Consider the following 50,431-nt stretch of genomic DNA (forward strand, 5'->3'; position numbering starts at 1 on the left):
AGTTACGCCTTTATAGATATGATGCGTGAGACCTGTAGGGAATGCGTTGGAGCTCAAACTCTGTAAAATCCCTATGATTAGGGACACAGAGTGAGAACCAAACTCTCCCCCAACATCAGCCTAGGAAACCCAATCGCTTTAGCGTTTGGGTGCTTCACGAAAAAAGTTTTATTCTTTAGCAAATGTAATTATTTATAAAACTCTTATCTAAGCTTCTTTTAAAAGGAAGTAGTTTATGAAGTTTTTTAAAATCCCTAAACTGCACTAATTCCAAAGAGCGATAAGAAATGTTTTTAGAAAGTTTTATTCTTTATTCTTTAAAAAGTTATCGCTTTATAACCAAGCTCTTTAGTTTGATTGTAAAAAACGCTTTTAGCGTTTTAGATTTTATTCTTTTATTTTGCTGGTGTTGTTTTTTATTTCTTTTGTTTTTAACTTTTTTAGTTGGGGTTGTTATGGGGTTTGTGTTTGAATGGTTTTTGTGTTTTAGATTTTTAGAACCGATCTAAAAGAAAACTTTTTCATCAAGTTTCTTTTTTAAAAAAGCCTAAAAATTTCTTAAACACTTCTTTAGGATCGAATGCATCACACACCTTGCACCCATACATGCCAATTAAAATCACAAGCCAGCTCACATACACCCAGCTCATCAAAAACCACAAAATAGAAACGCTCCCATAAAGCTCATGGTAAGTGCGGTTGTATAACACATAATAAGTGAAAGCCCATTTTAACACATGCCAAGAAACGCTCGTAAAAAACACCCATAAAAACACCCAAAAATAATGTTTAAACACCTTGTTCGTGGGAATGGTAAAAAGGATTAAAAAAAACGCGTAAGTGCCTATCCATCTTAAAACATGCAACAGGCTTGAATCTTTATCTTCAAAAAACACTTGGATCTTAATGTCAAAAAACACCACCAAAGGCAGAGCGAATAAAAACACTAAAGTCGTGCCAAAACCCCAAAATAAAAAGATTTCTTTACCCTTAAAATGGGCATAATCTCTGGGCTTTGCGTCAAAAATTTTTGATGCGATGGAGCGGTAATTTTCACAAAAAAGCACCAACGCCACCACAATAGACACCTCTTCAAGCGTGCCTAGGGTCATGTCTGTTTTTTTAAAATTTTCTAAAAAATCCTTAATCGCGCCAATGAGTTTAGGAGCGTTAGGGAAAATCAAGGCTTCCATTTCACCGCTGTGCGCTTGCAAATAATGAGACACAAAAAGACTAAACACAAACAACAAAATAGGCGATAAAGACAAAATCGTATAAAAACTCAAGCTGGAAGCGTAGTAAAACAATTCGCTCAAGCCTAAAAAGGCGTTTTTCAGACGCTCGGAGAAAATCATTCTAAGAAGGCGTAAAAACCCTCTAACGCTTTTAAAAAGTTCTCTCATTAATGACAGCTTGTCGCCATTGTCAAGCCATAAGAGAGCAGTTTTTCTATATCTTTTTTAGGGGCTTTGCCTTTGGTGGTCAAATAATCCCCTAACACCACCGCATTGATGCCGTATTCAAAAAGCTTGGCTTCCTTTTTATCGTTATCTTTAAACACCACTTCACGCCCCCCAGCCACCATAAGCCTAGCGTTAGGCAAAAATTCCTTAGCCAAAAGCACGCATTCTAGGGCTTCATCCGCGCTTAAAGTCTCTGCATCAATGGGCAATACCGGGTTTTTAATGAAAAAATTAATCGGCGTGGTGTGCGGGGAGAGCGAAGCTAAGGCTCTAAGCATTTCAATCCGATCTTCCCAGCTCTCATTAAGCCCAAAAATCCCCCCACTACACAAGCCTAACCCCGCCCTTAAAGCGTTTTCGCATGTGATAAACCTTTCTTCCCATGTGTGCGTGGAACAAATCTTAGGGAAGAAATTTTGCGAAGTCTCTAAATTGTGGTTATAGCTGTGAATGCCCGCATCTCTTAAAAACTCTAATTGCTCCAAATCCGCGCGCCCGCAGCATGCGATTAAATGCAAGCCCAATTCTTCTTTGTTGATGGCTTTAGCTAATTTAGCGATGTATTCGCATTTTTCATCGTCTAATTCGCGCCCTGAAGTAACCAAACAAAACCCTAAAGCCCCCAATTCCCTTAACGCTCTAGCCTCTTGTAAAACCACTTTTTCATCTTTAAATTTATAGCGCTTGATCGCTCCTTGATGGTGTGAGCTTTGCGTGCAATAAGCGCAATCTTCCTTGCAATCCCCACTGCGCACATTGGAAATAGAACATAAAAAAATCTCTTGCATAATCATTCCTTTGTTTTAAAAAAGTTGGTTTTTTTAGATTGATTATAGCAAAGAAAAAGAAGCGCTTTTGATTTTAAGGGCTTTATTCCATTAAATATTAAAACTAAACTTTGTTTGATTTTAATTCAACTGTTCGCTTACACCCTTAAAATTAATCCCAAAACTTTACGCTATAATTCCCTTAACTTTTCACTTAAGGGATTTCATGCAAGATTCATCCATTCAAAGTTACCCCCCCCCCCCCAATCAGCGATAAAAAATCATGCGTTAAATAACGCACCCAATAATAAAGAAATAGATCTACCCACCCACATCACCAGTAATTTAAAAAAAGAGCTTAGAGATTATCAAAAAAAAGCGATATATAATTATTTAGAAAAACGCCAATCCCACCCAACTCAAAAGCATTTCATGTTTGAAATGGCAACCGGTAGCGGTAAAACCTTAGTGATGGCGGGTTTGATTTTAGAATGCTATAAACAAGGCTATCAAAACTTTATCTTTTTTGTAAACAGCGCCAGCATTTTAGAAAAAACGAAATTGAATTTCACAGACAGCGTTTCATCAAAATACCTTTTTAGCGAGAATATCAATATCAATGATGAAAACACAGAAATTAAAAGCATCAATAATTTAAACGAGAGCCACAACAACGCTATCAACATTTATTTCAGCACCATTCAAGGCTTGTTCTCATTATTCACTAAAGCTAAAGAAAACGCTATCACCCTAGAGGATTTAAAAGATCAGAAATTGGTTTTTTTAGCGGATGAAGCGCACCATTTAAACACAGAGACTAAAAAGAAATTGAATGATAGTGAGGCTAGTGAAAAACGCAACTGGGAAAGCGTTGTGAAATTAGCCCTAGAACAAAATAAAGACAATTTATTGCTGGAATTTAGTGCCACTATCCCTAAAGAAAAAAGCGTTGAAGAAAAATATAAAAACTTAAAGGTGGCAACTTACACCTTAAAAGAATTTAGCGAGGATAAATTTTGCAAAAACATCTACTCCCTTTCCTATGAAAACAAAGAATTAGAAACGCGCTTTTTAGGGGCATGCGTTTCCAGTTTGTATAAAGAATTACTAGCCCAACACCATAATATTGAAAACTTTAAACCCTGCATTTTGTTTAAAAGCGAAAGGATTGAAGAGAGTAAAAAAAATCAAGAGCACTTCAACGCCTTTTTAGAAAATTTAAGCCCTTTAGATTTAGAAAATTTTTTCCATTACAGCCGCAACGCTTTTTTTAAAGCCGCTAAAAACTTTTTTGACAAGCAAAAATACACCCCTAACCTTGCCGCATTCTTACAAACGAAATTCAAAAAAAGCACCCAAATTAACACCAATAACGAAAAAGAATTAGAAAAGGGCATGCTTTTATTGAACTCCCTAGAAGACAGAGACAACCCTAAAAGAGTGATTTTTAGCGTGGATAAGCTCAATGAAGGCTGGGATGTGTTGAATTTGTTTGACATTGTCAGGCTTAAAAATAAAGCGAGCCAAAAAGACACCACAAAAGACGCCCAGCTCATAGGGCGAGGAGCGAGATACTACCCCTTTAGCTACAACGATTTCAAGCCAAGCCGCATAGAGTTTTACCAACGCAAGTTTGATTTTTCAAACCCCTTAAGCGCGCTAGAGAGGTTAGACTACCATGCCATTTATGACAGCGAGTTTATCGCTAAATTAAACAACGAGTTACAAGATTTAGGATTAGGATTTGTAAATGAAAAACAGACTATCCCTTTAACGCCCACCAAGCGTTTCAAATGCTACTATGCGAGCAACACAAAAGACAAAAAGAAAAACTTATTTAGTATGGATTATTCAGACCCTGTTGAAGCCACACTCCAAAGTTTGCATGTCCCTTTATTTGGCTTTAATGTGCGTGAAAAGCAAGTGGATTTTAAAGAAGAAAATAAAGGCGATACAACTTATTTTAAGCCCCATACCTTAAATAAAATCCCTATAAACTATTTTTTAAAAGCCCTTAATTTAAAAAACCTGGATTTCAAGACGCTTAAAAAAGCCTTTAAAAAACATGCCTTTAACAATAAAGTGGGATTTATAAAGGAATATATTTCGCTATTAAAAACAAACTTCCATAAAAACCAAAAGTTTGATGACAATAAAATCCTTTTACAACTCGCTGTTTATATCATTGAAAATTTAAAAGACACGCTTTTAAAAGAGCAAGATAAACCTAGCGTGAGCGCGTTAGAATTAAAAGAATTTGAAACGCACAATAAAAGCCTTAGCGCTAGCGAATGGGAAAAAGACATTCCCTTTTATGAATGGCTGCTTTTTAAAGACATGCGAAAACTAGACAGCGATTTAGAAAGGAAGTTTTTAAATTTCATCAACGACCATAAAGAGGTTTTAGACAAGAAATTTAAAGAATGGTGCGTTTTAAGGAACGATCATTTCGCTGAATTAAAAATTTTTTGCAATATAGAAAACAGCCCCTATTACGCGCAAGGTTTTGAGCCGGATTTTATCCTTTTTGCCCAAACGCATAGCGATGAATTTTTAGGCTTCACTTGTTACATGGAAGCTAAAGGCGAACATTTAGAGCCTTCTAACGCTTGGAAAAAAGAATTTTTAGAAACGCTAGAAAACGCCACGCTTAAAAGCCATAACAAAAAGCTCCATTTAAAAGGCTTGCCGTTTTTCACGCTCCATAATAATAAAGTATTCAATGGCGAATTTCAAACCGCTTTCAATCAAATTTTTAAGGACAAAGAATGTTAAAAACCCCACTCAAAACCCTACTAGACGCTTTAATCAATCACTTCACTAAAGAACGATTAGTTACTTTAATCTTACAACATGATGAAAAGCTTTTAACTTTCATGCTTGAGCATGAAAACGCTAACGACTATAAAAAACACTTTTTTAAAATGATCGCTAACTCGCTCGTATTCAATGAAAAAGCGTTATTGGAATGTTTAGAAATAAAAGAATTAGATCGCTCTTTCACGCGATTTAAAAATAAAATAGGCTTGTATTCACAAGGGGGCTTTATCAAATCCAGCGGATCCGTCGTTTTGCATTTCCCTTTTAAAGACAATGTTTTACTGGGTAACGCTAAAGATAACAACACCAAATCTGACGAGCTTTTTTACCATGAAATACTGCATAAAAACGAAATTGATGTGCTTTTAAGCCCGAAAGTGTTGTGCCGTTTTGAAATGCATGGACAAGGCGATTTAGAAAGCGCTTTAAAAGATAAAAACACAAACTACCTTATCAAAGGCAATAACTTGATCGCTCTTCATTCTTTAAAAAAGAAATTCGCTAAACAAGTGAAATGCATCTACATTGACCCCCCTTATAATACGGGTAATGACAGCTTTAATTACAACGATAATTTCAACCACAGCTCTTGGCTAGTGTTTATGAAAAACAGGCTTGAAGCGGCTAGGGAATTTTTAAGCGATGATGGTGTGATTTTTGTGCAATGCGATGACAACGAACAGGCTTATTTAAAGGTTTTAATGGATGAGATTTTTCTTAGGGAGAATTTTGTAAATACGATTATTTGGGAAAAAAAGTATTCTCCACAAAATGATGCGAAATGGTTCTCTGATAACCACGATTTTATTTTACTATATGCTAAAGATAAAGAAATTTGGCGGCCTAATTTATTACCACGCACAAGCGAGATGAATGCACGCTATAAAAATTTAGATAACGATGAAAGGGGTGCGTGGAAACCTAGTGATTGTTTGGTAAAAACTTATATGGCGAGTTATGATTATCCTATCACTACACCAAGTGGAAAAATTGTAACGCCACCAAAAGGGCGGTGTTGGATGACTTCAAAAGAAAATTTTCAAAAACTTGTAGATGATAATCGTATTTATTTTGGAAGAAATGGAGACAATGTTCCTAGTTTGAAACGCTTTTTAAGTGAAGTCAAGCAAGGCACCACACCTTTAACAATATGGAAATATACAGAAGTGGGACATAATCAAGATGCCACAAAACAATTGCTAGCTCTCTTTAATAATGTAAAACTTTTTGACACCCCCAAACCCGAAGCCCTAATTTCAAGAATTTTAGAAATTTCCACCCAAGAAAACGACCTCGTGTTAGACTTTTTTGCCGGGAGCGGGACGACTTGCGCGGTGGCGCACAAAATGAAACGCCGCTACATTGGCATCGAGCAAATGGACTATATAGAAACGATCACTAAAGAAAGGTTAAAAAAAGTCATAGAGGGCGAGCAAGGGGGCATTTCTAAAAAATGCGGTTTTAAAGAGGGCGGGAGTTTTGTCTATGCTGAATTAAAAGAAGTGAATTTAGAAATTAAAAAACAAATCACTAACGCTAACAGCGCGAGCGAATGCCTAAAAATCTTTAACGCTCTTAATAAGCGTTTTTTAAAACGCGCCGATAATAAGATGGGTGAAATCCATAGCGAAGAGTTCCAAAATTTAGATTTAAACGAGCAAAAAAGAAAATGCTGCGCTTCTTTGGACTCTAACGAAGACTATTTAAACTTGGGCGATATTGACGAAGACGCATGGGAGATAGATGAGATCACTAAAAAATACAATGAAATTTTTTATTCTTAAATTTGATCGTTCAATGCGCGATTTAACGCATCAAAACGCTACGCCTATTTAGTGGGTAAAAATAAACGATTAAAAATATTGTTGTAGTATTCAAGCCAACCAACAAGGAGCAAAACATGAAAACCTTTAAAAACTGGCTCTGTTTTAGCCTGATCGCTATGAGTTGGCTCCAAGCGGACATGCTGGATAATTTCACTAAGGCTATTAACAGCTACACCGCTAAAAAGCTTAATGAAATCAAGGATCAAGTCAATAGCGCTAACCCCGCTAAAAATCGCAATACCACTCATAACGCTAATGGCATGCTCACTAACATTGATTGTAAAGTCTTAAAAAATAACTTCTATTCGGTGTGTTATTCTAGCGAGTTAAAAAACCCTATTTATGGCGTGAGCGTGTTGTTTGGGGATTTAGTGGATAAAAACAATATTGAAAAACGCTATGAGTTTAAAACGGACACACGATTAGCCAAATACCAACAAGCCACGACACAAGATTACACCAGAAGCGGTTTTGATAGGGGGCATTTTGTGGCGAATGACGCTTCTTTTGATTTTGCGTCTAACCCTTTAAGAGAGACTTACAGAATGACTAATATCACCCCTGAAGCCAAAAACACCAACAGGCATTCTGTTTTATTGGTAGAAAAAGAGGGCCGTAATTTGGCCAGGAAATACCATCAAGTTTTAGTAGAAGAACTCACCATTATCAAACAAGGTTATAGGACTTTTAGCTCTAAAAATATCGCTATCCCTAGCGGCTTTTGGTATCATTATGATATAAGCTTAACGGATAGCTATGAAAACGCTAAAAGCGAATGCTTTTATATCCCTAATGACAACCAAAACTATCCCTTACAAGAAATGAGAAGAGATTGTAAAGAATATGAGTGGGTTGAAAAGCAAGTGGTTTTTAAGAATAATAAAAACGCTGAGTTGAACGAATTGCCTAAGTATCTTAACAACGCTAAGAAGTATTAAAACCGCTCTTAAAATGCCCGTAAAACACCGGTATTTTGGATAAAGGTTTAAGAAATCAAATTTCTAAACGGCTAAAATTGGTTTTTTGTTGGAAGCGTTTCATAGGTGTTGGAGAAATGAAATAAAAACGATTATTACCTGCTTCTCGCAACTCTAAAAACAACAATATGCAAATTTTAAATTATTTTACATGAACTCCTGGAGTTTGTTCGCTTGCGCCATCCATTCTGCAAGGCTTTCATAATCGTTATTTTCTATCCAAGCCTTAGCTTGCGCGATTTCTTTTTCGCATTTTTTAATCGCTTCTAAGACATTGTCTCGGTTTTGTTTGAAAATATCTTTCCACATTAAAGGCGAGCTTTTAGACAAACGGCTCATATCCCTAAAACCCCCACCCGCTAAGGATAAAATCATCTCTGGGTCGTTTTGCTTTAAAACGCTATTGGCTAGAGCGTAGCTCAAAACATGGGGTAAATGGCTGATATAAGCCACATGGGTGTCATGCTCATTGGATTTCATCTTGATCAAGCGCGCTTTAACGCCTAAAAAGATTTCTTTAGCGAGTTCTACTTGCTCAGCCCCTGAATCTTCTAAATCGCACAATATCACCAAAGCGTTTTCATACAGCCCCTTAACGCTCGCTTTAGGGCCATAAAACTCTGTCCCGCACATGGGGTGCGCGGCGATGAAATTTTGACGGATGCTTTTAGGGATATTGCGAATGATTTGCGCTTTAGCACCCCCTAAATCAATAATCGTTGCGCTTTTTTTAACAGAAGTCATTTTTTTCAAACATCCAATGATGCCCTCAACTGGAATGGCTAAAAAAATCACATCGCATTCTAAAATCTTTTCAAACTCCACGCATTCATCTACAAGCCCCAAAGTCAAAGCCAATTTAGCATGCAAAGCGTTATGATCATAGCCTGTAACGCTTTTAAAACGCCCCCATTCTTGCAAGGCCAACCCTAAACTCCCCCCCATAAGCCCTAAACCAATAATGCCTGCTTTCATGCCAAATTCTAAAGTAAGGTTTTTTCTAGCACTTCAGCGATGTTTTTCACCGCAACGATGTTTAAATTCTCTCGCACTTCAGCAGGGATCTCGTCTAAATCCCTTTCATAGTTTTTGACAGGAATGAGAGCGGTTTTAATGCCGGCTTTAAAAGCGGCGATCAATTTTTCTTTCAACCCCCCTATGGGTAAAACTTCCCCGCTCAAAGTCAATTCGCCCGTCATTGCCACTTCGCTTCTTGTAGCCCTATCGCACAAAATGCTCGCCATCACGCTTGCCATAGCGATCCCAGCGCTCGGGCCGTCTTTAGGCGTAGCCCCCTCAGGGACATGCAAGTGCAAATCATAAGCGTTATAAACTTTCAGCGCTTTTTTCTTTTTCTTACCCTCTGCATCGGTTTCGCTAGGGATTTTAGGCGCCTTTAAGGTTTCGTTATCCAATAAGACTTTGACAACAGAAAAGGCAATAATGGCGGATTCTTTCATCACATCGCCTAAGCTCCCGGTGAGCTTCAATTCCCCCTTGCCTCTAATCTTAAGCGCTTCAATTTTAAGCACATCACCACCCACTGGAGTCCATGCCAAACCATTGACGATACCGATTTTATTTTCTTCATCTATGGGGTCAATTTCAAACACCATGCGTTCTAAATACTCTTTAAGGTTATTAGGCGTGATAGAGACGCAGAAATCTTTACTCTCGCTTTTTTGATTTTCGCTTTTTTGATCTTCGCCTTTTTTGGTCCGCCCTTTTTTGTGCGGGTTATCTTCTAGGTATTTTAAAGCTACTTTACGCATAATCGTTGCGATTTGTCTTCGTAAATCCCTAACGCCCGCTTCTCTGGTGTATTTTTCAATAATGAGTTTCAAACACTCATGGCTAATATCCACTTCGCTAGGCTTTAAGGCGTGCTTTTCTAATTCTTGGGGGATGAGATAGTTTTTAGCGATCTCTTCTTTTTCGCTAGGCGTGTAGCTGGACACACTGATAAATTCCATTCTGTCTCTTAAAGGGGCCGGGATCCTGTCAATATTGTTAGCAGTAGCGATAAAAATCACTTGCGACAAATCAATGCTGAAATTCGCGTAATGATCCCTAAAAGCGATATTTTGCTCAGGGTCTAAGATCTCTAATAAAGCGCTCGCTGGATCGCCCCTAACGCTCCTATCCACCTTGTCAATCTCATCTAAAACCATGACAGGATTCATCTTTTTAGCTTCAATAAGCCCTTGGACAATACGCCCTGGCATTGAGCCTATATAAGTGCGTCTGTGCCCTCTTAATTCATTCACGTCTTCTAAGCCCCCTAAAGCGATCCGAACTAAAGGGCGCTCTATCGCTTTAGCGATAGAATTAGCCAAGCTTGTTTTACCCACACCAGGAGGCCCATAAAAGCATAAAATCGTGCCTTTAGTCTTGTCTTTTTTTTCTTGCTTTTTTTTATGGCGCATTTCTAAAAGTTGCATGGTGGCAAAGTATTCCACGATGCGCTCTTTAGGCCTTTTTAAGGAATAATGATCGTTGTCTAATTGCTCTTTGACATGCTTAATGTCTAGCGCTTTTTTTTCATATTGCCCAAAAGGCACATCCAGCATGGTTTCAACATAATTTTGCAAAGTCGCGCTATCTGAGCTGTCCGCATGGGTTCGGCTCAGTCGGTCAATTTGCTTTTTGATTTCCTTAAACGCTTCTTCTTTTAAAAAAGGCTTGACGCTTTCTAGTTTTTGGTAGTATTGGTTTAAATCTTCGTCTCGTTGTTTGTCTGTGCCAAGCTCTTTTTGGATTTGCTTGAGCTGCTCTTTTAAGAAATATTCCTTATTGGTTTGCTCCATTTTTTGATGGACTTTGGACTTGATTTCTTTTTGGAGTTTTTGGGTTTTAGTTTCTTCTATCACAATATCAATCAAATCCAACAAGCGCTGCTCGGTGTTGTTGTTGGCAAAAAGAGAATACGCTTGATCTTTTTTCAAATGCAAGGCCGCTGCGATTAAATCAGCGATGCGGTTAGGATCGTCATTGTCTTCTAAAGCCTTGATCAAATCCGGGGGGAAGAGCGAGCTGACATTGGCTAGAGTGATCACTTTTTCTTTTAAGACTTCCACGATCGCTTGAATGTTTTCTTTATCGTATTCTAAATATTCAATAGGGCTTATTTGAGCTTCTAAAAAGCCTTGCTCGTTTTCTTTAGCAGGCTCTAAAATACGCCCCTTAGCGATGCCATTAAAGAGCAATTTCACGCGCCCATTAGGCATGTTGGCTTCACGCATGACAGAGCCTATCACCCCCACGTCATAATAAGGGGCTTCATTGTCATTCAATTTGTCTTTTTGGCATGCAATAAAGACTAATGATTTATTGTTTTTAGCGTAAGCCACCGCCTTAATGCTCGCGTTATTTTGCAAAAAAATAGGGGCTATCATAAAGGGGTATAAAAAAGTGTCTTCTTCTACCAATAAAGGCAGAATTTTAGGAAAATCTTCAGTCATTTTTCATCTCTCTGTTATAAATTTGTATGGTTTTGAAATATCCTACCAATCAAAAATTAACACATACCAAGGCATGTGCGATGGTTTGGGTTTAGTCTCTTTTTCTAAAGTCTCATCTATCCTTTCTAAATAGCGTTTCACGCCCTCAGGCTTGTGGCGTTTTTTATAGACATTCGCGATCGCACGATTGAGCTCATTTTGCCCTAAAATGAATTTGATTTGCATGTATTCTACATAGGGGCGGTAACGGCTGTTAGGGTATTTTTCTATAAATTCGCCTAAACTCACAATAGAATTAGAGATAAATTCCTGGTCTTTAGAATGGTTTTTGAAAGCGTAATAATGCGATTGCAACTTTAAAAAAGTCAAATAATCCACATTGTCCTTAGTCCCAAAGCGCTTGATGTATTCATCAAAGTAAAAAGACGCTAAAACATACTCTTTCTTTTTCATGTGTGCCTGCCCTAAAGCTAGCATGGCTTCTGGGACAAGGGGGGAATTGATGTGTTCGCTTTGTAAGGAAGAATAGTAATTGTCCGCTGTTTCTAAATTAGCAAAAAGGATTTCTCTCAAAATCCCTTGATACCAAAAAATCGCCGGTTTGTTGTATTCGTCTTTTTTTTTCTTTTTGTTCGCGCAACCGGTGCCTATCACAATGATTGCCATTGTGATAAAAAGGAAAGTTTTAAAATGTTTTAAACGCATGCCACCTGTCTTATAAAGTTAAATTTTTGAATAACTCATGGTTATTTTTTCTTAATCTTTCTTATTCCCACCGAATAATGTCAGCACCATTTCTCCAAATCAAGCCCAACCGCACCAAAAAGGTGCCACCCATCGCTAAAATGAGATTTACTGGGATTATTTTTCTTGATTTGTGGTTTTATTTTGCTCATTCCTCACTCCTTGTTATATTTTAATAATTCTTCAGTTAAACTTCCATCATGATTAAATTATTGGGATTATACCCAAAACTAGCAAAAATTGATTTTACCAAAATTGTTTGATATAATACAGAGTTTTTAATTTAGAAATCATTGAGCGCTGGTTTTAAGGCGGTCTTTATTCTTTAAGGAGAAGATTTTGTGCTTTTTTAAAGGGAATGCAATCGCCTATGATTTTTGATGTGAAAGCGCCTATATTAGGGTTTGAAACCGTTCATAAAATGCGTTTGCAAAAGATTGATGAAATCTTTTTGCGTTTGAATAGTGCAGAAGATAATTCCGTGGTGTCTTTCACGCTGGTTAATCCCTTTGCTTTAAGAAAATACGAATTTGAAGTGCCTGCCCCCTTAAAAATCCTTTTAGAATTAGAGGGAGCCAAGAGCGTTCTAGTCGCTAATATCATGGTGGTTCAAACTCCCATTGAGCTTTCCACCGTGAATTATTTAGCCCCTTTAATTTTCAATTTGGACAAGCAGCTCATGGGGCAAGTGGTTTTGGATTCTAACAAATACCCACACTACCATTTAAGAGAGAATATTCTAAGCCACACGCATGAATGATGCAAAGCGGTGTCTGTGTAAAGCGTTTCTTTAAACTTATGGCGCAATGCATCGGCGTTTTTGCAAATACAAGCGAGCGGTTTTCTTATGGTATAATAGCGGTTATTTTTATAGGATAACCAACGCTAAAAATGGCGCTTTAGTTGAACCAAAACAAGGAGTTTATTTTATGGAACAAAGCCATCAAAACTTACAATCTCAATTTTTTATAGAGCATATCTTACAGATTCTACCTCACCGCTATCCCATGCTCTTAGTGGATAGAATTATAGAGTTACAAGCCAATCAAAAAATTGTCGCTTATAAGAATATCACTTTTAATGAAGATGTGTTTAACGGGCATTTCCCTAATAAGCCCATTTTCCCGGGCGTTTTGATCGTAGAGGGCATGGCGCAAAGCGGAGGGTTTTTGGCTTTCACTAGCTTGTGGGGGTTTGACCCTGAAATAGCCAAAACAAAAATCGTGTATTTCATGACGATTGATAAGGTTAAATTCCGCATTCCTGTAACCCCAGGCGACAGATTGGAATACCATTTAGAAGTCTTAAAGCATAAGGGCATGATCTGGCAAGTGGGTGGCACGGCTCAAGTGGATGGCAAAGTGGTCGCTGAAGCCGAATTGAAAGCCATGATCGCAGAGAGAGAATAAAAATGAGTAAAATTGCAAAAACAGCCATCATCTCTCCTAAAGCAGAGATTGGCAAGGGTGTAGAGATTGGGGAATTTTGCGTGATTGGGGATGGCGTCAAACTAGATGATGGCGTAAAACTCCATAACAATGTAACCTTACAAGGGCATACTTTCATCGGGAAAAACACCGAAATTTTCCCTTTTGCCGTGCTAGGCACACAGCCTCAAGATTTAAAATATAAGGGCGAATACAGCGAACTGATGGTTGGAGAAGACAACCTCATTCGTGAATTTTGCATGATAAATCCTGGCACTGAAGGGGGGATTAAAAAGACCATTATTGGGGATAAAAACCTGCTCATGGCTTATGTGCATGTTGCGCATGATTGCGTGATTGGCAATCATTGCATTTTGGCTAATGGCGTAACTTTAGCAGGGCATATTGAAATAGGCGATTATGTCAATATCGGCGGTCTTACCGCAATCCATCAGTTTGTGCGTATCGCTAAAGGGTGCATGATAGCCGGTAAGAGCGCTTTAGGCAAAGATGTGCCGCCTTATTGCACCGTGGAGGGCAATCGCGCTTTTATTAGGGGGTTAAACCGCCACCGGATGCGCCAATTACTAGAGAGTAAGGATATTGATTTTATTTATGCGCTTTATAAAAGGTTGTTTAGCCCTGTCCCCTCCTTAAGAGAGAGCGCTAAATTAGAATTAGAAGAGCATGCCAATAACCCTTTTGTAAAAGAGATTTGCTCTTTTATTTTGGAGAGTTCTAGGGGCGTGGCGTATAAGTCAAGCGAATATTCTAGCGAAGAAAAACAAGAGGAATAACATGAACGAAACGCTTTATTGCAGTTTTTGCAAAAAACCAGAATCCAGAGATCCCAAAAAACGCCGCATTATTTTTGCGAGCAACCTGAATAAAGATGTGTGCGTGTGCGAATATTGTATAGATGTGATGCATGGGGAATTGCATAAATACGATAGAATGGATTCTTTATTAGCGCTCAAAAGAGACCGATTAAGAAGAATGGAATCAAGCGTCCATGAAGAAGAGTTTTTGCTCTCTTGCATTCCAGCCCCTAAAGAGCTTAAGGCGGTTTTAGACAATTATGTGATAGGCCAAGAGCAGGCCAAAAAGGTTTTTTCCGTAGCCGTGTATAACCATTACAAACGCTTATCTTTTAAAGAAAAACTCAAAAAACAAGACAACCAAGACAGCAATGTGGAGTTAGAACATTTAGAAGAAGTGGAGTTGAGCAAGTCTAATATTTTACTGATCGGCCCTACAGGATCAGGCAAGACTCTAATGGCGCAAACTCTAGCCAAGCATTTGGATATTCCTATCGCCATTAGCGATGCGACTAGCTTGACTGAAGCGGGTTATGTGGGCGAAGATGTGGAAAATATCCTTACAAGATTGTTGCAAGCGAGCGATTGGAATGTCCAAAAAGCCCAAAAAGGCATTGTGTTTATTGATGAGATTGATAAAATCAGCCGTTTGTCAGAAAACCGCTCCATCACTAGAGACGTTTCTGGCGAGGGCGTTCAGCAAGCGTTGTTGAAAATCGTTGAAGGCTCTTTAGTGAATATCCCCCCCAAAGGCGGCAGAAAACACCCTGAGGGCAATTTCATTCAAATTGACACGAGCGATATTTTATTCATTTGCGCCGGAGCGTTTGACGGGTTAGCTGAAATCATTAAAAAACGCACCACGCAAAATGTGTTGGGTTTCACTCAAGAAAAGATGAGCAAAAAAGAGCAAGAAGCGATCTTGCATTTAGTCCAAACCCATGACTTGGTAACTTATGGGCTTATCCCTGAGCTTATTGGCCGTTTGCCGGTTTTAAGCACGCTAGATAGCATCAGTTTAGAAGCGATGGTGGATATTTTACAAAAACCTAAAAACGCCCTAATCAAGCAATACCAGCAACTTTTCAAAATGGATGAAGTGGATTTGATCTTTGAAGAAGAAGCCATTAAAGAAATCGCTAAACTCGCTTTAGAAAGAAAAACCGGGGCTAGGGGCTTAAGGGCGATCATTGAAGATTTTTGTTTGGATATTATGTTTGATTTGCCCAAGCTTAAGGGATCGGAAGTGCGTATCACTAAAGATTGTGTTTTGAAACAGGCTGAACCTTTAATCATCGCTAAAACGCATTCTAAAATTCTTCCTTAAGGAACACGCTTATAAATTTAACGATAAAGGATTGGAAAGGGCATGATTTTTAGCAAATTGATCGGTTTGTTTTCGCATGATATTGCCATAGATTTAGGCACGGCTAACACGATCGTGTTGGTCAAAGGGCAGGGCATTATTATCAATGAGCCTTCTATTGTGGCGGTGCGCATGGGATTGTTTGATTCTAAAGCTTATGATATTTTGGCAGTGGGGAGCGAGGCTAAGGAAATGCTAGGCAAAACCCCTAACAGCATCAGAGCGATTCGCCCCATGAAAGATGGCGTGATTGCCGATTATGACATTACCGCTAAAATGATCCGCTATTTTATTGAAAAAGCGCACAAACGAAAAACATGGATCCGCCCGCGCATCATGGTGTGCGTGCCTTATGGGTTGACAAGCGTGGAAAGGAATGCGGTTAAAGAGAGTGCTTTAAGCGCTGGGGCTAGAGAGGTCTTTTTAATTGAAGAGCCTATGGCGGCCGCGATTGGGGCAGGCTTGCCGGTCAAAGAGCCGCAAGGGAGTTTGATTGTGGATATTGGCGGAGGCACGACTGAAATTGGCGTGATCAGTCTTGGGGGGTTAGTCATTTCTAAAAGCATTAGAGTGGCTGGGGATAAATTGGATCAAAGCATCGTGGAATACATCCGCAAGAAATTCAATTTATTGATAGGGGAGCGCACCGGCGAAGAGATTAAGATTGAAATCGGTTGCGCGATCAAACTAGATCCGCCTCTCACCATGGAAGTGTCAGGGAGGGATCAAGTGAGCGGGTTGTTGCACACGATTGAATTGAGCTCTGATGACGTGTTTGAAGCCATTAAAGATCAGGTGAGGGAAATCTCTAGCGCTTTAAGGAGCGTGCTTGAAGAGGTGAAACCGGATTTAGCGAGAGACATTGTGCAAAATGGCGTGGTGCTTACCGGCGGTGGGGCTTTGATTAAGGGATTAGACAAGTATTTAAGCGATATGGTTAAACTCCCTGTGTATGTGGGCGATGAGCCTTTATTGGCGGTAGCCAAAGGCACAGGGGAAGCCATACAAGATTTGGATTTACTCAGCCGTGTGGGTTTTAGTGAATAATGCATGCGTTTTTATTTCAAATTCCTTTGGCTTTTAGGGATTTTTCTTATTTTTTATTTTTTAGACATTAAAGGCAGTTCTTCTTATATCAGCGACAGGATTAAAAATGCCTTGATGAGCGCTAAAAACAGCTTATTAGACAACATTCAAGCGTATTTTTTTCAAGCCCAAAACATTAAGGAATTTCAAAAAGAACGCTTGATTTTAGAAGCTTTAAAACTAGAAAACGCCGATTTGAAAGAGCGTTTGAATAGTATCTATCCTTTAGAAAATCCAAAAATGACTTATACCCCTACTTTTATGACTTCATTCATCAGTTTAGAAGACACGCACAGCGTTTCTCTCAACCCTATTGTAAATTTAGAAGAAAATAAGATTTATGGCCTTGTCTCTCACAACCAAGCTATAGGCATTGCGGTGCTGGAAAAAGGGCGCTTGAATGGGTTTTTGAACGCCCACAAGAGATGCGCTTATAGCGTGATGATAGGCCAAAATCAAGTGTTAGGCTTTATAGGGACTAATTTCAAGCAAGAATTAGTCGTGGATTTTATTGTCCCTAGTGCTGAAATCAACATAGGCGATCAAGTGCTAACGAGCGGGCTAGACGGGATTTTTGGAGCGGGGGTGTTTGTGGGCGAAGTTTCAAGCATTGAAGATCATTACACTTATAAAAGCGCGGTATTAAAAAACGCTTTTTTAAGCGAAGCCAAACTTTTAAGGCATGTGTTTTTAAGCGATGTGAAAAACTAGCGCTTTATTCAAGGCTATTCAAGCGCATTTTTAACCCCTTTCAATGAAATCAGGCTAATTGTTTAAATCCAGAAAAAAATATTCTAGTTTCCCTTTTTCAATCCAAAGATCCCTATAACGCTCCCCCACACCATCCTTATCCCCATAAAATTTTAAAACCACTTTGATTTTGAGATTGGGATCGTTTTTAGGGTTAAAAATTTTATCTTTAAAAAGTTTATACGCATCTGCTTTATGTTCGTATTCAGCAATTTTAGTCCCTTTAGGATCAATGAAACAAATGATCTGCGTATCGCCCTTTTGAAGCCAAAAGATAAAATCAGGGAAAAAGCGCCTTTCTGCAGCGTTGTTGAAATAAGGGATAAACAAATTGTCTAAGTGTTCATCAATCTTGCTGAACGCCCAAAAATCATAGTTTTCTTGAAGCGTTTCGGTAATCTTTAACAACTCTTCTAAAAAATCGCTCTCGCTCTTTACTTTAACCACATGCTTAAGCCAATCGCAGTTTTTGGCTTTAATTAAAGGGGTGTAGTAATGCTCTTTGAGCTTTAACAGCTCTGCATCACCAACTTTAAAGGTTTTGTCTTGTTTGTGTTTGTCTGTATCATAAGGATCGATCTCGCCTTGCGCGATTTTTTTTCTTAAAGTTTCTTTATCCAAAGGCGCATGCTCTTTCACTTCTTGGATGGTTTTAATCAATGCTTCTTCCTTATCCGCCTTAACTTTAATCCTTTTAAAATGCACGATTTTCTCATTATCTAGGGCGTTAAACTCGTCTTTAGGCACTTTTTGATTAGGGTATAGCTTGCCTTTAATTTCAGAAATCATGTAATCTAAATCTTTATAATGCCAAGTTGATACCTTTTTAAAATGCGCTTTTTGTATCATTTTTTTTAACTGCTCGTAATCTTTGGGGTCATAAATTTCATGCTTTAAAATGAAATGCTTTTCGCTCATCAAATTAAAATACTCTTTTAAATCCTTAAAATTTTTTTCGCTCATTTTAAACGAAGCGCTTTCAGGAAGTTCAAGAACGCTTGTTGGTTCTTTGCGGTAGCAAGGCACGAATAATGCGTGTTTTATGGGCGTTTTTTCTAATTTGATTTCACGCCAAGAACCTCTACTCTCACCCCTATTTTCGCTCTCTTTTTGGATCTTTAAAATCGCTTCAAGGCTTGCATGGTTAGTGGGTATCACAAAAAGCGTTTCTAGCATTGCGGCGTTTGGCTTCAAGTTTTCTTTAATGGCTTCATCTATTTCTAAATACGCTAACCTTTGGCGTTGGTTTTTGACGCTTTCAATCCTTACGCCTCTGCCAAAAGATTGTTTCACCAGCTTTTTAGCGTCATCATCAAGCCCTATATTTAAAAATAAAATCACGCTAGGCCTTGTGCTATCCCACCCGGTTTCAAAAGTGCGAGACCCCACTAAGATATTGATACTGCTCTTGTCAATCTGACTGAAATAGCTCTCTTCTTTAAAGCTTAAATTCTTGCTCACCACCTTCACGCTCTTTAATTTTTCACAAATCCATTCTGTAATATCGCCTATTTTAATCAAGCAAAAGACTTTATCGCTTGTGTTGAGTTTGAAAGCGATTTCTTGGTTGTTTTTAGGGTTAATAATCACTTCAATATGCCCGCTATTAGCATAAAAAACTTCTTCTTTTAAGCCTTTAAAATCCATGCTCTTTAAACCCTCTTTAAAAACCTTAACCTTATAGTCTTTATCTTTGCTGCCGCTAAAAAGAAATTCCGGATTCTTTAATTCCTCTAATAAATCTTCTTCAGCTTTTCTAAAATCGCTCTCATCGTTATTTTCAATCACGCGCGCTAAAGTTTTAAAAAAGATTTCCGCATCGCTGTTTTCCACATTCACAGAATGCGTGAACACGAGCATTAAAGGGTCATGAAAATAGCCTTCTGTTTTATAGCGTTTTTGCATGCCTAAAAGCAATAACGCTTTTAAAAGAGCGATTTCTTTTTCCCTATCGTTTAAATCTTTCAATTCCTTAAAAGCGTTTAAGTTGTTTTTCTTCAATAAAACAGATTCTTTACCATAGCCAAGCTTCACCCACTCGCCCACGCTCAAATTATACACCGAAGTGATGAGATCGCTTTCTTCGGTGAAAGTGGCACTGAAATTGAATAAAAACCCTTTTAAAGACAGCAGACTAAAGATAGCCTGTCTTTTGCTCTCAGACTTGTTTCCCTTGTGCGCTTCATCTAAAATCACATAATTTTCCCCATTATCCCAATAATCCTTATAATTTAAAAGGTTTTCCTTGCTTTCTTCATCATTCATCAAATCCGCGCGGTAATAAAAAAGAGCGATTTTTTCAAAGAAATCTTTTGGAGCGCGATGGAAATCTTTATGGGTAACCTCTTTAAGGTTTTTGAAATCAATTTGCTTGGAAAAGTCCTTACCCCGGTTGTATTTTTCAATTTCTTTTTCAAATTGCTTGATCAAATTTTCATTGGCGCTAAAAAACATGATATTTTTCTTAGGGATTAAACCCATTCCCATAGCCACGCTTAAAAGCTCTACAAGTTTGATAATGACAATCGTTTTACCGCTCCCTGTAGCCATGTAAAAGGCTAAGCGGTTGATAAAATTTTCAAAACTCACGCGCTGATTTTCCACCTTAAAGTAGCTCTTTAACAAATGATTGAGTTTTTTGTTAGTAAAATCGCAATTAGCGAATGGATAATGCTCTTGATAAAACGCGTAAAATTCTTTTTTACTTCCTTTGAAATCCTTAAAATAAGCGACAAGCATTCTAAAAGCGTTAATCAAAGCTTGCTGTTGGTAATCTAAAAGCTCCTTATTGCTATCAAAGCTTTTAAAGTCTAGCCTTTCTAATGGCTCGTTAATCTCGTTAGTGTTCAATTCATCTTCAGCGAGTTTTTGCGCGACAAAAATTTCATTATGGGTTGTTAAATCTTTTTTCTTTGCCATTATGCCTCCTTACCAAATGAGCGCTTCTTTTAAGGCTTTTAAAATCTCTATTTCTTTATCATTCCCTTTAAATTTCACCACCCTTTCATCAAAAAACTCCACTTTCAGCCCCCATAAATTTTCCAAAGTCTCTTTAATATCCACGCCCATGTTTTCTAGCGCTTCTATATTGAGCGTGTAAGATTCGTTTTTGCATCCCACTAAATCGCTGTATTGTTCATCATAAGCTAGGGGTTTGTCGTTGTCTTCATACTTGATTTTTCTTAAAATCTCTTCATAGCTTTCTAATTCATAAACTTTGACTACCCCACCTTTATTAAATTCTTTAGCCGCGCCGCTTTTAAAACCGCCGATGACCTTTTTAAGCCTGGGCAAAATCACACGCTCAAAATGCTCCCCCATTTCAACACCGATATACTTTCTCTTAAGCTTGTGCGCCACCGCGCAAGTCGTCCCACTCCCAGCGAAAAAATCTAAAACGATAGAGTTTTCGTTACTGCTCGCTTGGATTATCCTTTCTAGCAATTTTTCCGGTTTTTGGGTTAGATTTTCATTGTTTTTTACCCTTTCTGTTGAAGTAGAGCCAATGATAGGTATATTCCATAAAGTATCCACATAGCGTTCATGAGATAATTCATAAATAACCTTACCATTTTCATCTCTTGCTCTCATATTTTTACCATCTCGCCCTTCTCGCTTGCTTAAAAGAACTGGCTCACTTCGTGGCTCTTTTTGTCTATAAAATATATATTCTTCATTTTTAGAATAATTTAAAATTGTTTCGGTGTTTTTAGCAAAACTATTGCCACTATTTGCCATTTTATTAGAGTAATACCAAATTATCTCATTCCTAAAATTTTCTTTACCAAAAATATCATTGAGTAGCATACGCCCCAAATAATTCGCATTGTTATCCAAATGTAAATAGAAGCTCCCTTGAGAGCTTAAAAAATCATAAGCGAGTTGCAAGCGGTTATGCATAAGGCTTAGCCATGTGCTATCTTGAAACCTATCTATGTAAACAAAATCGCTGCCGGTATTAAAGGGCGGATCAATATAAATGCAATCAATTGTTTCTTTATAGCGGTTTTTGAGAGAGTTTAGGGCTTGGTAGTTTTCGCTTTTAATGAGCGTGCCGTTGATTTCATTTTCACTGAATAAGCTTTTAATCTCTTCTTCTAAATCTTTAAAATAGAGGGTGTCTAGGGGCAAAAACTCATTTTCTAAAAGATTGTCTGTAATTTTTAGATTCAAGTCTTGCCATTCTTTAACTTGTTTGGGGTAGTTTGGGTGGCTTGTGATCTTGTTCAAATCGTAGTTTTTAGCTTTGAGTTTGTCTAAGCTCACGATGAAATGCGAGTTTAATACAAAACGAGGTTTGTTCCAAATCTTACAGAGTTCGTTTTCAAATTCGCTCACTAATACAATCACTTGCAACGCCACTTCCTTAATGGTGTTGATCTCATTCAGGCGTTTAGCATCAAATGCAGTCATTTCTTTAAAAAGGTATTCAAACAGATACAAATCCAACTGCTCTTTTAAAAACCCTAGCGCGTTTTTATGAATAAAATAATCCATGTTGCCTTGCTTTTTGAATTTTACAAACGCTTTTTTTAAAATTTCTTCATCAAGTTTGACGCTTTGATTGGAGCATTCTTTGAGGATTTCATTCACTTTAGTTTGATTCCCCTTGCTACTGAGCGTAACGCTAAAATTTAGGGTGTTAGTTTTTGTGTCTGTATCTTTTAGATTAAAGACTAAATCTATTTTTTCATTATATTTTTTGCTCTCTAGTAAAGAAGTGTCAAAATTAAAAAGAATGTTTTCTAATTCAAAGCAAAAATCCTTATAGTTCGTTTCGCTTTTTACGTAATAAAGATCTTTGGTTTTATAAAATAAAGCGGTGTCTTTTTTGAGGGAGCATTTTTCATAATCGCTTTTGGTATAAAGGCTGTCATAAAGGGGCGTGTCGTTGAAATAAATCCCTCCATTAGCGCTGAAATAACGCTTGAAAAAGCTATAGAGTTTGTCAAACAATTCTTCTTTGAGATCGTTATTATTTTGGCATTTTGAATCAATGAGTTTTTTTAATTCTTGTTTTTTATGGTGGTAATACTGGCTTTTAGCTTTCATGAGGTTGACCATGCCATTTTTCACCGCTTTAGGGCTAGGATCTAAAAGGTTTTCTGGCTGGTCTTCAACCTTAACGCCTATGAAAAGGTTTTCTAAAACTTCATAAAATTGCGCTTCGTTCGTTTTCATTATCACGCTCCTTAAAAACATGAAAAGTATTATAACAAAGCCCTTTAATTAAGCGCTACAATACCCCCATGCAAAAAAAGATTTTTTTACTAGAAGACGATTACCTTTTGAGCGAGAGCGTTAGGGAGATTGGCTTATTGAAATTTTAGATTATCTTGACTGACTCATTTTTTTAAAACACCCCTATTTCATTGTAAAATTCTTTCATACAAAACCCATTGGAATTTAATAAAAGGTAAAAATAAGATTGAATATCAATAAAGTGTTTTATCACAGCAGCACCAACATGCATGAAGTTCCAGATAATAGCGTGGATTTGATCATCACAAGCCCGCCTTATTTCAACATCAAAGATTACACGAAAAATGGCACACAAGATTTACAGCATTCAGCCCAACATGTTGAAGATTTAGGGGCGTTAGAAAAATATGAAGATTATCTTTTAGGTCTTTTAAAAGTTTGGCTTGAGTGCTACAGAGCGCTAAAACCCAATGGTAAGTTATGCATCAATGTGCCTTTAATGCCCATGCTTAAAAAGGTTTTAAACACGCACTACAACCGCCATATCTTTGATTTGCATGCTGATATTCAGCACTCCATTTTGCATGATTTAAACAACACGCTAGAAAACAAGCCTAAAATGTTCTTACTAGATGTCTATATTTGGAAACGCGCAAATCCCACTAAAAGATTGATGTTTGGGAGCTACCCTTATCCTAGAAATTTTTATGCGCAAAATACTATAGAATTTATCGGCGTGTTTGTCAAAGATGGCAAGCCCAAACAACCCACAGAAGAGCAAAAAGAACAAAGCCAATTGACTCAAGAGGAATGGGTGGAATTTACCAAACAAATTTGGGAAATTCCAATCCCTAATAAAAACGATATTGCTTTTGGTAAGCATGCGGCTTTAATGCCGGCTGAATTAGCAAGGCGTTTGATTAGATTGTATAGTTGCGTGGGCGATGTGGTGCTAGATCCATTTAGCGGGAGCGGGACAACCTTAAGAGAAGCAAAACTTTTAAAAAGAAATTTTATAGGTTATGAACTCTATGAAAATTATAAGCCCTTGATTGAGCAAAAATTAGGAAACTTGTTTGATTTTGAATAAGATTTATATAGAAGATGTTTTCACATTTTTAGACAAATTAGAAGATAAAAGCGTTGATTTAGCCATTATTGATCCTCCTTACAATCTTAAAATTGCTTCATGGGATAGTTTTAAAAACGATGAAGAGTTTTTAACATTTTCTTACACTTGGATTGATAAAATGCTACCCAAACTCAAAGACACAGGGAGTTTTTATATCTTTAATACCCCTTTTAATTGCGCTTTATTTTTAGCGTATTTGCGCCATAAAAAAGTGCATTTTTTAAATTTTATCACTTGGGTTAAAAAAGATGGGTTTGCCAACGCCAAAAAGCGTTATAACCATGCGCAAGAAAGCATTTTATTTTATAGCATGCACAAGAAAAACTATACCTTTAATGCCGATGAGATTCGCATCGCTTATGAATCCACCGAACGCATCAAACATGCTCAAAGTAAGGGGATTTTAAAAAACAACAAACGCTGGTTCCCCAACCCTAAGGGTAAATTATGCCTTGATGTGTGGGAAATCACTTCACAAAGGCATGTTGAAAAAGAGAAGGGTAAAATCCTTAAGCCCAAACACCCCAGCATTAAACCTAAAGCGCTCATTGAACGCATGATAAAGGCTAGCTCTCACAAAAACGATTTGATTTTAGATTTGTTTAGCGGCAGTGGCATGACTAGCTTAGTAGCTAAAAGTTTGGAGCGTAATTTTATAGGGTGTGAGAGCCATGCTGAATATGTGCATGAGAGTTTGGAAATGTTTAGGTATAATAAATGCGAATAAAAAAGGATATTTAACATGCCAAAATTAGAAGAAATTTTGCTAGAAATCACACAGCTTGACCCTAGTAAAGAGTGTTTGAAATTCTTAGCTAATCGCATAAAAAGCTCTGATTATAGGGGCTTACACTTATCCCAACACAATCGTTACGATCAAAATAAGATTAAAACCATCATTCAAGCTATTTTTAATGAAGTGGGAGAGGATTTTTTACAAATCCGCACCACCGATATGAGCAAACGCCCTAGCAATATCATAGGCGAAGAGGTTTATGCAAAAGTGGTGGATAATATCTGCAAGTCTGAAATAGCTCAAGACAATTTAAGAAAAAAGAATCAAGTAACTCAAGATAGCTTGAGAAAAAATCTTTTTGTAGATATGCATAGAATGGGGTTGATTGAACGCTACAATAAAAATAAGGAATCTACAAACCCCTACATCCAAAGCAATATTAAATATATCAGTTTAACTCCCTTAGCTGTAGAATTTTTAAACGCGCAGGATTTGTTAAGAAAAAATTTTTGTTACACGCAAGCTTTAGAAAATCTTTTACAAGGTTTTGGGGCAGAATGTAGAGAGGTGATGATAGAGCTTGAAAATCATTATTTAGACATTGAAGAAATGATGTTTTTTGTTACATTTTTAAATATTGAAAATTTTACTAGAAGTGAAATTATGGAATATGTTAGAGAATATAGGAGTTTAAGCCGTATCCAAAAAGAAAAATTAAAAGAGTTAGTGCAAGACTATTGCAATCCTAACCATTTTAATGGGAATAAGTTAGACAAGAGAGACTATCATAATTGGAAAAATCAAGCCCAACAAATTTTTAGCTTGCTAGAACAAAGCGTGTTTTTTGAAACCAATAAAGAGAGGCTTATTTTAAAAACGCTCAATGAAGAAAACAAACAAAACGATAAAAAGCTCAAACGCTCCATTAAAGAAAAAGCCCTTTATTTTGAAAAACATGGCGTAAAAAAAGAAAAGGGCTTTGAGTTGCACCATATTGTGCCTTTATGTTTGGCTCGCTCTATAGAAGAGTTTGATCTTTTGGATAAATGGGAAAACTTAATCTATATTGACGCTTTTAACCATGCGAAGATATCTCAAACGCAAAATAAACATCTTTGTTTGTATTTTGAAAATTGCGATGTGGTTTTATCTAAAGGCTTAAAAGAAGAACAAGAAAGCCTTTATTTTACTTATATTGAAAATGTGTTATATAAACTTGATTTACAAAATGTCATGTTGGAATACAATAAAGATTTATTGCATTCTAAAAACGGCTGATAAAATAAAGCGGTGTCTTTTTTAAGGGAGCGTTTTTCATAACCGCTTTTGGCATAAAGGCTATAGAATTAGCGCTACAATACCCCCATGCAAAAAAAGATTTTTTTACTAGAAGACGATTACCTTTTAAGCGAGAGCGTTAAGGAATTTTTGGAGCATTTAGGCTATGAAGTGTTTTGCGCTTTTAATGGGAAAGAGGCTTATGAAAGGCTCTCGGTTGAGCGTTTTAACCTCTTGCTTTTAGACGTGCAAGTGCCTGAAATGAATAGTTTGGAATTGTTCAAGCGCATCAAAAACGATTTTTTAATCTCTACGCCTGTGATTTTTATCACCGCCTTACAGGATAACGCTACCTTAAAAAACGCTTTTAATTTGGGAGCGAGCGATTATTTGAAAAAGCCTTTTGATTTGGACGAATTGGAAGCACGTATTAAAAGGTTTTTCAATGATGATCCCATAGAAATCATGCCTAACATTTTTTATCACCAACACGCTTTGGATATTAAAGGGAAAAAGGAAATCTTAGCGCCCAAAACCGCCCAACTTTTAGAATACTTTTTAGAGCATAAAGGGCAAATCATTAGCTCTCAAGCGCTAGAAAACAATTTATGGGAACAAGCGATTGATGATTCCACCTTGCGCACTTACATTAAAGTGTTGCGCAAGCTTTTAGGTAAAGATTGCATAGAAACGCATAAGGGGGTGGGCTATCGCTTTAACCCACTATGAAAAAAAATCCCTCAAACTTTTTTTAGGGACTTATTTAGGCTCTTCGTTTGTGTTAATGCTAGTGATTAGCGTTTTAGCGTTTAACTATGAAAAAAACGAAAAAATCAAAATGATACGCATGGACATGGACAAAATGGCTTCTAAGATCGCTGGCGAAGTAATTGCCTTGCACATGCAAACGCATGGGGATTACCACAACGCTTTAAACGCTCTCATTTCACGCTATAAAGACGCTTCCATAGCCCTTTTTGATAGCAAAAAGCGTGTTTTATATTCTAATATCCCTGAAAGCGCGGATTTGATTAAAAACCATAAAGAGGCGGGCTTTTTTAGTTTTAAGGGGGAATATTACCTGTTTAGCGATGAAACTTTCGCCCACTTAGGCGTGGCTAAAATGCTTTTTAAAAATTCTAAACCCCTTCATTTTTCTTCTTTGTGTCGTAATATTGTTTTAGTGTTTGTCGTAGCGTTTTTATGCGTGATAGGGGTTTCTGTGTTTTTGGGGCGTTTGTTTTTAAAACCCATTAGGAATGAAATCATTCGCATCGATCATTTTTTAAAAAACACCACGCATGAATTAAACACCCCCATGAGCGCTTTAGTCTTGTCGTTAAAAACCTTAGAAGACAGCCAACAACACCGCCGCATTAAAATCGCTATCCAGCGCATGAGTTTTTTATACCGCTCGCTTTCGTATTTGGTGATGCAAGATATTGAGCGCGAATCCCTTATGCTTTTAGATTTAAAAGCCCTGATTATCAAAGAAAACACGCTTTTTAGCGAGATGATAGACTACCACAAGCTGGAATTTAAAAGCGATCTAGTGGGAGTGGAATTTAAGGCTAAAGAGCAGGATTTCCTTTCGCTTTATAGCAATTTGCTCATGAACGCAATCAAATACAGCGTCATGCATGGGTATATCCACATAGAGCTAACGCATGCGTTTTTGAAAGTGAAAAATTTAGGGTATGAAATCCCTAAAGACAAGATCACCGAATTAAGCGTTCGTTATGTGCGTTTCAATTCTAGCGTGTTGGGCTATGGTATAGGGTTAGATTTAGTGAAAAAAGTGTGCGAAAAGTATAAAATGCGTTTAGAAATTCATAGCGAACCCTCTTTAAAAGGATCGTTTTACGAAAATTCGTTCTGTATTCATTTTCAAGGATAAAGATGCTTTCAGTGTATGAAAAAGTGAATGCTCTAGACAAAAGGGCGATTGAAGAATGGCTTTTAAGCGAAGACATTTTAATGGAAAACGCCGCGATGGCTTTAGAAAGGGCGGTTTTACAAAACGCTTCTTTAGGCGCTAAAGTCATTATCCTTTGTGGGAGCGGGGATAATGGGGGCGATGGCTATGCTCTAGCCAGGCGTTTAGTGGGGCGTTTTAGAGTGCTAGTTTTTGAAATGAAATTAGCCAAAAGCCCCATGTGCCAATTGCAAAAAGAAAGGGCTAAAAAAGTGGGGGTAGTCATCAAAACATGGGAAGAAAAGAATGAAGATTTAGAATGCGATGTTTTAGTGGATTGCGTGGTAGGGAGCGCTTTTAAGGGCGAATTAGAGCCGTTTTTAAACTTTGAAAGCCTTTCTCAAAAAGCGTGCTTTAAAATCGCTTGCGACATTCCTAGCGGGATCGATTCTAAAGGCAGGGTGGATAAGGGAGCGTTTAAAGCGGATACGACTATCAGCATGGGTGCTATCAAATCATGCTTATTAAGCGATAGGGCTAAAGACTATGTAGGGGAATTGAAGGTGGGGCATTTAGGGGTTTTTAATCAAATCTATGAGATCCCAACGGACACTTTTTTACTAGAAAAAAGCGATTTGAAACTGCCCTTAAGGGATAGAAAAAACGCTCATAAAGGCGATTACGGGCATGTGCATGTTCTTTTAGGCAAGCATAGTGGGGCGGGGTTATTGAGCGCTTTAAGCGCATTAAGTTTTGGATCTGGGGTGGTGAGTATTCAAGCGTTAGAATGCGAGATAACTTCTAATAACAAGCCTTTAGAATTGGTTTTTTGTGAAAATTTCCCTAACTTCTTGAGCGCGTTCGCTCTTGGCATGGGTTTAGAGAATATTCCAAAGGATTTTAAGAAGTGGCTTGAATTGGCCCCATGCGTTTTAGATGCGGGCGTTTTTTATCATAAAGAAGTGTTACAAGCCTTAGAAAAAGAAGTGATCTTAACCCCTCACCCTAAAGAGTTTTTATCGTTATTGAAATCAGTGGGGATCAATATAAGCATGCTAGAATTACTAGACAATAAACTAGAAATCGCAAGGGATTTTTCTCAAAAATACCCCAAGGTGGTTTTGCTTTTAAAAGGGGCTAATACCCTAATCGCTCATCAAGGGCGAACTTTTATCAACAATTTAGGGAGCGTGGCTTTAGCCAAAGCAGGCAGTGGCGATGTGTTAGCGGGGCTTATTTTAAGCTTGCTTTCTCAAAACTACACGCCTTTAGACGCCGCTATTAACGCAAGCCTAGCGCACGCTCTAGCGGGTTTAGAATTTAAGAATAATTACGCTTTAACGCCCCTAGATTTGATAGAAAAGATCAAACGATTATAAAAGGATAAAAATGGATCATTTAAAGCATTTGCAGCAATTGCAAAACATTGAAAGGATCGTGCTTTCAGGCATTGTGTTGGCCAATCATAAGATTGAAGAGGTCCATAGCGTTTTAGAGCCTAGCGATTTTTACTACCCGCCTAACGGCTTATTTTTTGAAATCGCTTTAAAACTGCATGAAGAAGATTGCCCCATTGATGAGAATTTTATCCGCCAAAAAATGCCTAAAGACAAGCAAATCAAAGAAGAGGATCTGGTCGCTATTTTTGCGACAAGCCCCATAGATAATATTGAAGCCTATGTGGAAGAGATTAAAAACGCTTCCATTAAACGAAAACTTTTTGGCTTGGCTAACACCATTAGAGAGCAAGCCCTAGAAAGCGCGCAAAAATCCAGCGATATTTTAGGCGCTGTGGAGCGAGAAGTCTATGCGTTATTGAATGGCAGCACCATAGAGGGCTTTAGGAGCATTAAAGAAGTGCTTGAAAGCGCAATGGATCTCATTACAGAAAACCAAAGAAAAGGGAGTTTGGAAGTTACTGGCATACCGACTGGCTTTGTCCAGTTGGATAATTATACGAGCGGTTTTAATAAGGGGAGTTTAGTCATTATAGGGGCAAGGCCGTCTATGGGTAAAACCAGTTTGATGATGAACATGGTCTTAGCTGCACTCAATGACGATAGGGGGGTAGCGGTTTTTAGTTTGGAAATGTCTGCGGAGCAACTCGCTTTAAGGGCGTTATCGGATCTCACTTCTATTAACATGCATGATTTAGAGAGCGGGAGGCTTGATGATGATCAATGGGAAAATTTAGCCAAATGCTACGATCACCTTTCTTGCAAAAAACTCTTTTTCTACGATAAAAGTTATGTGAGGATAGAGCAAATCCGCTTGCAACTGCGAAAGCTTAAATCCCAACACAAGGAATTGGGTATCGCTTTTATTGATTATTTGCAACTCATGTCAGGGAGCAAAGCCACTAAAGAACGCCATGAGCAAATCGCTGAAATTTCAAGGGAGCTTAAAACTTTAGCCAGAGAATTAGAAATCCCTATCATAGCACTAGTCCAACTCAACCGCAGTCTGGAAAATCGAGACGATAAACGGCCCATTCTTTCGGATATTAAAGACAGCGGAGGGATTGAACAGGACGCTGATATTGTTTTATTTTTATATAGAGGCTATATCTATCAAATGAGGGCTGAAGACAACAAAATAGACAAGCTCAAAAAAGAAGGCAAAATTGAAGAGGCGCAAGAGTTGCATTTAAAAGTTAATGAAGAAAGGCGTATCCACAAACAAAATGGCAGTATTGAAGAAGCTGAAATCATCGTGGCTAAAAACAGGAATGGGGCTACAGGAACGGTTTATACGCGCTTTAACGCTCCTTTCACGCGCTATGAAGACATGCCCATAGATTCCCATTTAGAAGAGGGGCAAGAAACTAAATTTGAAATACCCACAACTTGAAAGACAAAACCTTTCAGGGGGCGTTTGAACTTCTTGCAACCCCCAAAGAATACTTATGGTGTGGGGTTGTTTTAAGCCTTTTGTTGGCAATCAATCTTTATTTAGAATACTTGAATCACCAAAAGCTTGATTTTTCAAAACCTACAAGCCTGAACGCTCAAATCTTGTTGCAATACCCTAAAACTAAAGATCAAAAAACCTATTTTGTTTTAAAACTCCAATCAAAGGGCATGATCTTTTACACCACCATTAAAGAGCCTTTAAAAAACCTCCAATACCGCCATGCGCAATTTTTTGGCAAAATCAAATCTTGTTCGTTCTTAGAGTCTCTAAAATCATGCTTTTTTCAAACTTATTCTTTTTCTTTAACGCGAAAACAAGATTTCAAATCGCGTTTGCGCCATTTCATTGATAGCGCTCATTCCAACGCTTTAGTGGGTAATTTGTATCGCGCGTTATTTATAGGGGATAGCTTGAATAAGGATTTAAGAGACAAAGCCAACGCGCTAGGGATCAACCACTTACTAGCCATTAGCGGGTTCCATTTGGGGATTTTAAGCATGAGCGTGTATTTCCTTTTTTCGCTTTTTTATACCCCCTTACAAAAACGCTATTTCCCTTACAGGAACGCTTTTTATGATATAGGGGTTTTGGTGTGGGTTTTTTTGCTGGGGTATTTATTGCTATTAGATTTTTTACCCTCTTTTTTCAGGGCGTTTTTAATGGGCTTATTAGGGTTTTTGGCATGCTTTTTTGGGGTAAGGATCCTAAGTTTTAAACTTTTGATTTTAGCGTGCTGTATCGCCATAGCGTTACTCCCTAAATTGCTTTTTAGCGTGGGGTTTTTGCTTTCTGTTTGTGGGGTGTGGTATATCTTTTTATTTTTAAAACACACTCAAATTTTTTTTAAAGATTCTTCTTTTTTCAAGCGATCGTTTCAAGCGATTGCTTTAAGCGTGTTAGTGTTTTTGAACATGCTCATTATTGCACATGCCTTTTTCCCTATGTTTTCGCCCTACCAGCTTTTTAGCATTCCTTTAGGCTTGATTTTTATCGTGTTTTTCCCTTTGAGTTTGTTCTTGCATGCGGTGGGTTTAGGGTCTTTGTTGGATCATTTTTTAAGCATGCCTTTAACAATCCCCACGATTTCGGTTTCTTCACCCTTATGGCTTTTAGGGGCGCATTTATTTTTAACGATTCTAAGCGCGCGTTTTTTTAAAGTTTATTTAAGCATGAATGTTTTGAGCATGGGCTTTTTCTTGTATTGTTGCTATCAATATATTATAATGCCTAGTTCAATTGTGGGTTAGAAAAGTCATTTTATTAGGGATCAAATAATTGCTTAAAAAAATCACGCACCAAATCAAAGCTTTAAGCGAATTGGTCGCATTAGAGCATACGATATTTTCTAGCATGTTTTTACTCATGGCTATGGTCATAAGCTCCTATCAAAAAAATCAAACGCTCTTTTTTGGGTTAGAAACCTTAATCCTTTGTTTTTTAGCCTTATTAGGGGCGAGAAACTTCGCTATGGGGTTTAACCGCTTGGTGGATAGAGATATTGATAAGGATAACCCAAGGACGAAAAACCGCCCGAGCGTGGATGGCAGGATCAGCGTTAAAGGCATGGTGGTTTTTAGTGCTTTAAACGCTCTTTTATTCGTGGGGGTGAGTTATTTCATTAACCCTTTAGCTTTCAAGCTTTCGTTACCTTTTTTAATCATTTTAGGGGGGTATTCGTATTTCAAGCGCTTTTCTTCTTTGGCGCATTTTGTCGTGGGTTTGGCTTTGGGTTTGGCCCCCATTGCGGGAAGCGTGGCGGTTTTAGGGGATATTCCTTTATGGAATGTCTTTTTGGCTTTAGGGGTGATGCTGTGGGTGGCTGGGTTTGATTTGCTCTATTCTTTACAGGATATGGAGTTTGATAAAGAGAGAGGCTTGTTTTCCATTCCTAGTAAATTAGGGGAAAAATGGTGCTTGAACCTTTCAAGGCTCTCACACTTTGTGGCGCTAATGTGTTGGCTTTGTTTTGTGAGGTGCTATCATGGGGGGCTTTTTGCGTATTTGGGATTAGGGGTTTCAGCCTTGATTTTACTCTATGAGCAGATCTTAGTGGCCAGAGATTATAAAAACATTCCTAAAGCTTTTTTTGTGAGCAATGGCTATTTGGGGGTGGTGTTTTTTATTTTTATCGTCCTTGATGTGGGGTTTAAGCATGCATGAGTTGGTTTTAAGATCCCAAGCTTTAGGGTTTGAAACGCGCTTAGTCCAGTGCGATTTATCGTTCTCTTATGAAAGGTTTATCTCTAAAAGTAAACGCTCTTTAGCGGTATTAGAAGAATTTGATTGGTTAAATTCTGGCTTTGATTTTTCACGCTTGAATGTTGAAAATGACACTCTGGAATTGCTCAAAGCGCTGTATTTTAAATTAGAAAAATTAGAGAGCCTGCTTTTAAAAGAAAACCTGCTTGAATTGGAGCAAAATAACCGCATCATCGCTTTAGGGCATGGGCTAGTTTGCCTAAAAAAACAAAGCCTGATAGCGCCTCAAACTTATTATGGGCGTTGCGTGTTAGAAGGGAAAATCCTAGCTTTTTTTGGCGTGGCAAGGGATAAAGATTTTTTAGAAATCACTCGCATGCACGCCTTAGACATCAAGCGTTATGATTCTTTCATTGTTAATAGCGAAAGAAAAGGCTTGAAATTATGAATGGGAGCAATCATGTTATCTTCTAATGATTTGTTTATGGTCGTTTTAGGGGCGATTTTATTGGTGTTGGTGTGCTTGGTGGGGTATTTATATCTTAAAGAAAAAGAGTTTTACCATAAAATGAGGCGTTTAGAAAAAACCTTAGACGAATCCTATCAAGAAAATTATATCTATTCTAAGCGTTTGAAAGAATTAGAGGGGCGTTTGGAAGGCCTTTCTTTAGAAAAGAGCGCTAAAGAGGACAGCTCATTAAAAACGACTCTTTCGCACCTTTATAGCCAGTTGCAAGAAATCCAAAAATCCATGGACAAAGAGCGCGATTATTTAGAAGAAAAAATCATTACTTTAGAAAACAAATTCAAAGACATGGGGCATTATGCTGCTAGCGATGAGATCAATGAAAAACAGGTTTTGAAAATGTATCAAGAGGGTTATAGCGTGGATTCTATTTCTAAAGAATTTAAAGTGAGTAAGGGCGAGGTGGAATTTATATTGAACATGGCAGGGTTAAAATGGTAGCTTTAAGCAACGCTCTTTCAAGGGTTTTTGGCTCTGTGGCTGGCTATAAATTCCCTTCTTTTATCCAAAAAAGCATCAACGCTCTTTATGTTAAGATCTTTAAAATCGATTTGAGCGAGTTTGAGCCTTTAGAAAATTATAGGAGTTTGAACGCCCTTTTCACGCGCTCTTTAAAAAAAGAACGGCCCTTTGACAAAGCCCCTAATATTTGCATTGCACCTTGCGACGCTTTAATCACCGAATGCGCTTGTTTAGACAATGATACCGCTTTACAAATTAAAGGCATGCCCTATAAAGCGCATGAATTAGTGGGCGAAATCAACCCTTTAAGCCCTTCTTTTTTCTATGCGAATTTTTACCTTTCGCCCAAAGATTACCACCACTACCACGCCCCTTGCGATTTAGAAATTTTAGAAGCTCGTTATTTTGCGGGGAAATTACTACCAGTCAATAAGCCCTCATTACACAAAAACAAAAATTTGTTTGTGGGCAATGAAAGGGTGGTGCTTGTTGCAAAAGACATTCAAGGCAATAGGTTGTATTTTGTAGCGGTGGGAGCGTTAAATGTGGGTAAAATGCGTTTTAATTTTGATAAGAATATCCAAACTAACGCTAAAGCCCGTTTCACGCAAACCTACTCTTATAACCCCCCCATTAAAATCAAAAAGGGGGATAATTTAGGGAATTTTGAAATGGGCTCTACTATCGTTTTATTTGTTCAAAACACCGCTTTTAAAGATTTGAAAGAAAAAAGCGTGAAGTTTGGGGAAAGTATAGGGGAATTTCATGCCAACTGATAACGATTTAAAAACTTCTATTGTGGAATTGTTGCGCGATTTAGACGCGCTTTTAGTGGCTCATTTTTACCAAAAAGATGAAATTGTAGAGTTGGCTCATCATACAGGCGATAGCTTGGAATTAGCCAAAATCGCAAGCCAGAGCGATAAAAACCTCATCGTGTTTTGCGGGGTGCATTTTATGGGTGAGAGCGTGAAAGCCCTAGCCTTTGAAAAACAAGTGATCATGCCCAAACTCTCATGCTGCTCTATGGCAAGAATGATTGATAGTCATTACTACGATAGAAGCGTTCATTCATTAAAAGAATACGGCGTTAAAGAATTTTACCCTATCACTTATATCAATTCTAACGCTGAAGTGAAAGCCAAAGTCGCTAAAGATGGTGGCGTGGTTTGCACGAGCCGCAACGCTTCTAAAATCTTTAATCACGCTTTAAAACAAAATAAAAAAATCTTTTTTCTACCGGATAAATGCTTGGGGGAAAATCTAGCCCTAGAAAACGGCTTAAAAAGCGCAATTTTGGGTGCAAACAGCAAAGAAGAAATTAAAAACGCTGATGTGGTTTGTTATAACGGCTTTTGTTCGGTGCATCAGCTTTTCAAATTAGAAGACATTGAATTTTACCGCCAAAAATACCCGGATATTTTAATCGCTGTCCATCCAGAGTGTGAGCCTAGCGTAGTTCAAAATGCTGATTTTAGCGGATCAACGAGTCAAATCATAGAATTTGTAGAAAAGCTAAGCCCCGATCAAAAAGTCGCCATAGGCACTGAAAGCCATTTAGTCAACCGCTTGAAAGCCAAGCGCAACCATCAAAACACTTTCATTCTTTCTAGCACGCTTGCACTTTGTCCTACCATGAATGAAACGACTTTAAAAGATTTGTTTGAAGTCTTAAAAGCCTATAAAAACCACAGGGCTTACAATACGATTGAATTAAAAGATGAGGTGGCGCGTTTAGCCAAACTCGCTTTAACTAAAATGATGGAGTTGTCCTAATGGAGGTAAAAACCTTTTTAGAATGTGCTTTAAAAGAAGATTTAGGGCATGGGGATTTGTTTGAAAGGGTGTTAGAAAAAGATTTTAAAGCCACGGCTTTTGTTAGGGCTAAACAAGAGGGCGTGTTTTCAGGCGAAAAATACGCTTTAGAGTTGTTGGAAATGACCGGCATTGAATGCGTTCAAACCATTAAAGATAAAGAACGCTTCAAGCCTAAAGACACCTTAATGGAGATTAGGGGGGATTTTAGCATGCTTTTAAAGGTTGAGCGCACCCTTTTAAACCTGTTGCAACACAGCAGCGGGATCGCCACTTTAACGAGCCGTTTTGTAGAAGCTTTAAATTCTCATAAAGTGCGTTTGTTGGACACGAGAAAAACGAGACCCCTTTTAAGGATTTTTGAAAAATATTCCGTGCTTAATGGGGGAGCGAGCAACCACCGATTAGGACTAGATGACGCTTTAATGCTTAAAGACACGCATTTAAAGCATGTGAAAGATTTAAAAAGCTTTTTAACGCATGCCAGAAAAAACTTGCCTTTCACGGCTAAAATTGAAATTGAATGCGAGAGCTTTGAAGAGGCCAAAAACGCCATGAATGCGGGAGCGGATATTGTGATGTGCGATAATTTGAGCGTTTTAGAGACGAAAGAAATTGCCGCTTATAGAGATACGCATTATCCCTTTGTTTTACTAGAAGCGAGCGGGAACATTTCACTAGAGAGCATCAACGCTTACGCTAAAAGCGGCGTGGATGCCATTAGCGTAGGGGCTTTAATCCATCAAGCCACTTTTATTGACATGCACATGAAAATGGCTTAAAAACTTTAAAAAGGGGTTATTAGCATGCTAAAAGAATATTTAGAAGGCATTAAAGATCTGACTCCTGAAAGTAACGAACTCACGCACCGCACCTTTTTAGAAAACTTGCTTATAAGTTTAAAAGACCATTTCAATAAAGAATTTGAGATTGAGCATGAGCCTAAAAGAGAGCGAGGGGGGCAGCCTGATTTTCGCATCTCTTATCAAGGGCTAAACATCGGCTATATAGAAAATAAAAGGGTAGGGACTAATCTTAACCAACTCTTAGAAAGCGATCAAGTTCTTAAATATTTAGAATTAAACCCCAACCTCATGCTCACGGATTACCTTAATTTCGTGTGGGTAGGGAAAGATGAAGAGAATAAGCCTTCAATTAAAAGAGAAATTTCTGTCGCTAGCCTTGATGAACTTTCTAAACCCCTAAAACCCAAACCGCAAACCGAGTGCGATCTGATTGAATTGTTTAGAGGCTTTTTCAATCACGAAGCAGCCCCTATTACTAACGCTAAAGATTTCGCAAACGCATTAAGCGCACCCACCAAGTATTTAAAAGACGCTCTAATCCAATACCATGAAGAACAGCAAGTTTCTAGCATTTTTAAGAATTTTAAAGAATATCTTTATGAAGAATTGAGTTTTGAAGACTTTAGCGATGCGTTCGCTCAAACGCTCACTTACAGCCTTTTTCTAGCCAAGCTCAACCACCCTTTTGAAAAAATTGATTTAAATAATGTGAGAAGCTCCATTCCTGAAAATTTCGCTGTGATCAGAGAAATGGCGGATTTTTTAAAGAAGCTTGATGCAATCAAAGAAATCCAATGGCTTTTAAATGAAATTTTAAGCTTAATCAATCATGTTGATATGGATTCTATCCTTAAAGATTTGAATGACGATAAAGACCCTTATTTGCACTTTTATGAAACCTTTTTAAGCGCTTATGACCCTAAATTGCGAGAGAAAAAGGGCGTGTATTACACTCCAGATTCTGTGGTGAAATTCATCATTAACGCTTTGGATAGCCTGCTCAAAACGCATTTCAAAGACGCTCCCTTAGGCTTAAAAAGCGCTTTAGATAACGAAAACATCAAGCTCTTAGATTTTGCTACCGGCACCGGCACTTTTTTATTGGAAGCGTTCAGGAAAGCGCTAGAAACGAGAGAAACAAGCGATGGAGGCATCTCCACTAAAGAGGACAAATACCAAAACCTCTTGAAGCAATTCTATGGGTTTGAATATTTGATCGCTCCTTATGCGATCGCTCATTTAAATCTCAGCCAAGCCTTTAAGGAGGAATTTAAAAAACCTCTCAAAGAAAACGACGCGCTCAAAATCATTTTAACCAACACTCTCATACAGCCTAGTGAGATCGTTGCTTATCGTGGGCTAAGCCCGATTTTTGAAAAAGAGCTTAAAAGCGCTCAAGAAATTAAAAAAAATGAAAATATCCTTATCATCACCGGTAACCCCCCTTATAGCGGGGCGAGCGAGAATAAGGGCTTGTTTGAATGGGAAGTGAAAGCCACTTACGGCATAGAGCCTGAATTTCAAACCATAGAAATTGAAAAAAAGGTTAAACTCACCGACAAAATCCAAACGCTTTTAAAGAACATTCAAACCCAAAAAGAAAGCGGCAGCAAAAACGCCCTAAAAAGCGGCAGCAAAAACGCCCTAAAGGAACTTAAAAGCCTCCATTCCAAATACAAACTACAAAAGGAGAAAAACCCTAAATGGCTCCTAGACGATTACGTGAAATTCATGCGTTTCGCTCAAAACAAGATCGAATCATTAGGGCATGGCCTTTTTGGCTTTATCTCTAACAACGCCTTTTTAGACAACCCTACTTTTAGGGGGTTAAGGCGCTCTCTTTTAGAATGCTACGATGAGCTTTATATCCTAAACTTGCATGGAAACGCTAGGAAAAAGGAGGAAACCCCACAAGGCGCAAAAGACGAAAATGTTTTCAATATCATGCAAGGTGTGTCCATTAACCTCTTTGTCAAAAAGGCGCAAGCCACCAAGCCAAAAATCTTTTATTATGATGTGTATAGCGAAAGGGCTGAAAAATACGCCTTTTTAGCCCAAAACGATTTGAATAGTATTGAATGGCTTGAGCTTGCCCCAAGAGAGCCTTTTTACTTACTCATACCCCAAGAAACGCCCTTGTTAGAGGAATACGAACAAGGCTTTAGCGTTCAGGAGATGTTTCAAGTTGGAGGCACCGGTATTTGCTCTAAAAAAGACCATGTCGTTTTCCATAAAGACAAAGAAAGCTTATTAAAGCTTCTAAAAGATTTTTCAACCTTAGAACCCAGTGAATTACGCGGAAAATATAATATTAAAGATACTGAAGGTTGGAAACTTGGAAGGGCAATTGAAAATGTTAAGAAAAATCAACATGAATTAGAAAAATACATTGTTTCGTGCCAATACCGCCCTTTTGATTATCGTTGGACTTATTACACTGATAAAAGTTGTGGGTTTTTAGCTAGACCCGTATATGATGTTTTTAAGCACATGTTACCCCCCCCCCCCCCAACAAAACCCTAAAACACCCAATCAAACGCGCAAAAATGTCGCGCTAATTACTTCTCGCAGATTTTGTCAATCACAAAAAAGCGGCGTAGGATTTGTTAGTAATAAAATTTCAGATTTGCGCACTTGGACATGTCCAGGAATGGAGGGAGGCGATTATGTAAATCCACTATACCATAACCCCAACTACACCGAAAATTTTACGCCAGAGTTTAGAATCTTTATAGACAAGCATTATAGCCACCCTTTTGAGCCGCTAGAGGTTTTAGGCTATATCTATGCGTTATTGTATTCCACAAATTACCGCAAGCGTTATGAAGACTTTCTCAAAGCCGATTACCCTAAAATCCTTTTCACAAACAATAAAGATTTGTTTAGGGCTTTAAGCCTTTTAGGGATTGAATTAATCGGCTTGCATGTCTTAAATAAAGAAAGCTTGAATCACAGCTTTAACAAATTAAAAGACGCCACCATAGGCGATTCCTACTACAAAGAAGCGCATGATTGCATCATCAAAAAACCCTCTCATAACGAATTAGAACAACGGCTTTATATCAACCATAGCGCTTATTTTAGGGGGGTGAGTCAAGAAATTCATGATTATAGAATAGGGGGGTATGGCGTTTTAGACAAATATTTAAAAAGCCATAAAGACGAGCCTTGCGACTTTGATCATGTAAGTAACATCATTAAAGTCATCGCGCGCACGATTGAAATCCAAAAAACGCTTGGATTTTTAACGAGCGATTTGCCCCATTTAAAAGGGAATGACAGCAAAGCGTTAATGCAAGAAATCTTGCAAAATCCACCCCCCCATTTAATACCAATATCGCCCTTATCTTATCGCGCCAAGCCAAAGCCAGAGGTTCAGCCTTCCCTTTATTCTGCCTTGCCTAATCTCGCTCTCATTTGCGATAGAGGCTCTAAAGTAAGCCCCATTTCTAATGTTTTTGTAACGGGCATGCTTTGCGATTTGCATTTGAACGGATCGGGGAGTTATGCGTTTTTGTTGTATCGTTTAAAATAGGTGGGGATAGATAGCTTCTATCATTTGATGCATTTGATGAGAACAAAGCTAGAGACTAAACATTAAGATAGCCTTAAAACGCTTGTGTTAAAATAATTAGAGTAGCAGATATAAAAGGTTAATTAATCATGGATTTTTTAAAAGAAAACTTAAACACTATCATAGAGGGGGATTGCTTAGAAAAATTGAAAGACTTTCCTAATAAAAGCGTTGATTTTATCTTTGCTGACCCCCCATATTTTATGCAAACAGAGGGGGAATTGAAGCGTTTTGAAGGCACAAAATTTCAAGGCGTTGAGGATCATTGGGATAAATTTGGCTCTTTTAAGGAATACGATACCTTTTGTTTGGGGTGGCTAAAAGAATGCCAAAGGGTTTTAAAAGATAATGGCAGTATTTGTGTGATAGGGAGTTTTCAAAATATTTTTAGAATTGGTTTTCATTTGCAAAATTTAGGGTTTTGGATACTCAATGATATTGTTTGGCACAAGAGCAATCCGGTGCCTAATTTTGCTGGCAAGAGACTATGCAACGCCCATGAAACGCTTATTTGGTGCGCTAAAAAAATTAAGGAAAAGATAAATGGATACCATATTTTTAAAAATTAACATTAAAAAAACCGATCAACAAGCAGAAGAACTAAGAGAGCAAGGGTTATTTTTTGTAAGCATTGCAGAAGCTTTGGGGATTGGACGCTCTCAAATTGTGGAGATTGAAAACAAAAAACCAAAGGCAAAAAAAGGCAAAAGATAAATGACAAAAGTTGATGCAATTAAAAAAGTTATGGAGGATAATAAAGGGATTGTTTCTTGGACTATCCTGTATAACCAAATTGAAAAATACTATCCTAGTATTAGAGCCACTAAAGAATGGGAGGCTGGGCTTAGAGGGGTATTATACAGAGAGATTAGAAATCATAAAAATTTTAAAAAAGTAGGGTTGTCATTGTATGCCCTTTTAGACTATCAAGAAGAAGAGCTAAAAGAAATTCAAGAAAACCCCATTCGCATGCATTCTTTTATGGAAGGTGTTTGCGTAGAAATGGGTAACTTTTTAAAATTAGACACTTATAGTGCTGATCCAAAGGCTAGTTATAATAATGTGCTTTTATCAGATTTGACAACCTTACGCACTATTCCTAATTTTACCTATAAAGAAATTTTAGATACAAGTAAAAAAATTGATGTGCTTTGGTTTAATCCTAAAGGTTTTATTTTCCCTAAAAGAGCTATTGAAATTGTGGATAGCATAAGCACACTAGAACCAGCTTTGCAACGCACCTTACAATTATTGGAGTTTAATCTTGATTTCTATATTTTGCTAAAAGAAAAAGATTTGCAAAAAGCTTTTAAAAAGTTAGAAAAAGAACCATACAAGAGAATAAAAGAACGCTATAAGATTAAAAGCTACACTGCTATTTTAGATATTTATCATAACCCTATTGCTCGTATGCATGATGATTTTTTACATGTAAAAACATTTTTTAATTGAAAATTTAAAACATTCAAGGCTATTTTTATTTTATAGATGAGGGTTTGAATAAAAATCAAAATTATTATAAAGAAGAATTGCAAAAATTATCCGCTGATTATGGCGTGCCTTTGAGTTTGCGCTATGGTAAGGGGTTGTTTGAATCTCTTAATATCCCGCAAGTTTGGGATGAGGTTTTAAACCATTTAGCGCGATGGCGTGAAACCTTACCCGATTTACCCAGTTTGAATTTTGATGAAAATCCTTTAGAAAGTTTTAGAGAAATCAAAGATTTAGCGCCAAGCGTTTATAGGAAGCTTTTGGATAATGATGAAATTTTTAATCTTGTGTTAATTTTATTCCCAGAACAAAAAGTTTTAAAAATATTAGTAGAGCATTTTAGACAACAAAATAAAACGATCTATCAGCAATTAGCGTCAAAGTTAGCGCAAAAGTTATTGTCTTTGCGATAGAGGCTCTAAAGTAAGCCCCATTTCTAATGTTTTTGTAACGGGCATGCTTTGCGATTTGCATTTGAACGGATCGGGGAGTTATGCGTTTTTGTTGTATCGTTTAGGCTCAAAATGAGTGAATGAGTGGGCATGTTATCTAAATTTTAGATAGAATAAACGCAAAAAATTGAATAAAACCTTAAAGGTGATTCTTTCTAATCTCAAAAATGGGTGGTGCTATTAACAATGACAAAACGACTTTTTAAAGGGTTGTTAGCGATTTCTCTTGCTGTGAGTTTGCATGGTGGTGAAGTTAAGGAAAAAAAGCCGGTCAAGCCGGTTAAAGAAGATCCGCAAGAATTAGCGGCTAAAAGGGTGGAAGCGTTCAGTCGTTTCTCTAATGTGGTTACAGAAATTGAAAAAAAATATGTGGATAAAGTCACCATTTCTGAGATCATGACTAAAGCGATTGAAGGCTTGCTCTCTAATTTGGACGCGCATTCAGCGTATTTGAATGAAAAGAAGTTTAAGGAATTTCAAGCCCAAACCGAGGGCGAATTTGGGGGGCTTGGGATCACGGTGGGCATGCGCGATGGCGTTTTAACCGTTATTGCTCCCTTAGAAGGCACTCCCGCTTACAAGGCTGGGGTTAAGTCAGGCGATAACATTTTAAAAATCAATAACGAAAGCACGCTGAGCATGAGCATTGATGATGCAATCAACCTCATGCGCGGCAAGCCAAAGACCCCTATTCAGATCACCGTTGTTAGGAAAAATGAGCCAAAACCCTTGGTGTTTAACATCATTAGAGACATCATTAAACTCCCCTCTGTCTATGTGAAAAAGATTAAAGAAACCCCTTATCTGTATGTGAGAGTGAGTGGTTTTGACAAGAATGTTACCAAATCGGTTTTAGAAGGCTTAAAAGCTAACCCTAAGGCTAAGGGGATCGTGTTGGATTTAAGAGGCAATCCTGGAGGGTTGTTAAACCAGGCGGTGGGCTTGTCTAATCTCTTTATTAAAGAGGGGGTTTTAGTCTCTCAAAAAGGCAAAAACAAAGAAGAAAATTTAGAATACAAGGCTAACGGCAGAGCCCCTTATGCCAATTTACCTGTTGTAGTGTTAGTCAATGGCGGTTCAGCGAGCGCGAGCGAGATCGTCGCAGGGGCACTGCAGGATCACAAGCGAGCCATCATTATCGGTGAAAAAACCTTTGGTAAGGGAAGCGTGCAGGTGCTGCTCCCTGTCAATAAAGACGAAGCCATTAAAATCACGACCGCACGCTATTATTTGCCGAGCGGGCGCACCATTCAAGCTAAGGGTATCACGCCTGATATTGTGATTTATCCGGGTAAAGCACCAGAAAATGAAAATAAATTCAGCTTGAAAGAAGCGGATTTAAAACACCATTTAGAGCAAGAGCTTAAAAAACTTGACGATAAAAACCCTAATTCCAAAGAGGCGGATAAAGACAAGAAAAGCGAAGAGGAAAAAGAGGTTACTCCTAAAATGATCAACGATGATATTCAACTGAAAACCGCTATTGACAGCTTGAAAACCTGGTCTATCGTTGATGAGAAAATGGATGAAAAAGCGCCTAAGAAGAAATAAAAACTCATGGGGTTTTTATTTGAAGAATGATAAAACCATGTTTTAATTTTCATGCGTTTTCAATGAAAACCATCACAATCGTTAGCTTGATTTTAAGCCTTTTGGTAAGCTTTTTGGTTGCTGAAAACGCCCATGAGCCAGAAGAAATCAAAGCTAAAGTGGCTTATGTGAAAATCCCCCAATTAGAAGATTTAGAAAACAACCCGGTTTATATCGGTCAAATTATAGGCGTAACTTATGATCTATTGCTGTTTGACGCTGAGTTTTTGGAAGCCAAAATCAAAGACGGGTTGGATAAAACCCAAATTGAGCTTTTAAATAAGATGCCTAAATGGAAAAAGGTGGAAAAAGAGCTTTTCAGAGCGACTTATTATTACAAGATTAAGGGCATAAAAGCGAGTATTCCGCCTTTAGAAGTGAGCGCGTTTTCCAACAAAGACAAATACATCGATCATTCCATAGCCCCAAAAGTTGCTTTGCAGGTAACGGATTTGTCCAAAAACCCTCGTTACGCGAATGTCATGGTTAAAGATTTACAAGTTGTGCAATACAAAACCAAAGATTATGACGATAAAAACAATATTTTGGTGATGGAATTAGCGTTCAAAGAAGCCACTTGGGAAGATTTCCACATCAAAGGAGCGATCAAGCAAGGGTTTGATAACGCCTCTTTAAACCAGATCAAGGCTAAAGAAGGGAGCGTTTTTTATTATTGCGTGCTGCCTAAAACCCTTCAAAGCCTTTCTTTTGATTATTTTTCGCTTTCTAATAGGCAGTTTAAAACGCTGTCTTTTTCAGCCATTCCCACTCAAGACACTACCGGTATTCAAAGCGATCTCATCCCTAAAAACAATTTTTTAGTCTTTTCTAACGTGGCGCTGCTCGCTTTGTGCATGTTTTTCTTGGTGTTGTTTTTCATTTTTGGGCGCAAACTCATTTTTTTAGGGCTTGGGGTTTTGTGCTTAGGGTTTGTTTTGTACCACCTTTTATTCACGCAAAAATCAGCCCTATTGCTCGCTCATAAAAAAATCCGCATTCTGCCCACGCAAAATTCCACTATTTTAGGGCTTTCTAAAAATGAAATGCCGATTAAAATCTTAGGTTCGCATGATGATTATTACAAAATCCTAACGCCGCATGAACAAATAGGATGGGTCAAAAAAGATGAAGTCAAATAAAAAATCCAATCATTTAAGAGCGATTTATAGGGCTTTAGTGATCGCTATAGGACTAGCTGTTATCATTGTTTTCAATTATTTTAACCGCAAAAACAATAACGCCCGCTCCAGCCGTAGGGCTTGTTCGTGCTTTTTTTCTCTTACAGGGGTTACTTTAGAAAAAATAGGCGCTTTTGATACGGACGCTAAACTCATTGTCTTAAACCACCAAAGCTTACTAGACATTATTTACTTAGAAGCCTACCACCCTAGCAATATTTGCTGGATCGCTAAAAAAGAGCTGGGCGAAATCCCCTTTTATGGGCATGCCTTAACGGATACCGGAATGATTTTAATTGACAGAGAGGATAAAAAGGGGATCGTGAGCCTTTTGAAAGCGTGTAAGGAAAAACTAGACCAAAACCGCCCTTTAGTGATTTTCCCTGAAGGCACTAGAGGCAAAGGAGGAGAAAAATTCCTCCCCTTTAAGCAAGGGGCTAAGATTATCGCTGAAAAATTCCAGCTCAAAATCCAGCCCATGGTGTTAATCAATTCCATTAAAATCTTTAATTCCAAGCCCCTAGAAGCCTATAAAGCGCGCACCCGTTTAGTCATGCTAGAAAGTTATACGCCTGATTTTAACTCGCCCACCTGGTATGAAGAATTACAAGAACGCATGCAAAAAGAGTATTTAAAACACTACCACGAACTAAACGCATGAAGCTTTTTGACTACGCTCCTTTGAGTTTGGCTTGGCGGGAGTTTTTGCAAAGCGAATTTAAAAAACCTTATTTTTTAGAAATAGAAAAACGCTACCTAGAAGCCCTAAAAAGCCCTAAAACCATTTTCCCTAAAAGCTCTAATCTGTTTTATGCACTCAATCTAACGCCCCCTAGCGCGGTTAAAATCATTCTTTTAGGGCAAGATCCCTACCATTCCACCTACCTAGAAAATGAACAAGAATTGCCGGTGGCGATGGGTTTGAGCTTTAGCGTGGAAAAAAACGCCCCCATCCCTCCAAGTTTAAGGAATATTTTTAAAGAATTGCATGCGAATTTGGGCGTGCCTGTGCCTTGTTGTGGGGATTTGAGCGCGTGGGCTAAAAGGGGTATGCTGTTATTGAACGCCATTTTAAGCGTGGAAAAAAACCAAGCCGCTTCGCACCAATATATTGGCTGGGAAGCTTTTAGCGACAGGATATTAGAACGCCTTTTTGAAACGATCTCCCCTTTAATCGTGGTGCTATTAGGGAAAGTCGCCCAAAAAAAGATCGCGCTAATCCCTAAAAACAAACACATCATCATCACAGCCCCTCACCCTAGCCCACTATCTAGGGGGTTTTTAGGGAGTGGTGTTTTTACAAGCGTTCAAAAAGCTTATAGAGAGGTTTATCATAAGGATTTTGATTTTAGTTTGTGATTAATGAGAAAGAACCCCTTAAGAATGCCTTTATTTAAAAGCATTTGTGATAAAATAGCAATTTTTAAATAAAGGGAAAACATGCCAATTAGAATCGCTATCAATGGGACCGGGCGCATCGGTTTGTGCGCTATAAGAGTCGCTAGTCAAAGAAAAGATATAGAGATTGTAGCCATCAATTCCACCGCTGAATTAGAGACTCTTTTGCATTTGATACGCCATGACAGCGTGCATGGGCATTTTGAAGCCCAATTAAACGCCAATAGAACCCTAAATATCGGGCATAGTAAAAATATTTTAGTGTTGAACGAGCGAGACATTAACAAGCTTGATTTTTCTGCCGCTAACGCAGAAATCATCATAGAATGCACCGGGAAATTCAATTCCCTAGAAGCTTCAAGCGCTCATCTTAAGAACAGCGTGAAAAAAGTCATCATCTCCGCTCCCGCGCAAAATGCCCCTACCTTTGTCTATGGGGTGAATCACACTAATTACCATAACGAAAGCGTGATTTCTAACGCCTCTTGCACGACTAACGCTACCGCTCCTTTACTCAAAATCTTAGATGAAGCCTTTAAGGTAGAAAACGCGCTTTTAACCACTATCCACAGCTATACTAACGATCAAAACCTTTTAGACACCAAGCACAAGGACATCCGCCGCGCTAGAGCGGCTAGCCTTAACCTCATCCCCACAAGCACCGGCGTGAGCAAAGCCATTTCGCTAGTCTTACCGCATTTAGGCCCTAAAGTTACAGGCCTTGCGATTAGAGTGCCTACCCCTAATGTGAGCTTGGTGGATCTGTCTTTAAATTTTAAAAAATCCGTGAGTAAAGCAAGCCTTCAGCATGCGCTTAAAGACGCCAGTAAGCATGCCTTTAAAGGGATTGTAAGCATTGATGAAGAAAGGCTCGTTTCAAGCGATTTTATTTCTTCGCCTTTTAGCGCGATTGTGATTGATGATCAAATCATGACAATAGGCGAAAAAAATGCTAAAGTATTGGCATGGTATGATAATGAAATGGGTTATAGCGAGCGTTTGATAGACATGGCGCAATATATAGCGCAAAATTAAAAGAAAGGATTTTCATGTTAGCTAAAATGTCGTTTATGCAAAACGTTAAAAACATTCAAGAGGTGGATGTCAATCATAAAAGGGTGCTTATTAGAGTGGATTTTAACGTGCCTTTAGATGAAAATTTGAATATCACTGATGACACGCGTATTAGAGAGAGCTTGCCCACCATCCAATATTGTATTGACAACAAGGCTAAAGATATTATTTTAGTGAGCCATTTGGGCCGCCCTAAAGGGGTTGAAGAAAAATTGAGCTTGAAGCCCTTTTTAAAACGCCTTGAAAGACTTTTAAATCATGAAGTGGTTTTTTCTCAAAATATCGCACAACTCAAGCAGGCTTTAAACGAAAACGCGCCAACAAGGATTTTTCTTTTAGAAAACATCCGCTTTTTAAAAGGCGAAGAAGAAAATGATGAAAATCTGGCTAAAGATTTAGCGGGCTTGTGCGATGTGTTTGTGAATGACGCTTTTGGCACGAGCCACAGAAAGCATGCCAGCACTTATGGCACGGCGCAATTCGCCCCTGTTAAAGTGAGCGGGTTTTTGCTCAAAAAAGAAATTGATTCGTTTTATCAAGCGTTTAACCACCCTTTACGCCCTCTATTGTTGATTGTAGGGGGGGCTAAGGTCAGCTCCAAACTCACTTTATTAAAAAATATTTTAGATCTCATTGACAAGCTCATTATTGCCGGGGCGATGAGCAACACCTTCTTAAAAGCTTTAGGCTATGATGTGCAAGATTCTTCTGTAGAAGACGCTTTGATAAAAGACGCCCTAGAGTTATTGCAAAGTGCGAAAGAAAAAAAAGTCAAAGTCTATTTGCCTATAGACGCTGTAACCACTGATGACATTCTCAACCCCAAACACATCAAAATTTCACCCGTCCAAGACATTGAGCCTAAACACAAGATCGCTGATATAGGGCCTGCGAGCGTGAAATTATTTTCTGAAGTCATAGAGAGCGCGCCCACCATTTTATGGAATGGCCCCTTAGGCGTGCATGAAAAGCAAGAATTTGCCAGAGGCACAACCTTTTTAGCCCACAAAATCGCTGACACTTACGCTTTCTCGCTCATTGGTGGGGGCGATACCATTGATGCGATCAACCGCGCGGGCGAAAAGGATAACATGAGTTTCATTTCTACCGGTGGGGGAGCGAGTTTGGAATTATTAGAGGGCAAAATTTTACCTTGTTTTGAGGTTTTGGACAAACGCCATTAACTCTAAGGATCGCTTATGGTGAACGTGTTTTTCAAACAGCAAAAATTTGTCATTAAAAAACGCTTTAATGATTTTAATGGTTTTGATATAGAAGAAAATGAAGTGTTGTGGTTTGAATTAATCAACCCTACGCCCAATGAATTGGCCACTCTAAGCCAAGAATACGCTATCCACTACAACACAGACCATTCCCAACGAGTCTCATCAGTAACCAAATATTGGGAAGACAGCTCCAGCGTTACGATCAACGCTTTTTTCACCAACCAGGATGAAAATGAGACTTTCCACACGGAAATGGCGACCTTTATTTTGTCTAATAACATTCTTTTCACGATCTATTACGGGACTTTAGAAATCTTTGATTCTATCCAAAAAAAGGTTTTGGCTAGCCCTAAAAAATTTGAAGACGGGTTTGATATTCTAACCAAAATCTTTGAAGTGTATTTTGAAAAAGGGGTGGAATGTTTGGAGTGGATCAACAAACAAACGAGCCTGTTGCGCAAAAACATCATTTTCAAAGAAACTTCTACGCATGATGATATTTTAGTGCACTTGTCCAATTTGCAAGAATTTAATGTGGCTTTAAGGGATTCTTTTTTTGACAAACGGCGCATTATCACCGCTTTATTAAGGAGCAATAAAGTGGATAGCGATACTAAAAATAATTTAAATCTTATTTTAACCGATTTTAGCTCTTTGGTGGAGTCTACAACGGTCAATCTCAACTCGCTTGATAACATTCAAAACCTGTTCGCTTCTCAAGTCAATGTGGAGCAAAATAAAATCATCAAACTCTTCACTGTGGCGACCATGGCGATGATGCCCCCCACATTGATTGGCACGATTTATGGCATGAACTTTAAATTCATGCCGGAGTTAGAATGGCAATACGGGTATCTTTTCGCACTGATTGTCATGGCGATTTCTACGATTTTGCCTGTGCTCTATTTTAAAAAGAAAGGCTGGTTGTAGCCTTTTATGGAATTTTTATCCTCACTCTTAGACGCTCTTTCTACACCGCATGGCATAGTCTCCTTGGCTACGCTCACGCTTTTAGAGATCGTTCTAGGGATTGATAATATCATTTTTATCACGGTGATGGTCTATAAACTCCCCAAACACCAGCAAAATAAAGCCATGATTTTAGGCTTGGGTCTGGCTATGATCACTCGTATAGGGCTTTTAGGGAGCTTGTTTTTCATCAGCCATTTGCAAAAGCCTTTATTCGCTATAGCGGGCATGAGCTTTTCATGGCGTGATGTGGTGCTGCTTTTAGGGGGGGCGTTTTTGGCTTTTAAAGCGTTAGTGGAATTAAAAGAGCAGATCTACCCTAAAGAAAAACACCAAGAAAAAGCGTTTGGCTTTTCCATCACTTTAATAGAAATCATGTTTTTAGACATTGTCTTTTCTTTGGACTCCGTGATCACGGCTATTGGGATCGCTAAACACTTAGAAGTCATGGCGCTTGCTATTATTTTATCCGTAATCGTGATGATGTTTTTTTTCAAAATCGTTGGCGATTTTATTGAAAGGCATTATCGCATCAAAACTTTAGCCTTTGTGTTTTTGCTCGTTGTGGGCGTGTTTTTGTTTTTAGAAGGCTTGCATTTGCATGTTGATAAAAATTATTTGTATGCGGGTATTGGTTTTGCCTTGCTCATAGAATGCTTAAACATTTTCATAGAAAAGAAAATGAAAAAAAGTTAAAAAGCGTTTTTTAAAAACAAAATTAAAGGAGTTGTGCGTAAAAGGCTTTGCGCTTTTTAAGCGTGGGTAACTAAAATTTTAACCAAAACTCACAAGCAAATAGGGGGGCATTTTGCAACACTCCCCCAAAAAAAGAGGGGTTCAAAGAGAATTTTCAATAAGCAAACACATAATTCAAATACACGCTATAGAGCCTTCTGTATTTGAGTTCAGCGCCCATGAAAGAATAATAATCCGTGTTAATGGTAGGGATTTTCACACCTAATTCCACGCCATGCTGCGCGGCATGATCGC

General features: G+C 38.1%; 42 protein-coding genes and 6 pseudogenes. 38 read left to right on the forward strand and 10 right to left on the reverse strand.

Translation table 11 applies throughout. The features are described 5' to 3' along the window. Positions 1–524: 524 nt before the first annotated feature. Positions 525–1,403, reverse strand: coding sequence for a YihY/virulence factor BrkB family protein (locus tag H7N67_RS06340; protein WP_187939410.1), 879 nt, complete (start codon positions 1,401–1,403; stop codon positions 525–527). After that, on the reverse strand, positions 1,403–2,251 hold the full coding sequence (locus H7N67_RS06345; protein ID WP_001155604.1) for a biotin synthase: 849 nt from the start codon (positions 2,249–2,251) through the stop codon (positions 1,403–1,405). The genes H7N67_RS06340 and H7N67_RS06345 overlap by 1 nt, the downstream gene beginning before the upstream one ends. A gap of 114 nt (positions 2,252–2,365) precedes the next feature. On the opposite strand from H7N67_RS06345, the gene H7N67_RS06350 reads away from it, so the two are divergent. From H7N67_RS06350 to H7N67_RS06360, 3 genes are all read left to right on the forward strand, one after another. Then, positions 2,366–5,005 (forward strand): DEAD/DEAH box helicase family protein, encoded by a 2,640-nt coding sequence (locus tag H7N67_RS06350; RefSeq protein WP_187939411.1) that lies wholly within the window; start codon positions 2,366–2,368, stop codon positions 5,003–5,005. Beyond that, a complete protein-coding gene (locus H7N67_RS06355; protein WP_187939412.1) occupies positions 4,999–6,834 on the forward strand; it encodes a site-specific DNA-methyltransferase in 1,836 nt (611 codons plus the stop codon). Before H7N67_RS06350 ends, H7N67_RS06355 begins: the two co-directional genes overlap by 7 nt. Before the next feature lie 116 nt (positions 6,835–6,950). Beyond that, positions 6,951–7,814: a DNA/RNA non-specific endonuclease gene (locus H7N67_RS06360; RefSeq protein ID WP_187939413.1), complete on the forward strand. Its 864-nt coding sequence runs from the start codon at positions 6,951–6,953 to the stop codon at positions 7,812–7,814. 186 nt (positions 7,815–8,000) lie between these two features. Here the strand turns inward: H7N67_RS06360 and H7N67_RS06365 are convergent, their stop codons facing one another. The 4 genes and pseudogenes from H7N67_RS06365 to H7N67_RS08195 all read right to left on the reverse strand — a co-directional run bounded on the left by H7N67_RS06365 (position 8,001) and on the right by H7N67_RS08195 (position 12,210). After that, positions 8,001–8,828 (reverse strand): prephenate dehydrogenase, encoded by an 828-nt coding sequence (locus tag H7N67_RS06365; RefSeq protein ID WP_187939414.1) that lies wholly within the window; start codon positions 8,826–8,828, stop codon positions 8,001–8,003. 8 nt (positions 8,829–8,836) lie between these two features. Beyond that, the gene (gene lon / locus H7N67_RS06370) at positions 8,837–11,314 is read right to left on the reverse strand and encodes an endopeptidase La (RefSeq protein WP_187939415.1); all 2,478 of its coding nucleotides are present in this window, start codon (positions 11,312–11,314) and stop codon (positions 8,837–8,839) included. Between the two features lie 42 nt (positions 11,315–11,356). Then, positions 11,357–12,019 carry an outer membrane protein assembly factor BamD gene (locus tag H7N67_RS06375; RefSeq protein ID WP_001237316.1) on the reverse strand — a complete coding sequence of 221 codons (663 nt, stop codon included), beginning with the start codon at positions 12,017–12,019 and terminating at the stop codon, positions 11,357–11,359. A 10-nt stretch (positions 12,020–12,029) separates the two neighbouring features. Continuing rightward, a pseudogene (locus tag H7N67_RS08195) lies at positions 12,030–12,210 on the reverse strand (hypothetical protein). Positions 12,211–12,428: 218 nt separating this feature from the next. On the opposite strand from H7N67_RS08195, the gene fliW reads away from it, so the two are divergent. Then, positions 12,429–12,818, forward strand: coding sequence for a flagellar assembly protein FliW (fliW, locus tag H7N67_RS06380; protein ID WP_187939438.1), 390 nt, complete (start codon positions 12,429–12,431; stop codon positions 12,816–12,818). Here fliW and H7N67_RS08150 read toward each other — a convergent pair. Continuing rightward, positions 12,776–12,935 (reverse strand): annotated as a pseudogene (locus H7N67_RS08150) (flavoprotein oxidoreductase). The gene fliW and the pseudogene H7N67_RS08150 sit on opposite strands and share 43 nt — an antisense overlap. Positions 12,936–12,987: 52 nt before the next feature. On the opposite strand from H7N67_RS08150, the gene fabZ reads away from it, so the two are divergent. From fabZ to mreC, 5 genes are read left to right on the forward strand one after another with little or no spacing between them, the layout of a single operon-like run. Beyond that, positions 12,988–13,467, forward strand: a complete 480-nt coding sequence (fabZ, locus tag H7N67_RS06385) for a 3-hydroxyacyl-ACP dehydratase FabZ (RefSeq protein ID WP_000438071.1) — start codon at positions 12,988–12,990, stop codon at positions 13,465–13,467. Between the two features lie 2 nt (positions 13,468–13,469). Next, a complete protein-coding gene (gene lpxA, locus H7N67_RS06390) occupies positions 13,470–14,282 on the forward strand; it encodes an acyl-ACP--UDP-N-acetylglucosamine O-acyltransferase (RefSeq protein WP_187939416.1) in 813 nt (270 codons plus the stop codon). Between the two features lies 1 nt (position 14,283). Continuing rightward, positions 14,284–15,630 (forward strand): ATP-dependent protease ATP-binding subunit ClpX, encoded by a 1,347-nt coding sequence (gene clpX / locus H7N67_RS06395; RefSeq protein ID WP_187939417.1) that lies wholly within the window; start codon positions 14,284–14,286, stop codon positions 15,628–15,630. A 42-nt stretch (positions 15,631–15,672) separates the two neighbouring features. After that, positions 15,673–16,716 carry a rod shape-determining protein gene (locus H7N67_RS06400; RefSeq protein WP_000577745.1) on the forward strand — a complete coding sequence of 348 codons (1,044 nt, stop codon included), beginning with the start codon at positions 15,673–15,675 and terminating at the stop codon, positions 16,714–16,716. Between the two features lie 3 nt (positions 16,717–16,719). Continuing rightward, positions 16,720–17,466, forward strand: a complete 747-nt coding sequence (gene mreC / locus H7N67_RS06405; protein WP_042636498.1) for a rod shape-determining protein MreC — start codon at positions 16,720–16,722, stop codon at positions 17,464–17,466. 54 nt (positions 17,467–17,520) lie between these two features. On the opposite strand, the gene H7N67_RS06410 is transcribed toward mreC, so the two are convergent. Together H7N67_RS06410 and H7N67_RS06415 are read right to left on the reverse strand one after the other, a co-directional pair. Beyond that, positions 17,521–20,424: a DEAD/DEAH box helicase family protein gene (locus H7N67_RS06410; protein ID WP_187939418.1), complete on the reverse strand. Its 2,904-nt coding sequence runs from the start codon at positions 20,422–20,424 to the stop codon at positions 17,521–17,523. Positions 20,425–20,433: 9 nt separating this feature from the next. Next, entirely contained in the window at positions 20,434–22,686 is a 2,253-nt protein-coding gene (locus tag H7N67_RS06415; RefSeq protein WP_187939419.1) for a site-specific DNA-methyltransferase, read from the reverse strand. 247 nt (positions 22,687–22,933) lie between these two features. On the opposite strand from H7N67_RS06415, the gene H7N67_RS06420 reads away from it, so the two are divergent. The 29 genes and pseudogenes from H7N67_RS06420 to H7N67_RS06550 all read left to right on the forward strand — a co-directional run bounded on the left by H7N67_RS06420 (position 22,934) and on the right by H7N67_RS06550 (position 50,137). Then, entirely contained in the window at positions 22,934–23,797 is an 864-nt protein-coding gene (locus H7N67_RS06420; protein WP_120814808.1) for a DNA-methyltransferase, read from the forward strand. Next, positions 23,784–24,566 carry a site-specific DNA-methyltransferase gene (locus tag H7N67_RS06425; RefSeq protein ID WP_187939420.1) on the forward strand — a complete coding sequence of 261 codons (783 nt, stop codon included), beginning with the start codon at positions 23,784–23,786 and terminating at the stop codon, positions 24,564–24,566. Before H7N67_RS06420 ends, H7N67_RS06425 begins: the two co-directional genes overlap by 14 nt. A 15-nt stretch (positions 24,567–24,581) precedes the next feature. Beyond that, positions 24,582–25,853, forward strand: a complete 1,272-nt coding sequence (locus H7N67_RS06430; protein ID WP_187939421.1) for a restriction endonuclease subunit R — start codon at positions 24,582–24,584, stop codon at positions 25,851–25,853. Between the two features lie 87 nt (positions 25,854–25,940). Further along, entirely contained in the window at positions 25,941–26,582 is a 642-nt protein-coding gene (crdR, locus tag H7N67_RS06435) for a copper response regulator transcription factor CrdR (protein WP_187939422.1), read from the forward strand. Further along, the gene (gene crdS / locus H7N67_RS06440) at positions 26,548–27,750 is read left to right on the forward strand and encodes a copper-sensing histidine kinase CrdS (RefSeq protein WP_187939439.1); all 1,203 of its coding nucleotides are present in this window, start codon (positions 26,548–26,550) and stop codon (positions 27,748–27,750) included. Before crdR ends, crdS begins: the two co-directional genes overlap by 35 nt. A 2-nt stretch (positions 27,751–27,752) precedes the next feature. Further along, the gene (locus H7N67_RS06445) at positions 27,753–29,147 is read left to right on the forward strand and encodes an NAD(P)H-hydrate dehydratase (protein WP_187939423.1); all 1,395 of its coding nucleotides are present in this window, start codon (positions 27,753–27,755) and stop codon (positions 29,145–29,147) included. Positions 29,148–29,157: 10 nt separating this feature from the next. Continuing rightward, positions 29,158–30,618, forward strand: coding sequence for a replicative DNA helicase (locus H7N67_RS06450; RefSeq protein ID WP_187939424.1), 1,461 nt, complete (start codon positions 29,158–29,160; stop codon positions 30,616–30,618). Continuing rightward, the gene (locus H7N67_RS06455) at positions 30,615–31,928 is read left to right on the forward strand and encodes a ComEC/Rec2 family competence protein (RefSeq protein WP_187939425.1); all 1,314 of its coding nucleotides are present in this window, start codon (positions 30,615–30,617) and stop codon (positions 31,926–31,928) included. Before H7N67_RS06450 ends, H7N67_RS06455 begins: the two co-directional genes overlap by 4 nt. A 70-nt stretch (positions 31,929–31,998) precedes the next feature. Next, the gene (mqnP, locus tag H7N67_RS06460) at positions 31,999–32,841 is read left to right on the forward strand and encodes a menaquinone biosynthesis prenyltransferase MqnP (RefSeq protein ID WP_232263030.1); all 843 of its coding nucleotides are present in this window, start codon (positions 31,999–32,001) and stop codon (positions 32,839–32,841) included. After that, entirely contained in the window at positions 32,834–33,328 is a 495-nt protein-coding gene (locus tag H7N67_RS06465) for a hypothetical protein (RefSeq protein ID WP_025445760.1), read from the forward strand. The genes mqnP and H7N67_RS06465 overlap by 8 nt, the downstream gene beginning before the upstream one ends. Before the next feature lie 12 nt (positions 33,329–33,340). Continuing rightward, on the forward strand, positions 33,341–33,847 hold the full coding sequence (locus H7N67_RS06470; RefSeq protein WP_000953098.1) for a DUF6115 domain-containing protein: 507 nt from the start codon (positions 33,341–33,343) through the stop codon (positions 33,845–33,847). After that, positions 33,841–34,644: a phosphatidylserine decarboxylase gene (locus H7N67_RS06475; protein ID WP_187939427.1), complete on the forward strand. Its 804-nt coding sequence runs from the start codon at positions 33,841–33,843 to the stop codon at positions 34,642–34,644. The genes H7N67_RS06470 and H7N67_RS06475 overlap by 7 nt, the downstream gene beginning before the upstream one ends. Continuing rightward, positions 34,634–35,644 carry a quinolinate synthase NadA gene (nadA, locus tag H7N67_RS06480; RefSeq protein ID WP_187939428.1) on the forward strand — a complete coding sequence of 337 codons (1,011 nt, stop codon included), beginning with the start codon at positions 34,634–34,636 and terminating at the stop codon, positions 35,642–35,644. Before H7N67_RS06475 ends, nadA begins: the two co-directional genes overlap by 11 nt. Continuing rightward, entirely contained in the window at positions 35,644–36,465 is an 822-nt protein-coding gene (nadC, locus tag H7N67_RS06485) for a carboxylating nicotinate-nucleotide diphosphorylase (protein WP_187939429.1), read from the forward strand. The genes nadA and nadC overlap by 1 nt, the downstream gene beginning before the upstream one ends. A 24-nt stretch (positions 36,466–36,489) precedes the next feature. Then, positions 36,490–39,894, forward strand: a pseudogene (locus H7N67_RS06490) (type ISP restriction/modification enzyme). Further along, positions 39,887–40,024 (forward strand): hypothetical protein, encoded by a 138-nt coding sequence (locus tag H7N67_RS08200; protein WP_001133069.1) that lies wholly within the window; start codon positions 39,887–39,889, stop codon positions 40,022–40,024. Before H7N67_RS06490 ends, H7N67_RS08200 begins: the two are co-directional and overlap by 8 nt. Positions 40,025–40,152: 128 nt before the next feature. Further along, a pseudogene (locus tag H7N67_RS06495) lies at positions 40,153–40,605 on the forward strand (DNA-methyltransferase); the annotation flags it as partial. A gap of 1 nt (position 40,606) precedes the next feature. Continuing rightward, the gene (locus H7N67_RS06500; RefSeq protein WP_001892495.1) at positions 40,607–40,777 is read left to right on the forward strand and encodes a hypothetical protein; all 171 of its coding nucleotides are present in this window, start codon (positions 40,607–40,609) and stop codon (positions 40,775–40,777) included. Then, complete coding sequence (locus H7N67_RS06505) at positions 40,778–41,515, forward strand: hypothetical protein (protein WP_000169633.1); 738 nt, start codon at positions 40,778–40,780, stop codon at positions 41,513–41,515. It abuts the gene before it with no gap. An 8-nt stretch (positions 41,516–41,523) separates the two neighbouring features. Beyond that, positions 41,524–41,967, forward strand: a pseudogene (locus tag H7N67_RS06510) (HpyAIV family type II restriction enzyme); the annotation flags it as partial. Further along, positions 41,957–42,082, forward strand: a pseudogene (locus tag H7N67_RS08155) (DNA methyltransferase); the annotation flags it as partial. The pseudogenes H7N67_RS06510 and H7N67_RS08155, both read left to right, overlap by 11 nt. A 110-nt stretch (positions 42,083–42,192) precedes the next feature. Beyond that, entirely contained in the window at positions 42,193–43,557 is a 1,365-nt protein-coding gene (locus H7N67_RS06515; protein ID WP_187939430.1) for a S41 family peptidase, read from the forward strand. A 62-nt stretch (positions 43,558–43,619) separates the two neighbouring features. Continuing rightward, positions 43,620–44,735 (forward strand): SH3 domain-containing protein, encoded by a 1,116-nt coding sequence (locus tag H7N67_RS06520; protein ID WP_187939431.1) that lies wholly within the window; start codon positions 43,620–43,622, stop codon positions 44,733–44,735. Then, positions 44,722–45,435, forward strand: coding sequence for a 1-acyl-sn-glycerol-3-phosphate acyltransferase (locus tag H7N67_RS06525; RefSeq protein ID WP_033761963.1), 714 nt, complete (start codon positions 44,722–44,724; stop codon positions 45,433–45,435). Before H7N67_RS06520 ends, H7N67_RS06525 begins: the two co-directional genes overlap by 14 nt. Then, positions 45,432–46,133: a uracil-DNA glycosylase gene (gene ung / locus H7N67_RS06530; protein WP_187939432.1), complete on the forward strand. Its 702-nt coding sequence runs from the start codon at positions 45,432–45,434 to the stop codon at positions 46,131–46,133. Before H7N67_RS06525 ends, ung begins: the two co-directional genes overlap by 4 nt. An 81-nt stretch (positions 46,134–46,214) precedes the next feature. Then, entirely contained in the window at positions 46,215–47,207 is a 993-nt protein-coding gene (gap, locus tag H7N67_RS06535; protein WP_187939433.1) for a type I glyceraldehyde-3-phosphate dehydrogenase, read from the forward strand. Positions 47,208–47,221: 14 nt separating this feature from the next. Then, a complete protein-coding gene (locus tag H7N67_RS06540) occupies positions 47,222–48,430 on the forward strand; it encodes a phosphoglycerate kinase (RefSeq protein WP_187939434.1) in 1,209 nt (402 codons plus the stop codon). Positions 48,431–48,445: 15 nt separating this feature from the next. Beyond that, positions 48,446–49,402 (forward strand): magnesium/cobalt transporter CorA, encoded by a 957-nt coding sequence (gene corA / locus H7N67_RS06545; RefSeq protein WP_187939435.1) that lies wholly within the window; start codon positions 48,446–48,448, stop codon positions 49,400–49,402. Positions 49,403–49,408: 6 nt separating this feature from the next. Continuing rightward, the gene (locus tag H7N67_RS06550; RefSeq protein ID WP_187939436.1) at positions 49,409–50,137 is read left to right on the forward strand and encodes a TerC family protein; all 729 of its coding nucleotides are present in this window, start codon (positions 49,409–49,411) and stop codon (positions 50,135–50,137) included. Between the two features lie 154 nt (positions 50,138–50,291). On the opposite strand, the gene H7N67_RS06555 is transcribed toward H7N67_RS06550, so the two are convergent. Further along, on the reverse strand, positions 50,292–50,431 hold a 140-nt coding region (locus H7N67_RS06555), incomplete at its 5' end, for an outer membrane beta-barrel protein (protein ID WP_187939437.1).

The organism is Helicobacter pylori, from assembly GCF_014498195.1.
In the GTDB taxonomy this organism is placed as follows: Bacteria; Campylobacterota; Campylobacteria; order Campylobacterales; family Helicobacteraceae; genus Helicobacter; species Helicobacter pylori_DO.

Excerpts from the sequence above, each read along its gene's own strand:
- H7N67_RS06340 (WP_187939410.1), bottom strand. The coding sequence starts at position 1,403 with ATGAGAGAACTTTTTAAAAGCGTTAGAGGGTTTTTACGCCTTCTTAGA.
- H7N67_RS06345 (WP_001155604.1), bottom strand. The coding sequence starts at position 2,251 with ATGCAAGAGATTTTTTTATGTTCTATTTCCAATGTGCGCAGTGGGGAT.
- H7N67_RS06355 (WP_187939412.1), top strand. The coding sequence starts at position 4,999 with ATGTTAAAAACCCCACTCAAAACCCTACTAGACGCTTTAATCAATCAC.
- H7N67_RS06360 (WP_187939413.1), top strand. The coding sequence starts at position 6,951 with ATGAAAACCTTTAAAAACTGGCTCTGTTTTAGCCTGATCGCTATGAGT.
- H7N67_RS06365 (WP_187939414.1), bottom strand. The coding sequence starts at position 8,828 with ATGAAAGCAGGCATTATTGGTTTAGGGCTTATGGGGGGGAGTTTAGGG.
- lon (WP_187939415.1), bottom strand. The coding sequence starts at position 11,314 with ATGACTGAAGATTTTCCTAAAATTCTGCCTTTATTGGTAGAAGAAGAC.
- H7N67_RS06375 (WP_001237316.1), bottom strand. The coding sequence starts at position 12,019 with ATGCGTTTAAAACATTTTAAAACTTTCCTTTTTATCACAATGGCAATC.
- fliW (WP_187939438.1), top strand. The coding sequence starts at position 12,429 with ATGATTTTTGATGTGAAAGCGCCTATATTAGGGTTTGAAACCGTTCAT.
- fabZ (WP_000438071.1), top strand. The coding sequence starts at position 12,988 with ATGGAACAAAGCCATCAAAACTTACAATCTCAATTTTTTATAGAGCAT.
- lpxA (WP_187939416.1), top strand. The coding sequence starts at position 13,470 with ATGAGTAAAATTGCAAAAACAGCCATCATCTCTCCTAAAGCAGAGATT.
- clpX (WP_187939417.1), top strand. The coding sequence starts at position 14,284 with ATGAACGAAACGCTTTATTGCAGTTTTTGCAAAAAACCAGAATCCAGA.
- H7N67_RS06400 (WP_000577745.1), top strand. The coding sequence starts at position 15,673 with ATGATTTTTAGCAAATTGATCGGTTTGTTTTCGCATGATATTGCCATA.
- mreC (WP_042636498.1), top strand. The coding sequence starts at position 16,720 with ATGCGTTTTTATTTCAAATTCCTTTGGCTTTTAGGGATTTTTCTTATT.
- H7N67_RS06410 (WP_187939418.1), bottom strand. The coding sequence starts at position 20,424 with ATGGCAAAGAAAAAAGATTTAACAACCCATAATGAAATTTTTGTCGCG.
- H7N67_RS06415 (WP_187939419.1), bottom strand. The coding sequence starts at position 22,686 with ATGAAAACGAACGAAGCGCAATTTTATGAAGTTTTAGAAAACCTTTTC.
- H7N67_RS06430 (WP_187939421.1), top strand. The coding sequence starts at position 24,582 with ATGCCAAAATTAGAAGAAATTTTGCTAGAAATCACACAGCTTGACCCT.
- crdR (WP_187939422.1), top strand. The coding sequence starts at position 25,941 with ATGCAAAAAAAGATTTTTTTACTAGAAGACGATTACCTTTTAAGCGAG.
- H7N67_RS06445 (WP_187939423.1), top strand. The coding sequence starts at position 27,753 with ATGCTTTCAGTGTATGAAAAAGTGAATGCTCTAGACAAAAGGGCGATT.
- H7N67_RS06450 (WP_187939424.1), top strand. The coding sequence starts at position 29,158 with ATGGATCATTTAAAGCATTTGCAGCAATTGCAAAACATTGAAAGGATC.
- H7N67_RS06465 (WP_025445760.1), top strand. The coding sequence starts at position 32,834 with ATGCATGAGTTGGTTTTAAGATCCCAAGCTTTAGGGTTTGAAACGCGC.
- H7N67_RS06470 (WP_000953098.1), top strand. The coding sequence starts at position 33,341 with ATGTTATCTTCTAATGATTTGTTTATGGTCGTTTTAGGGGCGATTTTA.
- H7N67_RS06475 (WP_187939427.1), top strand. The coding sequence starts at position 33,841 with ATGGTAGCTTTAAGCAACGCTCTTTCAAGGGTTTTTGGCTCTGTGGCT.
- nadA (WP_187939428.1), top strand. The coding sequence starts at position 34,634 with ATGCCAACTGATAACGATTTAAAAACTTCTATTGTGGAATTGTTGCGC.
- nadC (WP_187939429.1), top strand. The coding sequence starts at position 35,644 with ATGGAGGTAAAAACCTTTTTAGAATGTGCTTTAAAAGAAGATTTAGGG.
- H7N67_RS06500 (WP_001892495.1), top strand. The coding sequence starts at position 40,607 with ATGGATACCATATTTTTAAAAATTAACATTAAAAAAACCGATCAACAA.
- H7N67_RS06505 (WP_000169633.1), top strand. The coding sequence starts at position 40,778 with ATGACAAAAGTTGATGCAATTAAAAAAGTTATGGAGGATAATAAAGGG.
- H7N67_RS06515 (WP_187939430.1), top strand. The coding sequence starts at position 42,193 with ATGACAAAACGACTTTTTAAAGGGTTGTTAGCGATTTCTCTTGCTGTG.
- H7N67_RS06520 (WP_187939431.1), top strand. The coding sequence starts at position 43,620 with ATGAAAACCATCACAATCGTTAGCTTGATTTTAAGCCTTTTGGTAAGC.
- H7N67_RS06525 (WP_033761963.1), top strand. The coding sequence starts at position 44,722 with ATGAAGTCAAATAAAAAATCCAATCATTTAAGAGCGATTTATAGGGCT.
- ung (WP_187939432.1), top strand. The coding sequence starts at position 45,432 with ATGAAGCTTTTTGACTACGCTCCTTTGAGTTTGGCTTGGCGGGAGTTT.
- gap (WP_187939433.1), top strand. The coding sequence starts at position 46,215 with ATGCCAATTAGAATCGCTATCAATGGGACCGGGCGCATCGGTTTGTGC.
- H7N67_RS06540 (WP_187939434.1), top strand. The coding sequence starts at position 47,222 with ATGTTAGCTAAAATGTCGTTTATGCAAAACGTTAAAAACATTCAAGAG.
- corA (WP_187939435.1), top strand. The coding sequence starts at position 48,446 with ATGGTGAACGTGTTTTTCAAACAGCAAAAATTTGTCATTAAAAAACGC.
- H7N67_RS06550 (WP_187939436.1), top strand. The coding sequence starts at position 49,409 with ATGGAATTTTTATCCTCACTCTTAGACGCTCTTTCTACACCGCATGGC.